52 protein-coding genes and 13 pseudogenes (1 of these 65 cut by a window edge) are annotated in these 55,828 nt (G+C 70.3%); 36 read left to right on the forward strand and 29 right to left on the reverse strand.

The genetic code is table 11. The features are described from left to right. The 3 genes and pseudogenes from AV521_RS37625 to AV521_RS37635 all read right to left on the reverse strand — a co-directional run. Positions 1–949, reverse strand: a 949-nt coding sequence (locus tag AV521_RS37625) for a hydrolase (protein ID WP_256725846.1), incomplete at its 3' end; no start/stop codon positions are given. Between the two features lie 473 nt (positions 950–1,422). After that, positions 1,423–2,272, reverse strand: a pseudogene (locus AV521_RS37630) (geranyl diphosphate 2-C-methyltransferase). A 30-nt stretch (positions 2,273–2,302) separates the two neighbouring features. After that, complete coding sequence (locus AV521_RS37635; protein WP_256725847.1) at positions 2,303–3,478, reverse strand: family 2 encapsulin nanocompartment cargo protein terpene cyclase; 1,176 nt, start codon at positions 3,476–3,478, stop codon at positions 2,303–2,305. A gap of 127 nt (positions 3,479–3,605) precedes the next feature. Between AV521_RS37635 and AV521_RS37640 the strand changes: the two genes are divergently transcribed. Further along, positions 3,606–4,634, forward strand: coding sequence for a hypothetical protein (locus AV521_RS37640; protein ID WP_079249601.1), 1,029 nt, complete (start codon positions 3,606–3,608; stop codon positions 4,632–4,634). Here the strand turns inward: AV521_RS37640 and AV521_RS47075 are convergent. Continuing rightward, on the reverse strand, positions 4,615–4,992 hold the full coding sequence (locus tag AV521_RS47075; protein WP_079249602.1) for a helix-turn-helix domain-containing protein: 378 nt from the start codon (positions 4,990–4,992) through the stop codon (positions 4,615–4,617). The genes AV521_RS37640 and AV521_RS47075 overlap by 20 nt on opposite strands. On the opposite strand from AV521_RS47075, the pseudogene AV521_RS51590 reads away from it, so the two are divergent. Next, positions 4,898–5,116: pseudogene (locus AV521_RS51590) on the forward strand (hypothetical protein); the annotation flags it as partial. The gene AV521_RS47075 and the pseudogene AV521_RS51590 sit on opposite strands and share 95 nt — an antisense overlap. 41 nt (positions 5,117–5,157) lie before the next feature. Here AV521_RS51590 and AV521_RS51595 read toward each other — a convergent pair. Next, on the reverse strand, positions 5,158–5,289 hold the full coding sequence (locus AV521_RS51595) for a hypothetical protein (protein ID WP_256725861.1): 132 nt from the start codon (positions 5,287–5,289) through the stop codon (positions 5,158–5,160). Between AV521_RS51595 and AV521_RS51600 the strand changes: the two genes are divergently transcribed. Continuing rightward, on the forward strand, positions 5,281–5,574 hold the full coding sequence (locus AV521_RS51600) for an Lrp/AsnC ligand binding domain-containing protein (RefSeq protein WP_107481130.1): 294 nt from the start codon (positions 5,281–5,283) through the stop codon (positions 5,572–5,574). The genes AV521_RS51595 and AV521_RS51600 overlap by 9 nt on opposite strands. Positions 5,575–5,645: 71 nt before the next feature. Here AV521_RS51600 and AV521_RS37655 read toward each other — a convergent pair whose 3' ends face one another. Continuing rightward, entirely contained in the window at positions 5,646–6,887 is a 1,242-nt protein-coding gene (locus AV521_RS37655; RefSeq protein WP_076095337.1) for a DUF418 domain-containing protein, read from the reverse strand. A gap of 112 nt (positions 6,888–6,999) precedes the next feature. Beyond that, positions 7,000–7,509, reverse strand: a complete 510-nt coding sequence (locus AV521_RS37660) for a hypothetical protein (protein ID WP_076095209.1) — start codon at positions 7,507–7,509, stop codon at positions 7,000–7,002. Between the two features lie 292 nt (positions 7,510–7,801). Between AV521_RS37660 and AV521_RS37665 the strand changes: the two genes are divergently transcribed. Both AV521_RS37665 and AV521_RS37670 read left to right on the forward strand, forming a co-directional pair. After that, positions 7,802–8,464 (forward strand): response regulator transcription factor, encoded by a 663-nt coding sequence (locus tag AV521_RS37665; RefSeq protein WP_076095211.1) that lies wholly within the window; start codon positions 7,802–7,804, stop codon positions 8,462–8,464. After that, positions 8,461–9,585: a sensor histidine kinase gene (locus AV521_RS37670; RefSeq protein WP_076095213.1), complete on the forward strand. Its 1,125-nt coding sequence runs from the start codon at positions 8,461–8,463 to the stop codon at positions 9,583–9,585. The genes AV521_RS37665 and AV521_RS37670 overlap by 4 nt, the downstream gene beginning before the upstream one ends. On the opposite strand, the gene AV521_RS37675 is transcribed toward AV521_RS37670, so the two are convergent. Continuing rightward, on the reverse strand, positions 9,546–9,830 hold the full coding sequence (locus AV521_RS37675; protein WP_076095216.1) for a hypothetical protein: 285 nt from the start codon (positions 9,828–9,830) through the stop codon (positions 9,546–9,548). The two genes, AV521_RS37670 and AV521_RS37675, sit on opposite strands and share 40 nt — an antisense overlap. A gap of 760 nt (positions 9,831–10,590) precedes the next feature. Here AV521_RS37675 and AV521_RS37680 point away from each other — a divergent pair. After that, a complete protein-coding gene (locus AV521_RS37680) occupies positions 10,591–12,471 on the forward strand; it encodes an ATP-binding cassette domain-containing protein (protein ID WP_076095340.1) in 1,881 nt (626 codons plus the stop codon). Further along, a complete protein-coding gene (locus tag AV521_RS37685) occupies positions 12,471–12,875 on the forward strand; it encodes a MazG-like family protein (protein ID WP_305965212.1) in 405 nt (134 codons plus the stop codon). Before AV521_RS37680 ends, AV521_RS37685 begins: the two co-directional genes overlap by 1 nt. Before the next feature lie 993 nt (positions 12,876–13,868). On the opposite strand, the gene AV521_RS37695 is transcribed toward AV521_RS37685, so the two are convergent. Next, complete coding sequence (locus AV521_RS37695) at positions 13,869–15,035, reverse strand: hypothetical protein (RefSeq protein WP_076095221.1); 1,167 nt, start codon at positions 15,033–15,035, stop codon at positions 13,869–13,871. A gap of 131 nt (positions 15,036–15,166) precedes the next feature. Beyond that, positions 15,167–16,762, reverse strand: coding sequence for a serine/threonine-protein kinase (locus tag AV521_RS37700; protein ID WP_076095223.1), 1,596 nt, complete (start codon positions 16,760–16,762; stop codon positions 15,167–15,169). A gap of 578 nt (positions 16,763–17,340) precedes the next feature. Between AV521_RS37700 and AV521_RS37705 the strand changes: the two are divergent. Beyond that, positions 17,341–18,017, forward strand: a pseudogene (locus AV521_RS37705) (type III PLP-dependent enzyme); the annotation flags it as partial. Here AV521_RS37705 and AV521_RS52990 read toward each other — a convergent pair. Both AV521_RS52990 and AV521_RS51605 read right to left on the reverse strand, forming a co-directional pair. After that, a complete protein-coding gene (locus AV521_RS52990; RefSeq protein ID WP_371917097.1) occupies positions 17,986–18,198 on the reverse strand; it encodes a helix-turn-helix domain-containing protein in 213 nt (70 codons plus the stop codon). The pseudogene AV521_RS37705 and the gene AV521_RS52990 overlap by 32 nt on opposite strands. A gap of 223 nt (positions 18,199–18,421) precedes the next feature. After that, complete coding sequence (locus AV521_RS51605) at positions 18,422–18,715, reverse strand: hypothetical protein (protein WP_256725849.1); 294 nt, start codon at positions 18,713–18,715, stop codon at positions 18,422–18,424. Positions 18,716–19,015: 300 nt separating this feature from the next. On the opposite strand from AV521_RS51605, the pseudogene AV521_RS37715 reads away from it, so the two are divergent. The 5 genes and pseudogenes from AV521_RS37715 to AV521_RS51610 form a co-directional block, all read left to right on the forward strand. Beyond that, positions 19,016–19,422, forward strand: a pseudogene (locus AV521_RS37715) (2,4-dichlorophenol 6-monooxygenase); the annotation flags it as partial. An 87-nt stretch (positions 19,423–19,509) separates the two neighbouring features. Further along, positions 19,510–19,731, forward strand: a complete 222-nt coding sequence (locus AV521_RS37720; RefSeq protein WP_076095226.1) for a hypothetical protein — start codon at positions 19,510–19,512, stop codon at positions 19,729–19,731. A 66-nt stretch (positions 19,732–19,797) separates the two neighbouring features. Beyond that, entirely contained in the window at positions 19,798–20,682 is an 885-nt protein-coding gene (locus AV521_RS37725; protein WP_076095228.1) for an intradiol ring-cleavage dioxygenase, read from the forward strand. Then, positions 20,679–21,758 carry a maleylacetate reductase gene (locus AV521_RS37730; protein ID WP_076095230.1) on the forward strand — a complete coding sequence of 360 codons (1,080 nt, stop codon included), beginning with the start codon at positions 20,679–20,681 and terminating at the stop codon, positions 21,756–21,758. The genes AV521_RS37725 and AV521_RS37730 overlap by 4 nt, the downstream gene beginning before the upstream one ends. Before the next feature lie 112 nt (positions 21,759–21,870). Then, positions 21,871–22,076: pseudogene (locus AV521_RS51610) on the forward strand (hypothetical protein); the annotation flags it as partial. 26 nt (positions 22,077–22,102) lie between these two features. Here AV521_RS51610 and AV521_RS52995 read toward each other — a convergent pair. After that, positions 22,103–22,725: pseudogene (locus AV521_RS52995) on the reverse strand (transposase). Positions 22,726–23,151: 426 nt separating this feature from the next. Here AV521_RS52995 and AV521_RS37740 point away from each other — a divergent pair. Beyond that, positions 23,152–23,736 carry a hypothetical protein gene (locus tag AV521_RS37740; protein ID WP_076095232.1) on the forward strand — a complete coding sequence of 195 codons (585 nt, stop codon included), beginning with the start codon at positions 23,152–23,154 and terminating at the stop codon, positions 23,734–23,736. 18 nt (positions 23,737–23,754) lie between these two features. Beyond that, a pseudogene (locus AV521_RS37745) lies at positions 23,755–23,985 on the forward strand (IS5/IS1182 family transposase); the annotation flags it as partial. Here AV521_RS37745 and AV521_RS37750 read toward each other — a convergent pair. After that, positions 23,930–24,439 carry a hypothetical protein gene (locus tag AV521_RS37750; RefSeq protein WP_076095234.1) on the reverse strand — a complete coding sequence of 170 codons (510 nt, stop codon included), beginning with the start codon at positions 24,437–24,439 and terminating at the stop codon, positions 23,930–23,932. The pseudogene AV521_RS37745 and the gene AV521_RS37750 sit on opposite strands and share 56 nt — an antisense overlap. A gap of 163 nt (positions 24,440–24,602) precedes the next feature. Next, on the reverse strand, positions 24,603–24,851 hold the full coding sequence (locus tag AV521_RS37755) for a hypothetical protein (protein WP_076095236.1): 249 nt from the start codon (positions 24,849–24,851) through the stop codon (positions 24,603–24,605). A gap of 222 nt (positions 24,852–25,073) precedes the next feature. On the opposite strand from AV521_RS37755, the pseudogene AV521_RS37760 reads away from it, so the two are divergent. The 3 genes and pseudogenes from AV521_RS37760 to AV521_RS51625 form a co-directional block, all read left to right on the forward strand. After that, positions 25,074–25,502 (forward strand): annotated as a pseudogene (locus tag AV521_RS37760) (YceI family protein); the annotation flags it as partial. A gap of 417 nt (positions 25,503–25,919) precedes the next feature. Next, a pseudogene (locus AV521_RS53000) lies at positions 25,920–26,246 on the forward strand (alcohol dehydrogenase catalytic domain-containing protein). Between the two features lie 62 nt (positions 26,247–26,308). Then, positions 26,309–26,953, forward strand: a complete 645-nt coding sequence (locus tag AV521_RS51625) for a zinc-binding dehydrogenase (RefSeq protein WP_256725851.1) — start codon at positions 26,309–26,311, stop codon at positions 26,951–26,953. A gap of 217 nt (positions 26,954–27,170) precedes the next feature. On the opposite strand, the gene AV521_RS47100 is transcribed toward AV521_RS51625, so the two are convergent. Then, on the reverse strand, positions 27,171–27,593 hold the full coding sequence (locus AV521_RS47100; protein ID WP_079249605.1) for a hypothetical protein: 423 nt from the start codon (positions 27,591–27,593) through the stop codon (positions 27,171–27,173). Between the two features lie 281 nt (positions 27,594–27,874). On the opposite strand from AV521_RS47100, the gene AV521_RS52395 reads away from it, so the two are divergent. Together AV521_RS52395 and AV521_RS37780 are read left to right on the forward strand one after the other, a co-directional pair. After that, positions 27,875–28,048, forward strand: coding sequence for a hypothetical protein (locus tag AV521_RS52395; RefSeq protein WP_218639400.1), 174 nt, complete (start codon positions 27,875–27,877; stop codon positions 28,046–28,048). Positions 28,049–28,250: 202 nt separating this feature from the next. After that, positions 28,251–28,532, forward strand: coding sequence for a hypothetical protein (locus AV521_RS37780; RefSeq protein WP_076095237.1), 282 nt, complete (start codon positions 28,251–28,253; stop codon positions 28,530–28,532). 123 nt (positions 28,533–28,655) lie between these two features. Here AV521_RS37780 and AV521_RS50165 read toward each other — a convergent pair whose 3' ends face one another. Continuing rightward, positions 28,656–29,039, reverse strand: coding sequence for a hypothetical protein (locus AV521_RS50165; RefSeq protein WP_076095239.1), 384 nt, complete (start codon positions 29,037–29,039; stop codon positions 28,656–28,658). Positions 29,040–29,396: 357 nt separating this feature from the next. Continuing rightward, positions 29,397–30,248 carry an AraC family transcriptional regulator gene (locus AV521_RS37795; protein ID WP_076095242.1) on the reverse strand — a complete coding sequence of 284 codons (852 nt, stop codon included), beginning with the start codon at positions 30,246–30,248 and terminating at the stop codon, positions 29,397–29,399. Positions 30,249–30,346: 98 nt separating this feature from the next. Between AV521_RS37795 and AV521_RS37800 the strand changes: the two genes are divergently transcribed. After that, the gene (locus tag AV521_RS37800) at positions 30,347–31,783 is read left to right on the forward strand and encodes an amidase (protein ID WP_076095244.1); all 1,437 of its coding nucleotides are present in this window, start codon (positions 30,347–30,349) and stop codon (positions 31,781–31,783) included. 48 nt (positions 31,784–31,831) lie between these two features. Here AV521_RS37800 and AV521_RS51635 read toward each other — a convergent pair. Continuing rightward, positions 31,832–31,972: pseudogene (locus AV521_RS51635) on the reverse strand (GNAT family N-acetyltransferase); the annotation flags it as partial. Between the two features lie 67 nt (positions 31,973–32,039). On the opposite strand from AV521_RS51635, the pseudogene AV521_RS37810 reads away from it, so the two are divergent. From AV521_RS37810 to AV521_RS37820, 3 genes and pseudogenes are all read left to right on the forward strand, one after another. Beyond that, positions 32,040–32,412, forward strand: a pseudogene (locus AV521_RS37810) (IS5/IS1182 family transposase); the annotation flags it as partial. 337 nt (positions 32,413–32,749) lie between these two features. After that, positions 32,750–32,947 carry a hypothetical protein gene (locus AV521_RS37815; RefSeq protein ID WP_076095347.1) on the forward strand — a complete coding sequence of 66 codons (198 nt, stop codon included), beginning with the start codon at positions 32,750–32,752 and terminating at the stop codon, positions 32,945–32,947. A gap of 201 nt (positions 32,948–33,148) precedes the next feature. Further along, positions 33,149–36,270 (forward strand): annotated as a pseudogene (locus tag AV521_RS37820) (family 78 glycoside hydrolase catalytic domain). A 3-nt stretch (positions 36,271–36,273) separates the two neighbouring features. Here AV521_RS37820 and AV521_RS37825 read toward each other — a convergent pair. Next, on the reverse strand, positions 36,274–37,449 hold the full coding sequence (locus AV521_RS37825) for a permease (protein WP_076095246.1): 1,176 nt from the start codon (positions 37,447–37,449) through the stop codon (positions 36,274–36,276). A 266-nt stretch (positions 37,450–37,715) separates the two neighbouring features. On the opposite strand from AV521_RS37825, the gene AV521_RS37830 reads away from it, so the two are divergent. After that, on the forward strand, positions 37,716–38,228 hold the full coding sequence (locus AV521_RS37830; RefSeq protein ID WP_256725852.1) for an NADH-quinone oxidoreductase subunit H: 513 nt from the start codon (positions 37,716–37,718) through the stop codon (positions 38,226–38,228). Further along, positions 38,225–38,902, forward strand: coding sequence for a hypothetical protein (locus AV521_RS37835; protein ID WP_076095248.1), 678 nt, complete (start codon positions 38,225–38,227; stop codon positions 38,900–38,902). The genes AV521_RS37830 and AV521_RS37835 overlap by 4 nt, the downstream gene beginning before the upstream one ends. Positions 38,903–38,913: 11 nt before the next feature. On the opposite strand, the gene AV521_RS51640 is transcribed toward AV521_RS37835, so the two are convergent. Then, positions 38,914–39,471, reverse strand: coding sequence for a hypothetical protein (locus AV521_RS51640; RefSeq protein ID WP_256725853.1), 558 nt, complete (start codon positions 39,469–39,471; stop codon positions 38,914–38,916). Positions 39,472–39,568: 97 nt separating this feature from the next. Between AV521_RS51640 and AV521_RS51645 the strand changes: the two genes are divergently transcribed. Together AV521_RS51645 and AV521_RS37845 are read left to right on the forward strand one after the other, a co-directional pair. Next, positions 39,569–40,291: a proton-conducting transporter membrane subunit gene (locus AV521_RS51645; RefSeq protein ID WP_256725854.1), complete on the forward strand. Its 723-nt coding sequence runs from the start codon at positions 39,569–39,571 to the stop codon at positions 40,289–40,291. Positions 40,292–40,295: 4 nt separating this feature from the next. Continuing rightward, on the forward strand, positions 40,296–40,757 hold the full coding sequence (locus AV521_RS37845; RefSeq protein WP_256725855.1) for an NADH-quinone oxidoreductase subunit C: 462 nt from the start codon (positions 40,296–40,298) through the stop codon (positions 40,755–40,757). Between the two features lie 141 nt (positions 40,758–40,898). Here AV521_RS37845 and AV521_RS37850 read toward each other — a convergent pair whose 3' ends face one another. Continuing rightward, on the reverse strand, positions 40,899–42,401 hold the full coding sequence (locus AV521_RS37850; RefSeq protein WP_076095349.1) for a HAMP domain-containing sensor histidine kinase: 1,503 nt from the start codon (positions 42,399–42,401) through the stop codon (positions 40,899–40,901). Next, on the reverse strand, positions 42,398–43,144 hold the full coding sequence (locus tag AV521_RS37855; protein ID WP_076095250.1) for a response regulator transcription factor: 747 nt from the start codon (positions 43,142–43,144) through the stop codon (positions 42,398–42,400). The genes AV521_RS37850 and AV521_RS37855 overlap by 4 nt, the downstream gene beginning before the upstream one ends. 364 nt (positions 43,145–43,508) lie before the next feature. On the opposite strand from AV521_RS37855, the gene AV521_RS37860 reads away from it, so the two are divergent. Genes AV521_RS37860 through AV521_RS37875 form a run of 4 tightly spaced genes read left to right on the forward strand, consistent with a single transcriptional unit; the run spans position 43,509 to position 49,425 of the window. Beyond that, entirely contained in the window at positions 43,509–45,104 is a 1,596-nt protein-coding gene (locus AV521_RS37860) for an IucA/IucC family siderophore biosynthesis protein (RefSeq protein ID WP_076095252.1), read from the forward strand. Positions 45,105–45,164: 60 nt separating this feature from the next. Further along, positions 45,165–46,853 carry an IucA/IucC family siderophore biosynthesis protein gene (locus tag AV521_RS37865; RefSeq protein WP_107481131.1) on the forward strand — a complete coding sequence of 563 codons (1,689 nt, stop codon included), beginning with the start codon at positions 45,165–45,167 and terminating at the stop codon, positions 46,851–46,853. Beyond that, positions 46,850–48,076, forward strand: coding sequence for a type III PLP-dependent enzyme (locus tag AV521_RS37870; RefSeq protein ID WP_076095256.1), 1,227 nt, complete (start codon positions 46,850–46,852; stop codon positions 48,074–48,076). Before AV521_RS37865 ends, AV521_RS37870 begins: the two co-directional genes overlap by 4 nt. After that, positions 48,073–49,425, forward strand: a complete 1,353-nt coding sequence (locus AV521_RS37875; protein WP_079249606.1) for an MFS transporter — start codon at positions 48,073–48,075, stop codon at positions 49,423–49,425. Before AV521_RS37870 ends, AV521_RS37875 begins: the two co-directional genes overlap by 4 nt. Before the next feature lie 286 nt (positions 49,426–49,711). On the opposite strand, the pseudogene AV521_RS51650 reads toward AV521_RS37875, so the two are convergent. Beyond that, a pseudogene (locus AV521_RS51650) lies at positions 49,712–49,861 on the reverse strand (AraC family transcriptional regulator); the annotation flags it as partial. Between AV521_RS51650 and AV521_RS51655 the strand changes: the two are divergent. Next, the gene (locus tag AV521_RS51655) at positions 49,791–50,219 is read left to right on the forward strand and encodes a hypothetical protein (protein ID WP_256725862.1); all 429 of its coding nucleotides are present in this window, start codon (positions 49,791–49,793) and stop codon (positions 50,217–50,219) included. The pseudogene AV521_RS51650 and the gene AV521_RS51655 overlap by 71 nt on opposite strands. A gap of 314 nt (positions 50,220–50,533) precedes the next feature. On the opposite strand, the gene AV521_RS37890 is transcribed toward AV521_RS51655, so the two are convergent. Further along, positions 50,534–51,256 (reverse strand): TetR/AcrR family transcriptional regulator, encoded by a 723-nt coding sequence (locus tag AV521_RS37890; protein ID WP_305965213.1) that lies wholly within the window; start codon positions 51,254–51,256, stop codon positions 50,534–50,536. Between the two features lie 136 nt (positions 51,257–51,392). Between AV521_RS37890 and AV521_RS37895 the strand changes: the two genes are divergently transcribed. Further along, positions 51,393–52,583: a cytochrome P450 gene (locus AV521_RS37895; protein WP_076095263.1), complete on the forward strand. Its 1,191-nt coding sequence runs from the start codon at positions 51,393–51,395 to the stop codon at positions 52,581–52,583. Between the two features lie 8 nt (positions 52,584–52,591). Further along, positions 52,592–52,813: a ferredoxin gene (locus tag AV521_RS37900; protein WP_076095264.1), complete on the forward strand. Its 222-nt coding sequence runs from the start codon at positions 52,592–52,594 to the stop codon at positions 52,811–52,813. A 17-nt stretch (positions 52,814–52,830) separates the two neighbouring features. Here AV521_RS37900 and AV521_RS37905 read toward each other — a convergent pair whose 3' ends face one another. Further along, the gene (locus AV521_RS37905; protein ID WP_076095266.1) at positions 52,831–53,745 is read right to left on the reverse strand and encodes an NAD(P)H-binding protein; all 915 of its coding nucleotides are present in this window, start codon (positions 53,743–53,745) and stop codon (positions 52,831–52,833) included. Positions 53,746–53,976: 231 nt separating this feature from the next. Between AV521_RS37905 and AV521_RS37910 the strand changes: the two genes are divergently transcribed. Then, positions 53,977–54,297, forward strand: a complete 321-nt coding sequence (locus tag AV521_RS37910) for a hypothetical protein (protein ID WP_076095268.1) — start codon at positions 53,977–53,979, stop codon at positions 54,295–54,297. On the opposite strand, the gene AV521_RS53005 is transcribed toward AV521_RS37910, so the two are convergent. From AV521_RS53005 to AV521_RS37925, 3 genes are all read right to left on the reverse strand, one after another. Beyond that, positions 54,228–54,830, reverse strand: coding sequence for a twin-arginine translocation signal domain-containing protein (locus AV521_RS53005; RefSeq protein ID WP_371917098.1), 603 nt, complete (start codon positions 54,828–54,830; stop codon positions 54,228–54,230). The genes AV521_RS37910 and AV521_RS53005 overlap by 70 nt on opposite strands. 78 nt (positions 54,831–54,908) lie before the next feature. Further along, the gene (locus AV521_RS37920) at positions 54,909–55,505 is read right to left on the reverse strand and encodes a hypothetical protein (protein ID WP_076095353.1); all 597 of its coding nucleotides are present in this window, start codon (positions 55,503–55,505) and stop codon (positions 54,909–54,911) included. 5 nt (positions 55,506–55,510) lie between these two features. After that, positions 55,511–55,828, reverse strand: partial view of a carbohydrate ABC transporter permease gene (locus AV521_RS37925; RefSeq protein WP_076095272.1) — the final stretch only. Its footprint extends 543 nt past the window's final position; 318 of the gene's 861 nt are visible here — the last part of the coding sequence; its start codon lies beyond the right edge, outside the window; it ends in the stop codon at positions 55,511–55,513.

Consider the following 55,828-nt stretch of genomic DNA (forward strand, 5'->3'; position numbering starts at 1 on the left):
TCGGTGCCGAGCCGAAGAACTGGCCGTCCAGGTCGGCACCGGCGCGGATGCGGTGGTCGAGCTGCATGGAGGTGTCGACCGCCCCGCCGCCCAGCGAAGCGCCGAACATCCCGATGCGGGACATGTCCACGGCGTGCGACAGCCCGGTGGGGAGCCTGGCGTGGTCGACGTCCGGGTTGTGGCCCTTGCTGATCGCGCCGAGCTGGTTGATGACGAACCGGATGTCGGCCGCGCGCACGTTGAGCGTGTCGGAGGAGTGCGCGCCCGCCGGCATGGTGTTGACCTCGATCCGTCCGTCGGGGAACTGCACCTCGTTGGCGTCGTGGGTGTGATCGACGGTGACGACGAGGTAGCCGCGGCTGGCGAGGTCCTCGGCGAGCGCGGTGCCCCTCATGCGGTCCGAGTGCAGCCCGCTGGAGTACAGCAGGACGGGCAGCTTGCCGAGCTTGGTGTCGACCGGGGCGAGGACATGGCCCGCGGTCTTCGGCAACGTCACCTGTTGTGGCGTCAGGCCCTGGGAGGCGAGGAAGTGGGCGCCGGAGACTGACGGCATCCACGGAGCCGCGTAGTGACCGCGGGTCGAGGCGGCCGGGTACCAGAACGACACCATCAGCTCGCGCGGCTTGCTGCCGGGCACGTACGGGTCCGTGCGGGACTTGTCGACGAGGTGCAGGCTGAACGTGCCCACGCCGTGGCGCCCGGTCGGTGCGGGCAGGCTGAGCTGGAGAGCGGACGTGGCCGCGCGGGGTGTGACGGCTGCCGGACGGAGGGCCTTGTGCAGTGGCGGCGCCTCGTCGTGCTGGGGCGCCCAGGGCGCGTCGTCCTTGTCGGGCGAGAACCCGGTGGCGGTGGGCTTGTTGGGCGTCTTCCCGGCGGCCATCGCCGGCGTCATCCCCGCACCCAGGGCGATGGCCAGCGTACCCGCCGTACCGACCGCTCGGGCGATCACTCTGCGACGGTGGCGCGGGCGGCGGTGTTTCATGGGACCCCTTAGTTGTGCGGTGATCGAGGAACTGGCGATCGGCTGTCGTACGCCGTACCGCCGCAGTGGTCAACGGATTTCGGACCGTCAGCGTTCACCGCGGCAGCAGGCCGGACGAGCTGGTTGAACCATGCGACCATGTGGGATTCACCGATCATACGATTCTGCCCGCTGCCCCTCGCGCCGCGCGCACGAGTCGGCGAATTTCGGTGAGCCAGGCCACGAACTCGTGGGTGCCGCCGCGGAAGCGGTCTTCCTCTGCCGCCTGTTCAGAGGGTCGATCGCCTGTGCGTCGTCACGTGTCCGCTCCAGTCGGCGTCGGGCCGCTCCCGGAACCGGCTCCTCCGGGACGCGGCCCACGCGGGCAGGACTCGGCTCCGGCCTGCGCCTCCCCGGGCGAGAGGCGCGGCCGGTGGTCCGGAAGGGAGAGCCGAGGTGGCTCAGACTCGGTCTGCCGCGATCAGCAGGTAGTGGAAGCTGCCCTCCTTGTATGCCGTCAGGAACGGGTCCTCGACGCCCGTGGCCAGCGAGGACCTGGCGCGCAGTTCCCAGTACGGGATGGTCGCGTCCGTGAGGTCGACGACGTTCATCGGGACGAGGCCGCTCGCGGCCATGGCCTTGAAGTAGGCGCTGCGCGGGTGGATGTTGCAGGTGTAGTGCTCGTCAATGCGGCTGACAGCCTTGGAGCGGCCACCCGTCACATCGTTGTAGCAGCCCGTGATGACGACGTAGCGGCCGCCGAAGGCCAGCTGGCGGGCGTGCTCGGCGAAGAGGTCGAACAGGTCCACGTACATGGTGGATTCGTTGTTCCAGATGCCCTGGAACGCACCGGTCGGCAGGCCGGTGTCCAGCATGTTGCGGAAGTGGTAGCGCACCTGGTCGTCCCCCCCGCTTACGGGCCTGGCCGCCGGCGAACTCCACCTGGGCCTCGGAGATGGAGACGCCGTCGACCTGGCAGCCGAAGCGGGCGTTGGCCATGATGCTGGTGCCACCGCGGCCGCAGCCGGCGTCCAGCAGGCGGTGGCCGGGGGCGATGGGGCCGAGGTGGTCGAGCAGGACGTCGGCCTGGGCCGACTCCAGGCGGTGGAGTTCGGCGATGATGCGCTCGTCGCGGGTGTCCTCGGGCCCGTCCAGGACGGAGGGGTCGTAGTCGCCGATCCCGTAGTGGTGATGGTAGAGGCCGTCGACGTCGCCCAGGCGCAGGTTGACCGGGTTCTTCTCGGCGTTCCAGTAGTCCGCCACGGACTTCTGGTACGCGGTGCGCAGGACGGGGGCAGGGGTGGTGGTCATGGGAGTGGTGCTCCTTGCGGTGTGCGGAAGTCAGGATGTGGTGGAGGCGGAGGAGGTGTAACGCCGGCTGCCGCTGTGCCACGCCCGGTTGCCGCCCAGCCAGGCCCACACCCCCGCGAGGAAGCGGCGCAACTGGGGTGAGCCGGTCAGAACCAGGGCCGCCGCCTCCGTCTCGAAGGTGCGCACCAGCTCGTCGTGGATCGCCGCGCTCCGCTCGACCGCCTCGCGCGGCGTGCAGCGCTCCTCGGCGGCGATCACGGTCGGCAGGTTGAACTCCACGCTGTCCGAGTGGTGTTCCTTCGCCATCGAGTACAGGTCGTTGACGAGCGTGGCGGCCGTGGATGCCATGGTCACGGCGCGGCGGACGCGTGGATCGGCGTACTCGGCGGCGGGCAGTACGTAGCCGCCCACCACGTCGGTCATCGCGACGCACGGGACGAAGCTGTTGATCTGACGGTGCGCCAGGTACTCCCAGACGGCGGGCATCCGGCCCTGCGAGCGCCAGGACCCCTCCTGGGAGTAGCCCACGAACAGCACCGCGACCTCGTGGCGCAGCCGGGCCAGTTGGGACCAGTCCGCGTACCGGGCCAGGTGCGCCAATCCGGTGCGCAGGCCGGTCCGCACCGGGTCGTCCCGCATGGCCCGCTCGACGTCGGGGACGTAGCGGAGCGGAGGGTGGGCGGGGTCGATGGCCGCGTAGGCGATGCCGAGTTGCGCGCCGAGCAGTGCCGGCGAGGATCCCATCGTCTCGTCGTCGCAGTAGTAGTCGTCCGTGGCCCACTCCGCCAGGGCGCACTTGCCTGCGGCCAGCAGCCGGTCCGGGTCGTCGGTGTCGGGGTGCGCGAGCATCATCAGGCGTCCGAAGTCCGCCGCGCGGACGCGGTCGAGCCGCCCGGCGTAGAGGCCGATCTCCTCGGCCCATGCCAGCAGGAGGGCGTTGACCTCTTCGGCGAGCGCCGGGTCGTCGCGGAGAGCGGGCGGGCAGTACAGCTCGGGGACTCCGGTGCCCTCGACGTCCTTGCGCCTGGCGGTGATCCGGGCGGCCGAGGTGCCCAGCCCCGTCGGTCCGGTCGGCAGGGCGGGCGCCTTCGCCGGTCCCTCCGGGCGGACACCCTTGTGCTCGGCGAGCAGTGCGGCCACGAGTCGCGCCACGTCGTGGCGGGCCGTGGGCGCCGTGATCCGGCCCGGCCTGATGAACCCCGACAAGCTCCGGCCCTGGATGAGAGGGCTGAAGGATCAACTGTGTGAGTATCCGAAGGAGCGCTAGGGGGAACCATGGGGGAACCCACAGGGGCAAGCATCCGGCAGGAAACGGCGTACGGAAGGACTCGGCGTGAACTCGACAGCCCGCCTCATGCTCAGGCAGCACCGGCCGCCCGGCATCGACACCCTCCACTACACCGCGCGGCGTGGCCTCGCTTCCGTTTCTGACCCTCGTCACCGCGCGATGGTCACCAGTGTGCTGTCTTCTGGTCTCGTCGACAGGATGATCGCCCTCAACGAGACCTTCGATCCGCCCGTCGACCTCACGCAGGCCCGTGCCGACGCCGGTGTGCTGAACTCCGAGTTCGCGGCATTCGGCGTCGCCGTCCCCGATGCCACCACCGCCCATGTGACGCTGATGCGTGCCCTCATGGTGCCGATCGCCGACGACGCGCTCGCCCTCGCCGTCGATCGCATCTGGGTGTTCACCACCCGCATCGATGATGTGTGCTGCCGCGACCTCGCCGAGGCTGAAGCCGTTCTGCGGGGCGGCATGCTGCCGGAGGTGCCCGCATCGTCGCCGAACGCCCGGTACATCCGGCACATGTTCAACGAGATTGCGCGGTTCTGCGATCCGACGTTCCTCGCCGTCTTCAAGACCTTCTTCTACAACGCGATGACCGGCGTCGTCATGGAGGCCGAGTTCGCACCGGAGGCCTCCGACAAGATCGACAGCGACTTCGTCCGCGTGTTCAACGGCTTCTCCCAGTTCTGGTTCGTGTCACTTCAGTTCACCGACCCCTGCCTGAATGCCCACCGTGATCGGGCCTTCTGGTCGGCGGCGCTGAGTTCGTGTGTCACGTTTCTCAACGACGCCAACGACGTCCTGTCCTTCTACAAGGAGGCGGTGGACGGCGAGGACTTCATCGCGAGCCGCATCTACCGCCGTTCGGTGAGCGAGAACATCCCCTACCTCGCCGCCTACCGTAGGTGCCTCGACAGCGGCCTGGCCGCCTACCACCGCATCCTGGACCTCGCCACCGACGAGCAACGCCCGCACCTCGACCGCTACATGAGGGGCTTCACGTACTGGCACTTCCACTGTCGTCGCTACCGCTGGCACGACATCTACCCTGGGCTCACCCCGATCGACATCTGACCTGCCAGAGGGACGCCGCCGCGTCAGGTGGCCCCCGGTCGTCGGGATGGGTGTCCGTGGGTGTTTCGTAAGCGCGGCGGAAATGGCTGGTGTCGGCGAACCGCCGGCGTGCCGCGACTTCGGCGACGGTGTACGAGCTGCCGGGGTGGTCGAGTTCGCGGCGGGCGCCTCCGAGACGGCGCCGGCGTATGCAGGCCATGACGGTCTCGCCGCCGGCGAAGGCACGATGCAGGGTACGGACCGAGACGTTCAGCGCCTGGGCGATGACGGCCGGGGTCAGGCCAAGGTCCCGCAGTCGGCATCCTTGCCCCGCCGGTCGACCGCGACCTGTGCGAACGTCTCCGCATCCTCGGCCCAGAACGTCGCCGTCTGGTAGATGGGCGGTGCCACGGCACGGCTGGGGTGAACGCCGCGATCGGCGTGAAGGGCCACCGTGCTGCCTCGCCGCCCGCGTCGGCCTGTCCCCGTCGCCCTGCCTGCGGCGCGTGCGCCAGCTGGAGGAAGCCGGGGTGATCCGCGGCTGTCAGGCGCTGATCGATCCCCCGCGGTCGGCCGCGGCCTGCGGGGGTTCGCCGGTGTCCGGCTGGTGCGGCACACCCGTGCGGACGTGGTCGCGTTCGAGCGTGCGGTCACCCGGCTGCCCTAGGTGGTCCACGGCCGCCACGTCACCGGCAACTACGACTATTTGCTCCAGGTAGAAATCGCCGATCTGCCCGCATTTGAGAACTTCCGCTCCAACCGGTTGGCCGACCTCCCCGGCGTGGCCATGGTGGCCAAGAGCGCGGGGCCGACCGCGGTCACGCACGTCGAGACGGTGGCGGCCGCGAGGGCTCCGGGCCGGCGGATCGATCGCGGGTTCCGATTCCGCGGCGGGTCAGTGGTGCCCGACGGCAGCGGTGATGAAGTGCTGCACCGCTGCCGCGTACAGGTCCGGACGTAGTACGGCGAATACCGCGGCCACCGCCGCAACGGTCAGCCACCACAGCTCCCCGCGGCCGTGCGGTCGACGGCTCACCGTACGACCTCCGCGGCCCTCGTGGCCTGGGCCAGCAGCCACTCCAGCGGCCCGCGCCGGAAGAAGCGGGACCAGAGCGTCGCGAACACCATGACGGCGACGATGAAGCCGAGAAGGACGTACAGCGGGGAGCCGGGCAGTTCCTCGATGCCGAGGAACTGGATGCCGACGACGTGGAGGACGTACGCGGTCAGGGACATCGACCCGACCGCGATGACCGGCCGAGCGAGTCGGCGGAAGCGCGGCACGGCGTCGACCGCGGCGACGCAGGCCGCCAGGACCACGATCGCCACCCCGGTGTTGGCCAGGATCGAGAAGGTCGTCTCACTGTGCGGCGAGGCCACCAGAAGCCCGGCCGGAGTGCTGCCGTCGGGGTAGCCCCAGGCGTCGGACCACCAGGCGGACGCGGCGGATCCTCCCTCGCCCCAGCCGCCGGCGCTCAGCTTCGACAGGGCGCCGGGGACCAGGTTCAGGGCCAGCCAGGAGCCGCCGTAGCCGAGTACGGCGAGACACACGCCGGTGATCGCGAGGCGTGTGCGGACGACGGTGGCAGCCAGGTCGAGGCGGGCCACCGCCATGCCGGCGATGACGAAGGGGATCCAGGTCAGGGCCGGATAGCTGCCCGTGAAGAGAAGCGAGACGATGCCGTCGGCGTACGCGGGCCAGGCCCAGACGCCGTCGGCGCCGTCTGCGGGGAGCGCGTACTGGATGACGTACAGGAGTTGCGGCAGCACCAGGGCACTGGCTGCGGCGATGACGGCCAGCGGGCGGGCGCCGAGCCGGTACAGCGGCAGGACGAGCAGGAAGTACAGGCCGTAGAAGGCGAGGATCACCTCGACCGGGGTGCCGCTCATGGTCAGCGCGGTGCCCAGCACCAGCAGGACGAGCGCACGGATCACCACCTTGGCGACCGCCTGACGGCCCGCCAGGCCCGTCTTGGGGGTACGGCGGCCGGTGATCAGCATGATCGAGAAACCGGCCAGGAAGGCGAAGAGCGCGGAGGCGCGGCCGTGCGCCAGTTCCATCAGGTGCCCGGTGACACCGCCCCGGGACGGGTCGGGGCCGACGTGGGCCGCGTACATCCCGAAGACCGCGAGGCCCCGGGCCAGGTCCACGCCTATCAGGCGGCCGACCGGAACTCGTCGGCTCTCGGGAGCCTTGGACGGGTGGTTCTCCGCTGCCCCCGACGGGGCGCCGACAGGCACCGTGAGCGCCGTGTCGTCTGCGTTGTGGGTCATGATCTCCAGGCTGGCGATCAACACGGGCCAGGAGTATCCGGCGACTGTCCGGTCCTACCCCGCCACCCGGCGGGGTAGGACCCTGACGGGGACCCGAGGGCGGTGTCATGTGCTACTTGATGAGCGCGTTGGCGACCACGACGATCACGCCCAGTAGTGCGTCCGCACAGCCGACCGCCAGGGCCGAGCGCCAGGTACGGCCCGATGCGCGGGCGGCGGACAGACCCCAGGCGAAGAGCAGGGCGATGTTGAAACCGAAGGCCACGTACTCGATGCCCGCGGAGCGCCACCAGCCCCAGCCCGCGCCGAGCAGCATCACCGTCGTGGGCAGGGTGGCCACGAGGAGGGGCCATTCGCCGGCCAGCACACACAGCGCGCCGCGCACACCCGGACAGGATCCGTCGCCGCGCCGGGCGATGAGGTGCGCGTACCCGTGGGCGAGGGCCGAGGCGACGGCGGTGATCAGCAGCCACCGGGCGTCGTACAGCCGCGCGTCGCGTGCCGTCTCGCCGTACCGCGTGAGCGCGGCGACCATCGAGCTGGCCAGTACGGCCCCGTACACACCTCCGAACAGCACGTTCGGCTGTGCCGCGACACGTCGAAGGGCAGGGGGGATGCGCATGGGAAGCTTCCTCGGGACTGGGGGTGCCGGGCCGGAGCGGCCCGGCACCAAGGACAGCCGGTGCGATCCCGACGCCGCCATCCCTCGCCCGTCCGGAACCACCCCGTCCGTGGGTCCGGGGCTCCCCCCCGTCCGGCTGGAACCCTCCCCCCGACCGGCGGGAACGTCTGGCCACCCCGCTTCGGACGGCCGGCCCCGGTCTACGGTCGGAACGGTGACAATCGACATCGACGTACGGCGGCCGGAGCCGTACGCACAGGGACGGCGAGGCGGGACGCGCGTGATCCGAGTCATGGTGGTCGACGACGAGGCGCTGGTGCGCTCCGGCTTCAAGCTCATCCTGGGCGCGGCCGACGACATCGAGGTCGTCGCGACCACGGCAGGCGCGGCGGCGGTCGACACCGTACGGCAGGAGGGTCCCGACGTCGTGCTCCTCGACATCCGGATGCCGGACGTGGACGGGCTGACGGTGCTCCGGCAGTTGCGCGCCCTGCCGGAACCGCCGGTGGTGGCGATGCTGACGACCTTCGACGCCGACGAGTACATTCTCACCGCGCTGCGCTCCGGCGCGGCCGGGTTCCTGCTCAAGGACACCGAGCCCGACCAGCTCGCCCAGCTCGTTCGCACCCTGGCCGCGGGCGGGGTCGTGATGTCACCGAAGGCGTCCCGCGCCGTCTGGCAGAGTCACCCCGGTACGGCGGTCGTCGACGACGAGGAGGCCACCCGCGTCGGCCGGCTCACCGAGCGCGAACGTGAGGTGCTCGTGCTGATCGCGGAGGGGTTGTCCAACGCCGAGATCGGTACGCGGATCCATCTCAGCGCGGGCACCGTCAAGGATCACGTCAGCGCGATCCTGACCAAACTGCGGGTCGGCAGCAGAGTGCAGGCGGCGCTGCTCGCGCAACGGGCGGGGCTGCTCGACGAGGGACAGCGGCGCCCGGAGCCGGGGCGATGACGGTGCCCAGGGCATGGTGGACGCGGATCCCCGATCCGGTCATCGACGCCATGGTCGTCGCGGTCGCCGTCGGGGACGTCCTGCTCAGCGTGGAGGAAGCCGGCCCGGTATCGCAGGCCATGGCCGCGCTCGCCTGCGCCGCGCTCGCCGTACGACGCCGCTTTCCGCTGCCGGTGTTCCTGCTCACTCTCCCCGCCAGCCTCATGCTGGACATCGTGTTCGCCCCGTTCGCCGCCCTGTTCACGCTGGCCGAACGCTCCCGCAACCGCCGTCTGCTCGTCGTGTGCGCCGTCCTGTTCGCCCTGGCCTCCGCGCTCCCCTGGCCACCGAACGACCTCACCTCGCACGACCGCACCTGGACCCTGGTCTACTTCTTCTACACGCTCGCCACCGCCGCCGCGCCCGTCCTGCTGGGCCAACTCGTCCAGGCCCGCCGGGACCTGGCCCGCCGGCTCGTGGAGATCGAGGAAGCGCGCGAGCACGAACGCCTCCTGCACTCCCAGGCCGTCCTCGCCCGCGAACGCGCCCAGCTGGCCCGCGAGATGCATGACGTCGTCTCCCACCAGGTCAGTCTGATCGCCGTACAGGCCGGCGCCCTCCAAGTCGCCGCCACGGACCCCGACTTCAGAGAAGGCGCCCGCACCATCCGGTCCCTCAGCGTCGACACGCTGGACGAGCTGCGCCACATGGTCACGTTGCTGCGGGCCTCCGGGGGCAGGGCCACCGAGCTCACCCCTCAACCCACCCTGGCCGACCTGCACAAGCTCGTCACGACCAGCGGCATCGACGCCGCACTGACCGGCGAACTCCCGCCGGAGGTCAGCACCACCGCACAGCGCGCCGTCTACCGCACCGTCCAGGAAGCCCTCACCAACGTCCGCAAACACGCACCCGGCGCCTCCGCGACCGTGCGGCTCTGGCGCGCCGACGACGGCACCGCCTTCGGCGTGACCGTCACGAACACACCGCCCACCCGCCCCTCGCTGCCTCTTCCCGGTGCCCACCAGGGACTGATCGGTCTCAGGGAACGCGCCGAGCTCCTGGGCGGCACCTTCGAGTCCGGGCCCACCGCCGACGGCGGCTACGAGGTGACCCTCGGCGTCCCGCCCCGCACCGACTGAGGGAACTCGGGGACGCGGGCCGCGACCAGCAGATCCTTCAGGGAACCGTCGGAGTGCCCGGAGCGAGCCAGGTGCGGGCGGCGATGACCGGCATCTGGATGGACCCCGGTGGTCCACGTGGGCTCGATGACCGGAGCGAAGGACGGCGAATGATTGCTGGGCAGGGAGTCCACGTTCCCGGCGGCCAGTGCCGCCACCGCGGTGTCCGCGTCGAGTCCTCCCCAGAACCAGAAGGCGGTGGGCACACCGGCCGCCTCACCGAAGACGACGACGTCCTCGCTGGCGGCGACGAGCGGCGATCATGCGCGATCGGCGACAGTTCCCGTTCAGCCCGACCGTTGTCCATGAAGGAGCTGGATCGGGCACCCTGCCGTACTGTCCGAGCCGTCCGCGCGGTGTGTCTGCCGCGCCTGGCCCCTGGGAGGAACACTTCTACGCCGACCGCATTGAGCGCCTCGACAGTCGAAGTCGGTCACGAGTACGCGACGAGCTGGGCGGCGAGCGGGCGACCCTCGTCGCGGAAACCGCCCACCCGGCCGAGCGCCTGCTGCGCGCCGAGTCCCAGCCCACGCCCGTCGCAGTCGGCTTCACCGGCAAGACCCTCTTCCCACGGCCCAGCAGCTCAGCACCCTCGTCGCCTCGCCCCAACTCCGGTATGCGCTGCTCAATCCCCCGGCGGCCCTCGGCCCCCGCCACCACGTGTGTGAACCGGAAGACACCGCCGGCCACGACCACCGCCGGGAACCTGACCCGTACGTCGCGGAAGCCGGCAGGGCTCGGTCGCTTTCCTCATTCGTCACAGGCGTTGCAGGCATCGGCGATTCGGCCAGTCCGCGTGGCCCAAGGGCGGCCTCGTCACGGCGTCCGCGCGTTCGCGCCCTTGAGTTTCAAGGGCCCCGGCGCGTCCGGAATCGAGCGCGTTCGAATCCCGAGGCACGTCGTTATGCCGTGCACCGCCGAGCCATCCAGGTGCGGCAGCGACCTCCGGGAGGGATACACGTGACGATGACTGACGCCTCGGCCGCGTATGAGGAGACACCTCCGCCTCCGCCCCCGGCGGAGATCCGCTACAGCGGTGAGTACTCGATCAATCCGCTCGGCGATGTGTCGTTCACGCACATGTGCGCCCGCCTGCCGTCCGTACTGCACCGCATCTGCCGTATGGCCTGGGAGCTGGATCGCAGGGCGGTGACCCTTCTCGTCGTGTGCCAGCTCGTCACGGGTGCGGCCGCCGCCGTGGCCCTGGCCGCGACCGCTCACGCCATGCAGTCGATCCTCGGTGCGGGCGCGGTGGGCGACCGGCTCCATCACGCACTGCCCGCGCTGCTCGTCGTGACGGGCGCCGCGGCCCTTGGCCGACTGGCCGGTGCCCTCTCGTCCTACGCCGACCGAAGGCTGACGCCGCAGTTGACGACGTACGCCGACACCGGGCTCGTCGAGGCCGTGTGCAGGGTCGAGTCCGCCGCGTATGCGACGGACGGCTTCGCCGACCGGCAGGAAGCGGCGGAGATGGGCGTGATCCGCACCCATGTGATGGTCAACGACGCGCAACGGTTCGTGTCCGCGCTGATGAGGATGGTGGCCGCGAGCGGGGTGCTTTCGGCGCTGCACTGGGCGATGCTTCCGCTGCTGATCCTCGCGGTGCTGCCGGCCGGCGTCGGCGCGGTTCTCTCAGCCCGGGTCGACTACGAGATGCACTACGCGAACGTCTCGGACCGTAACGTACGGCACATGATGCGGTGGTGGGCCACCACTCCCAAGCACGGCGACGAGGTCCGCGCCAACGGCATGACCGGCTACCTGCTGTTCTGGTACCGGTCGCTGTCGGAGCGCATCGACCGCCGTCTCCTCGGCGCCGCACCACGCACTCTGCGGATCACTTTGTTCTCCTCCACGACCGGCGGTTTCTTCCTCATCCTGACGTGGTCCGCGCTCGCCTGGCTGACGACGACCGGTCGCATCGAGCCGGCCGTCGCCGCGACCGCCGTCGTGGCCGTGCAGACCACGCTGGCCGCACTGTCGCAGGTCGTCATCAACGGGGCCGCACTGTTCCACACCAGCCTCTACCTCACGGACATGCAGACGTTCCTCGACGATGCGGCCCGACAAGCGCCTCAACGCGGTGAGTTGACCGTCGCATCCGTGAACGACATTCGTCTCGACGGGGTCGTGTACCAGTACCCGGGCAAGGACCGGCCCGCCGTCGACGGGGTCTCTCTCACCTTGCGGCGCGGCGAGATCGTGGCCGTCGTCGGCGAGAACGGCAGCGGCAAGTCCACTCTCCTGCGCCTGATCACCGGCATCTACCTCGCCGACAAGGGGCGCGTGCTGTGGAACGGGGCGGACCTCGCCACCGCCGACCAGGACACCGTCTGGGCGCGCACCGGCCTCGTGCCGCAGCTCTTCGCCCAATGGCCCCTTCGCGTGCGCGAGAACGTCACTCTCGGCCAGCCGCGCACCCACCATGACGCCCCGGTGTGGGAGGCGATCGACGCCGTCGGGATGCGTGCGGCGGTCGACGCCCTGCCCAGCGGCATCGAAACCCTGCTCGCACGAGAGGTCTTCGGCGGCGCCGAACTCTCCGGCGGACAGTGGCAGCGGCTGGCCTGCTCTCGCGCGATCTATCGCAAGCCTGAACTGCTCATCCTGGATGAGCCGACGTCCCAGATGGACGCCCGTGGCGAGCACCAGATCTTTGAGAAGATCAAGGGCGGTGCCTCCGACCGCATCACGATCGTGGTCACACATCAGCTGGAGAACACGAAGGTCGCCGACCGCGTCATCGTGATGGAGCACGGCCGGATCTCCGAACAGGGCCGGTACGACGAACTCGCGGACGGGGGCGGCCTGTTCGCGGATCTGCTCGCCCTGGCGAAGGACAGATGATGACCAGTCGCTACGAAGCCGAGACCAGCAGGCGCCCTCACACGGCACAGAACAGAATCGAGACACAAGTGACTGATACCTGGCAGACGATTAACCGCCTCGCCGATCGCCTGGAGGACCATTCCACCCTCCCGCGCGAACAGCGCGTCCTCCTTCAACTGCTCAAGATCCAGGAGGAGGCGGGCGAGGTCGCCGAGGCTGTGATCGGAGCCATGGGACAGAACCCCCGGAAGGGGTACTCCCACACCTGGGAGGACGTCGAGGCGGAGGTCTGCGACGTCATCGTCACCGGCATGGTCGCGTTGGCCCGCATGAATCCCGATGCCACGGCCGTGTTCACCCGGCACGTGGAGCGCATTGCCGAGCGGGACCTCGGCGGGGTTTCTGAGCGCACCCGTCAGTGAACAGGCCCGCGCAATCACCCGAGAATCACCTTGGGCGCTTCCGGTGAACACACGCGATCCGTGGGAGGGAAGCCAGGGGGCTCACCGAAGCGATCGCACGGGCCGGGCTCACAGCAGTGCGCGCCGAATAGATCAGCGCGCATGTGTGGCCGGGATGGGACCTGTGCCTCAGCCGCTGGTGGGCACGGGGACCTGACCGCCGGGACTTCCTGCGAGCCTACGAGCGGCACATACTCGACCGCTGCGTCGTCACGGCCGAACGGCCACGACAGCGGCAACAGCGGGACGCCCGGACCGCAACGCCGCGACCGCCGGCCGAGCTTGGCCGCGTCGCATGACTGCGGCCCTGTCCAGGCCGCCGCTCCGGGAGGGGACGGCGGCCGCCACCAGCCGACGGGCGCGCACGCCCCGGGCCGGGCCCCTTCGCCGACCCGGGGCGCACACGCCCGGTGGCTCGTCGAGGCCGGCTGCACTAACTCCGATCTTCACCCTGCAGCCACGCCGGCCACCCCAGCTGGCGGTGGGCCTGAGGGCTGTACGCAGGGGTCTCGTGGGCCTTACAGCCCTCTGGGGGCCGAGGACGTGTCTCCAGGAGCTGGATGTCACCGACGTAGATCGGCGTCGCGCACTGGTCAGGATCGGGCTTGTGTACGGGAGTTGCCTGGGCGACGCCGCTGGTCAGCAGCAGGCCTCCCAGGACGGCGGTCATGATGGCTCTAGCGGTTCGCGGCATGATCATCCTTTCGTGCGGGACCGGCTTCAGCGGCTCCCGCGAGGAGCATGACGGCCAGGCACCGCACCGTAGGTACCCTCACCGTGCCGACACCGAAGATCCACCCTGATGTCCTACCGGACGACGGGACGAGGACAAGGGCCGGCTGGAGACACCGGCTCATCACCATCGGCAGCCGCCCCAGATGCTCCTGGGTGACGGTGACTTGCTGCTCCTGGCCGCCTTCTCCCCGGCTGTGCGGCCGTCCAAGTGGACAGGGCCTACCCGGTGATCGTGCCGTAGCCGTCGTTGTCCAGACCGGTCTGAGTCTGGGACGACCACAGCCGTCCGCTGGTGCCCAGTGAGGCGACGTCGGTGATCACCAGGGAGTCGACGCCGTCACGGGGCAAGTCACCGGCCTGCGCGATGCCGTACGCGTACGCGTCCCGCGGACTGCCGGCCGCCGCTGCCAGCGACGCCGTAGTGGGCGACCAGGGAGAGGTGAGGCTGGTGGCGCCCGCTCCGACGCCGAGCGCCGTGCCGTCGAGCTTGCCGTCGGCTTTGCCATCCAGGAGGTTGCCACTGTTCCAGACCGTCTGGTGGGCCATCTGGTAGTACGCGTCGGATGCCGTGCCGGTGACGGGTCCCGCGGTGAAGGCGTTGTCGGCGACATCGTGCCGGAAGGTCCCGCCGGAGTTCCCGGCCGTGTAGCCGCCCTGGTAGTCGTAGACGACGTTGCCGACGAACTGTGTGTCGGCCTTGGCCAGCGGGTTGCGGTTGTGGGCGTTGGCGAAGACGTCGTGGTACCAGGTGAACGGCCCGCCCTCGGTGTGCGCGGCGAACCGCTGCCCGATCGCGGCGGCGATGATCGAGTTCTGCACGGTGATGTCCTTGGCGCCGACGGCGTCGATGTCGTCCCACTTGGCGAACTCCACCGACACATGATCGAAGACCATGTCGCTCGCTTCGGCCAGCGCGAGGCTCGCCTTGCCTTTCGCCGGGTCGAGTGTGCCCTCCCGGAATCTGACGTAGCGCACGATGTCGTTCGAGGAGTTGGAGAAGGACACCTCTCTGCCGCGCAGGCCGATGCCCTGGCCGGGCGCGGTGTCACCCTCGATCGTGATGTCGTCGGCCACGGGCACGGCGGACTTCAGCGTGATGTAGCCGCCCACGTCGAACACGACGATGCGGTGCGACGCGCTCACCGCGTCCCGGAAGGATCCGCTGCCGGAGTCGTTGAGGTTGGTCACGTGGTACGTGGTTCCGCCCGTGCCCCCGGTGGCTCCCGCTCCGTAGCCCACCGCGCCGTCGAACGCCACCGTCGCTCCGGCGCCCGGGGCCTGACCGGCCCAGGGCCCTGGGGCGAGCACGGCAACAGCGGCCGCGCCCAGGGCGACACCTGCGGCGATGACGGTACGGCGTGCGGTCTGACGCCTGCGTACGGACATGCCTGCCTCCAACTCGTCGTTGCCGTGAAGTTGCCGGTCAACTCAAGTTGGTTGCCGCCGATCCGCGGGCGCGACCGTGCGTGGCGACGCGTCCCGGCTGACGGCCGGTGAGGCCGAAGGCCTGCGCCGGGTCAGGAGGCGTTTGCCGTGAAGCCTTGTGTGACCTGGTCGAAGACAGGGCGGTAGGTGTCCCACTGCGCCTCGGGCGCCGACAGGTAGATGTCGTATTCCCGGCCACCCTCTCGGCCGTAGCCGAGGTCGATCGCACGGAAGGAGCGCGCACGTCCCTTGAAGGTGAACTCCCACACGGCCGCGGGTTGCCCACGGAACGTCGTCTGTTGCATGCGCAGTCGGCGGTAAGTGGCGTAATTGGCCTTGGTGTTGGCCTCGATGTCGGCGAAGTGGGTGGAGGGGTTGTGCCCGGCCGGGGCGACGGTCCCGATCGTGATGCCGGCCCGGCCGGACGGGTCTGCGTAGATGACTTCGTCGGCTGCCTGCTTGCTGACCTTCCAGTCGTCCGGCACCGGGAAGGAGACGCCGAGCCGCGCGTCATGGACCAGACGGTAGCCCTTGGGCGGTACGGAGGTCGCGGGGAACGGCGTTGCGGCCTGGTGGACCCGGTCGGGACCGTGTGCGTCCCGGTTGTGCTGCCGCACGGCGTAGAACGCCGCGCCTGCGGCTACCGCGAGGGCCACCGCCACCGCCACGGCGCCTGTGCGCTTCCGCCGGCGCTTCGTGCGGTTACGGCTGACGGACCGGGTGGCCGTGGGAGGTTCCGGCTCCTGCCTGGGCGCGCCATCGGCTTCTTGTCCGGACGACGCTCTGCCGCCGCCCCCGTCGTCGCCTTCCGTCGGGTTCACCGAGGTCGCCACAACTGTCGTCTCGGCAGCTCGTGCCGCCTCCAGTGCGCGTTGCGTCTGTTCCGAGGACGGTCGCGCGTCGGGATCCTTGGACAGGAGTGCCTCGATGAGGGGCGCCAGCGGCCCAGCCTCCGTCGGGGGATCCAATGGGTCCACGGCGATGGCGTACGCGGTCTCCATGGCCGTGTCCCGGCGGAACGGCGTCCGGCCCTCCGTGGCCTGGTAGAGCGTCGCGCCCAGTGCCCACAGGTCGCACGCCGGTCCGGGCTGCTGCCCACGAATCCGTTCCGGGGCCATGTAGTCGATGGAGCCGACCATCTCGCCGGTCTGGGTCAGCGTCGACGCCCCGGTCGTCATGGCGATGCCGAAGTCGGTGAGCACCACCCGGTTCTCGGCGCCGAGCAGCACGTTGCCGGGTTTGACGTCGCGGTGCAGCACGCCGGCGGAGTGCGCGGCCCGCAGAGCGGCGATCATGCTGAGGCCGATACGGGCGGCCTCCGCGGGCGGGAGGGTTGCGCCGCCCTTGAGGAGGTCACCGAGCGTATTGCCGGGGACGTACTCCATGACGATGCAGGGCCGCCCGTCGTCGTCCACGACGTCGTGGACGACGATCACGTTGGGGTGGGTGATACGGGCGGCGCTGCGCGCCTCACGCCGGGTGCGTTCGTACAGCGTGGTGACCTCGTCGGCGGACAGGTGAGGCTGCACGTGCAGCCGCTTGAGCGCGACCTGGCGGCCGAGCATCTCGTCCGTGGCCCGCCATACGGTGCCCATGCCGCCGCGGCCGATCTGCTCTATGAGCCGGTACCGACCGGCGATGAGCCGTGCCTCCAACGTCACCTTGCCCCCTCCACCACCTCTGTCCATGTCCCGAGCGAATTGATTCGCTTCGTCACCCTAACCCGCTGCCCTTCACTCGCTGGGCAGCGAGCCGGGTGGGGTGCCGTCGGATGCAGGAACGTTCCCCTCCGCAAGACCGCGATTATCGGATCCGGGGGATTTCTTCGTGAGCAATGTCACCTTGCAGGCCACTGGTCGGTACAGGATTCAAGGATTGCCCAGGTCACAGCCGCCACACAGCCAGTTGAAGTTTAAAGAAAGGTTAGCCTGGGCTAAGCGCTTGTGAGCTGCTCCCCCACGCCGCGCACCCCTTCATGCGCCCTTGTCTGCTCTCAGCTCCACGGCCTTCTTTCTCTCCGGCCTCGGCTTCCTCGCGCCCTGTACCACGCTGAGTCTCGCGCTCGGCGCCCGTTCCGCGCCGCTGGGCACGGTGGCCGCTGGGGCCGTCGCCCAGGGCATCAACCCGCAACCCGCTTGCCTCGCCCACCACTTTGGGCGTCAACGCCTGAGCCGGATGCGCGGCCGCGCCGTCGCCATCTTCGTGCCGAAGTTCGGCAGCCCCGTCGAGTACGTGCGGTTCGCTTTCGCCGGAGCTACGGACGCCGCCGCTCCAAGCCGATCCGGCGATTCGGACGCTCGTCGACGGCGCCCACCCACAGCTCGAACTGCAGGGCATTCACGCCCACTTGGCGAGCGGACCGGAAGCGGAGTCGCTGCCGGCGGCCGCCGAGACCGTGGTGCGCTGGGCGGCCGGTCTCGGAGTGCCGCTCGCGGAGGTGCACGTCGGTGGCGGCGCGACCGTCGACTGCGCCACCCCCGACCGCCGCTTCGACTGGTCCGCCTACGGCCACGGGCTCGCCCGGCTCGGCAGGGCGCACCCGGAGCCGACCCCGCGCATCGAGCCGGGGCGAGCGCTGACCCCGTACTGCGGCCGATACGCCACCGAGGTGCTGGACGTGAAGCGCAGCTACGGCGAGGAGTTCGTCGTCCTCCGGGGCGGCACCCTCCACCTGCGCACCCCCGCGACGAAGGGCCACGACCAGCTCTGACCGGTGTGGCCGGTGGAAGACTGGCCGCATCCGTGGCCACGGCCCAGCGCAGAGGGTGGACGGGTCACATTCACGGGCCGGCTGTGCACGCCGAAGGGCGTCCTGGCCCGCCGGGCCCCGCCCCGGGGCGCAGGGCCGGGGACCGGGTGGTGTTCTCACTGGCGGGTGCCTACGCCTGGAACGCCTCCCACCACGGCTTCCTCATGCACACCAGCCCCGGTTTCCATTTCCTGGACGCGGGTTCCCAGGCGTACCTGCTGGGACCGGTGGCTGGTCAGCTCCGATGCCCCGATAGCCCCGCAGCGAGCGGTACAGCGTCGCTCGGCCTATGTCCAGGGCGGCTGCTGTGCGCGCCTTGTCGCCATCGTGGTGGCGGAGCGCCTCCAGGATCGTGGTGCGTTCGGCGTGTTGCATCGGGCCGAGGTGCCGTGCCGGCAGGGCGACCGAGCGGGCGGCCAGTGCGTAGGAGCCTCTGGAGACAGGGTCAGGGCGGTGCGCCGGGCGTGCAGGTGATCAGTAGGGGTGCGTCCGGGTGTGTGGCGAGCCGGGAGTTGAGTGAGGCCACACCCCGGTGCGTGAGCCGCTCCGCATGGCGGGCATGATGGGCCGCGCCTGCCTCAACTCTGCTTGGATGCAGTCAATTTGACCTCCATCCGCCACGCGTCGACGATCCACGCGGCGCGGCCGCCGGGGAGCTGACGCGCCAGTGCCGTCTTGCTGGTGCGGCGTTCTCCCGACGGCGTACCGCCAGGGGACCGAGGATCCGGTCAGGGCGGTGGAGGGGCGCGATGAGGCGTACGGTGTCGGCGTCGGTGAGCGAGCGCAGTACGGCCACCATCCCGATGACGGCGCCTTCCACCCACGCGGTGCACCCCGCGTCCTCGGGCAGCCGGCCTGCGTCGGCAGGGACCTGGTCCTGCCGTACAGCCACGGCCGTACGCTCCGGCGCGGCCGGCGCATGGGGCGACAGCATCCGCTCGGCCGTCCGCGACCGGGCGCGCAGTGCGCGGCGCCACCGCAGTGGCGGCGGGCTCGGCGAGCGCGGCGCCCGGATGCGGCGGGCAGCCGGCGCACAGTCCCGTCGCGACGGTCACCGTGCCCAGCACCCGCCCGCTCTCCGGCGCGGGCATCGGCACGCTGATCGCCGACACGTCCTACGGCAGTCGAGGAAGTGTTCGCGACCGTGCACCTCGGCCCGGCGGCGGGCGCGCAGGGCGCGGCAGATCGTCACCGCGCAAACAAGCCCATCGGCGAGAGCGTCCCCGTCTTCGAGGCGCTCGGCGGGCTCTCCCCGCAGACCCCCGAGCAGCTCTGGGCGATCGCCTTCACGGTGTACGGGTTCAACGCACACGGCATCGACCACAACCAGCGGTACGTCTCGGACGCGATCATGCGCGACGGCACCCCCAACCCCGGCTTCATCCGCGACCCGGAGCTGTACCACCAGTCTTCCTCCCGCCCGGGCGCGGAACTGCCACACGCCTGGATCACCTCCGGCACCCGCAGGCTCTCCGCGCTCGACACGCTCGGCAAGGCCGTTTCACCCCGCTGACCGGCATCGGCGGTGACGGCTGGGTGCGCGCGGCACAGGCGCAGGAGATCGACATCGCCGCTCCGGTGATCGGCCCGGGGCAGGAGTAGGAGGACCCGTACGGCGACGGGGCGCGGCCGAGGGCCTGGGCCACATCCCCGGTCGGATCAGCCGGCGGCGTCCGGAGGCGCCACGTGGACGGTTCGGCAACGCGGCTGGGGCGCCCCCTCTGGGAGAGCGCGTGCCAGGCGTCGCCCGCCCGGCCGGGGATGCGACACCGGCCGAGGGAGGCGTCCGACGCGGGTGCCCTGCTGGTGCAGCCCGACGGCTTCGGCGGCTTCCGGCACGCGTCGGCGGCCCCGGACGCCGGGAAACCGCTGACCGACGCGGTGCGGAGGATCCTCGGGCACGTTTGAGCACAGGGCCATGGAGGAAGCCGGTCGCTAGGGGCAGCGGGACGGCGTGGACGACGAGGAGCGGGCATGACCACCGGGACTACTGGGACCACCGGGATGGGAGAGGCTGTCACCGAGGAGGCCGTCACCAGTCTGCGCGCGGCGGCCGATCCTCGGCTGCGCGAGTTGCTCGGAGGACTGATCCGCCATCTGCATGACTTCGTGCGCGAGACCCGGCTCACCCAGGAGGAGTGGGAGAAGGCCATCGGCTTCCTGACGGCGACCGGGCAGACCTGCACGGACACCCGGCAGGAGTTCATCCTGCTGTCGGACGTCCTCGGTCTGTCCATGCTCGTCGAGACCATGAACGGCGACCGCGCCCCCGGCGTCACCGAGTCGACCGTCCTCGGCCCCTTCCACCTGACGGAGTCCCCCGCCCGCCGGCTCGGCGAAAACATCGACCTGGTGGGCGGCGGTGAGCCGTGCGTGGTCAGCGGCCGGGTGCTGGCCCGGGACGGTACGCCGCTGCCGGGCGCGGTCCTGGACGTCTGGCAGGCCGACGCCGAGGGCTACTACGACGTACAGCAGCCGGACCTCCAGCCCGCGGGCAACGGCCGCGGACTGTTCACTGCCGACGCCGAAGGGCGCTTCTGGTTCCGTACCTGCGTACCGGCCCCATACCCGATCCCCACCGACGGCCCGGTCGGCGCACTGCTGCGCGCCACCGGCCGGCACCCATACCGCCCCGCGCACATCCACTTCATCGCCACGGCCGACGGACACACCCCCGTCACCACACACATCTTCGTGGCCGGCAGCGACTACCTGGGCTCCGACGCCGTGTTCGCGGTGAAGCAGAGCCTGGTGCAGGAGTTCACGGAGACCGACGATCCGGCGCTGGCCCGGGAGTTCGGCATCTCGAACCCCTTCCGGCATGCTCGCTTCGACCTCATCCTGGAGCGTGCGTCATGACATTCTCCGCCGACTTCGCGTACGAGACCCGGCCCGTGCGGGTCGTCTTCCGGCCCGGCGCGTCCGTGACCGCGGTCCCGGAGGAGGCTCAACGCCTCCGGCTGCGACGGCTGTTGGTGGTCTGCGGCAGCCGGGGCGAGGCCACCGCCCGGGCGGTGGCGGGCGCTCTCGGCGACGCCTGCGTGGGACTGCACGCCGAGGCCCGGATGCACGTCCCCGTCGAGGTGGCGGACCGGGCCGTCGCGGTGGCGCGGGCGGCCGGGGCCGACGGGTGCGTCGCGGTGGGCGGCGGCTCGGCGGTCGGCCTCGGCAAGGCGATCGCGCTGCGCACGGGCCTGCCGCTGATCGCCGTGCCGACCACGTACGCGGGTTCGGAGATGACCCCGGTGTGGGGCCTGACGGAACACAAGGTCAAGCGCACCGGACGCGACCCGGTGGTCCAGCCCCGCAGCGTCGTCTACGACCCGGAACTCACCCTCACCCTCCCGGTGCCGCTCTCCGTGACCAGCGGCATCAACGCGCTGGCACACGCAGTCGAGGCGCTGTACGCCCCGGACACCTCGCCGCTTGTCTCCCTCATGGCGGAAGAGGGCGTCCGCGCCGTGGCGGAGGCGCTGCCGCGGCTTGCCGCCGAGCCCGACGACCTCGACGCGCGTGGCCGAGCCCTGTACGGGGCGTGGCTGTGCGGAACATGCCTCGGCGCGACGACCATGGGGCTGCATCACAAGGTGTGCCATGTCCTCGGCGGCACGTTCGGACTGCCGCACGCGGAGACACACACGGTGGTGCTTCCGTACGCTCTCGCGTACAACGCGCCCGCGGTGCCGCAGGCGCTGGCCGCCCTGTGCCGGGCACTGGACACGGAAGACGCCCCGCGCGCCCTGCGGGATCTGTCGGTTCGTCTGGGCGCACCGCGCTCACTCGCCGAACTCGGCTTCAAGGAAGGCGACTTGATGCTGGCGGCGGAACAGGTGACCGGAGAGCCGTACCCCAATCCGCGCCCGGTCACGGCAGAGGGTGTGCTCGGGGTGCTCCGGGCGGCGTGCGAGGGGCAGGAGCCGACCGTCTCGCTCTGACCGGGGTGTGACCACATGCAGGCGCGGCCCTTTCGGCATGCCCTCGCCCGCAGTTCGCGCGCGGTGAAGGGCGGCGCACCGGCTGCGGCAGCCGTGAAGCAGGGTGAACATCATGGCCCTCGCACTGCTCCGGCGCACCGGCGGCTCAAGGGTGCCTCGGCCGAGGCCGCAGGCCTTTCGCTCCCCCTCCCGCCCGGCGCGGGCGCGGTGGGCCGCGAGGTCGTCGACCCGATGGGATCGCCCATGACGGCCGGGGACGTCACGGTCACCGCGCTGGACACGCACCGCCTCGTGGCCCGCGGCACGACCGACCCGTACGCTGGGGCGTGTTTTGAAAGTGCTGGTCACAGCCAGTCGTTGATGACCGCGATGGTGACGGTGACCTCGTAGCGGACGGCGAGCTTGTCGTATCTCGTTGCCACCGCCCGGTGGCCTTGAGGCGGTTGATCCCGCACTCGACCGCATGGCGCTCGCGGTAATCGGCCTTGTCGAACTTCGGTGGACGGCCAGCGCGGGCGCCCTGTTTCTTGCGGTTGCGGTCTGGTCGGACTTTTCTGGAATCGACCAGCGGATCCCGCGATTGCGCAGGTAGTCGCGGTTGGCTCGGGATCGGAAAGCCTTGTCGGCTCGCACCCTGTCCGGTCGCCGGGCCACCGCGTGAGCGTCCGAGCCCGTGGTTGGCTGGTTCGACTGCGACTGCGCCGGGTTTGTCCCGCTGCAGGTCCCCCTTTCACGGGCGCCCGCAGCATGCTGATGAGCACGAGCGACCGTGGAGTCCGTAGACGGTCTCCCACTCGCCATTGCGTGCTGGAACGTCGCGACGGGACGCACCCGTCCGAGTCCGCCAGCGTATGCCGTTGATCAGTTACCGCTTGGACCGGACCGGAGGCCGCTCCGGCTTCTTCCCGACCGGCAACAGTGGCTCCAGCCTGGCCCATTGCTCGCTCGTCAGATCTCCGCGTCCCACGAGTGGATCACGACAGACCTTGATCCAGTACCACCCGTCGCCGTTCCCCGGGTCGGCATTGGTCTGGTGACCGCAGCGGGGTGACCGAGGCCACCGGTGCAGCCCGGGTCGGACTGGATGACGTGTGTGAAACCCGGCCCCGCCACCGCGAACCCGGCCGGCACGATGCTGGCGACGGTACGCAATTCCCTGTCGAACGCTTCAGGGTCCCCTCCCATGTGGTGAGGGCGCACCAGTCTCCCCACCCAAGGGCGCGGACGAAACGCCTCCGCCAGAAGTGAGCAAGTGGCCTTCCACCTGCGGCGATTCGGAGCCGAAGCTTTTAGCCAATCCGCCGAAAAGCTGGACACGACCGGACCGTCCATGGTCAAACTGACTCCTGCCCCCAACCGGATCCACGCCGCGCAAAGGCAGGAGACAGCAACCATGCTCAAACTCCGCAAGAGCCGACGCACCATTGCCGTGACTGGTGCCGCCGTCGGACTCATGGCCGGTCTCGGCGTCGCCAACGCCCCGACCGCGTCCGCCACCAGCTACGTGTGCGTCCCGCTGTCGTCCGGCGTCGACAGCTCCCAGTGCTCCCACTCCTCCACCTTGCACACCGGCGGCGAGTGGTCACCGCAGACGACGTTCAACAGCGCCTTCACCTACCTGCGGTTCCAGTACGACGGCAACCTCGTCCTGTACTGCAAGAACAGCGGCTACTCGTACGGACTCGGTCGTAATGTCTCGGCCGGGCAGGCCGTGTGGGCATCGGGGTGGACCAACAGCGGCGACATCGCCAACGACAAGTGGGACTTCTGGTCCGACGGCAACATGGCCACCTACTACCAGAACTCCGCCGGGTGGCAGGTCGACTGGAACACCCGGACCTGGCACGGGGCGGACACGATCGCCATCGTGCAGACTGACGGGAACTTCGTACTGTGGGAGAACGGCCAGGCTGTCTGGGCGTCGAACACCTACCACGACTGCCCCGGTAGTCAGGACTACTGGAACGGCTACCGGTAGCCACAGCAAGTAGCGCGAAGGATCGCCCGCAAGGGGACCAAGGCGCCAGTCCAGGCCACCCAGCGGTGGCACATCGAGCGCACCCACGCCTGGCAGAACGCCTTTCACCGGCTCGTACGCTGCTGCGAACGCCGGATCAACGCCATCGAAGCCTCCTTCCACCTCACCGACACGATCATCACTGTCCGCAATCTCATCCGCCGAGCCTCGACCACCCACCGCTGGGACACACGCCCCCGCCACCGGCCATCACCGACCACTCAGCTGAGCGACTTCTCAGCGGAACGCGTCGGCGTGATCCGCCACCGGCGCGGAACGGACGGGGCGGGTGTCCCGTGATGTGTTCGAGGTCCGGCGATGGAAGCTCGGGCTCGGTGACCTGCAAGGCCACGTTGGCGAGCACGGCGTCGGCCGGCTCGCGCGGCCATGTGCGGAGCATCATCCGCCGGGCCTCCTCCCGCGGGGTCTCCTCGTAGCACACCGGGCGGCCAATCATCGCGCCGATCGTCTCCGCTCGCTGCTCGCGCGTCAGAGACTCGGAGCCCGTCAGGAAGTACGAGGCCCCGTCATGGCCGTCGTCCAGGAGCGTACGGACGACGGCCTCGGCGACGTCGCGGTCGTCGATCAGCGGCCGGGCAGCCTTGGCATACGGGCCGCGTACGACGCCTTCAGAGCGAATCGCCTCGGCCCAGTGCAGCGTCATATGAGCTGGCATGCACGGGCGCAGGATTGTCCAGGACACCCCCGAGCCGCGCACCCGGTCCTCCATTGCGCGGTGGAAGTCCGCATGAGGGGCGTTGTGAGTGATTGGCGGGGGCACCCTCACGCAGGCCGTGCGACGAGCTGAGCACGATCCACCCGGAGTGCTAGGCCAGGGCCTCCACGACGGCCGGCACCTTCTGGGGAGCGGTGAAGCGACCGGCCGCACGGTCATAGGGCCAGAGCAGGAACGCGGCCCGCACGCCGCCGAGCTCGTTCAGGCGGGCTGCCAGCCCTTCCGGGTCGGTCACCTCGCCGGTGACCGGCTCGACGGAGTCGGGAAGGGACCTGAGGATGTGCCGTGCCAGCTTGCTTTCGAGGGCGTCCGGGAACAGCAGTACATGACGCTGAGTCATGATCAGAACGCTAGGGCAACCTGAACCTTGGATGAAGTCAACGCCGGGATGCCATAGTGGCATCCGGGGCCCGGGTACGTCTGAGATCTGCGAATCCGTGAGCACTGTCGGCGGACCATGAACACGGGATTCGTTCGGGAGCAGTCAAGTGGACGGGATCTGCGGTCTCCTGCGCCCGGGCGGAGTTTCATAGCGGTTCGGTCAGCCATGACGGCAGCACAGACTCTGCCGCTGCCGACGCCCGGCATCTGGCTCTTCGACCCGCCGCACACGGTCATCCGCTTCATCGCCAGGCACGTCGGCATGGCCCATGTCCACGGCTGTTTCGAGTGCTTCGACGGCGGCATCCAGATCGCCCAGGACATGGCGCAGCCCAGGGTCGATGTCCGCATCCACGCGTCGAGCACCACCACGGACAACAACACCCGCGACGACCAACCGCGTTCGGCCGACTTCCTCGACGTCGAGCGCTTCCCGTACATCGACTTCGCAGGCACGCGCTTCGCCTACCGGGGCGGCAGCAGGTGGACGCTCCAGGGTTCCCTGGGCCTGCACGGTGTGAGCCGCTCGGTGTCCCTGGACACGACGGATCTCGGTACGGTGAACGGCGGTTACGGCGAGGAACTGCGCTGTGCGGCCCTGGCCAGGGCGGGACACGCCGACGCCTCCGGAGCAGGCCCGAGTCGGCGACGCGTCGTGGCGCCGACTACAGGCGGCCGACTTCCGCGACGGTGACCGGCTGCAGGAAGTCCGGGCCGAGGCCGGCGATGGCTGCTCGGCCGCGTCGGCCGAGGCGTGGCCTGGGTCGTCAGGCCGGACGTTCCAGGGCGCCGGTGATCAGGGTTTCCAGTTGCTGTGCGACCTGGTCCAACGGCTCCATGTTGCGCTTGCCGTCCAACAAACCCCCGTTTACGTCAAGTGACTGACTTAAACGAAGAGAGCTAGAAGGCACCCTGAGGCTGATGGTGTAGCCGGCTACACCACAAGCCCGGGAGTCCGCTCCCTCGTGGCCCACCCCCGGGAACAGGATCGTTCACACACGGAAGTGCCGTGGTGCCCATGACCACGATGAAGTCCGTGCGGACCGTCGGTGTGAACACGGTCGAGGTGGTGGACGTCGAGCGCCCCGTGCCCGGCCCCAAGGACGTGCTCGTACGCGTCCGTGCCTGCGGCATCTGCGGCACAGATGTCGCCCTCCTGCACATGGGCGGCATGCCGGCCCACGCCCACCTGGGCGGCGACATGGTGCCCGTCGCGGTCGGCCATTAGCCGGCCGGCGAGATCATCGAGGTCGACTCCGCGGTCTCGGGCCTGAAGGAGGGCGACCGGGTGGTGGTCAACCCTCAGACGCACCCACCGGCATCATCGGCTGCGGGGGCAGGTACGGCGGCATGAGTGAATACCTGCTCATCGAGAACGCCGAGCCCTGAAAGGGCGTCGCGGTCTTCCCCGGCCACGTGCCCTTCGACGTGGCCCCCCTCAACGAGCCCCTGGCCGTGGCCCGCCACTGCGTCAACCGGTCCGAGGCCGGGCCCGGCGACAAGGTCGTCGTCTTCGGCGCCGGGCCCATCGGCCTGGGCGCCACGATCTGGCTGAAACTGCGCGGCGTCGAGCACGTCGTGGTCGCCGATGTCATCCCCTCCCGACTGCAGAAGGCACTGGCCGTCGGGGCCGACGCCGTCATCCACTCCGCCGAGGAGGACGTCACCGCACGCCTGACCGAACTGCACGGCCAGGCCTCCAACGCCCTCGGCCAGCCCCGCCCCGGCACCGACATCTACATCGACGCCGCCGGCGCCGCGGCCGTCTTCAACACCGTCGTCGCCAACGCCAAGTGGCACGCCAAGCTGGTCATGGCCGCCGTGCAGAAGAAGGGCGCCGACGTCGACCTCGGCGGCATGCTGCGCAGCGAGCTGACCCTCGTGGCCTCCCAGGGCTACCCCACCGAGATCTTCGAGGTCACCCCCGAACGCGTCGAGCACCGTGAGCGGTTCGCCCAGCTCATCAGCCACCGCGTGCCGTTCGCGGAGGCCGACCACGCCTTCGAGCTGACGCTGACGCCGGGGGCGGCGCAGAAGGTCGTCGTCACCTTCGCCGAGTAGCCCAGGAACGGACTATCAGCGGGCAGGAATCCGCGGACGGACCGGACATCCACGTGGCCCTTCGACACATCGCCGAAGGGCCACCGTGCAGTTGCGCCACAGACTGGTCTCACGCAGAGCCACGCCGTCGGTGCATCGGGGAGCAGTTGAGACGTGCGGCCCAGGCCCCGTGGCCGGATCCCGAAGGGAGATCGAGCCCGGGGCCCGGCTCAGATCTCTACCAGGCGGCGACCAACGTGTCGGGCGCCGGCTCCTCGCCCTCGCCCGCACTCCTCCGGCGGCCTGCCACGAGGCCGCCGGTCGCGCCCAGCGCGACCAGGTCCATGGCTGCGGCGGTCGCGATGCCCGTCGCGTCGTCCAGGGTGAGATAGGAGACCGCGGCCACGCCGCCGCTGAAGGGGAACAGAAACCACAGCACCGGCCGGGCCGACAGGAACGCCTTGATCCTGGGCTTCTTCGCGATGCGTGAGCCTGTCACCAGCGAGACGGCGACACCGGCGAGCGTCGCCACGTTCTTCTCCGTTCCGTCGAGGACGGCTCCTGCTCCCAGGCCGGCCGCCAGACCGGTGGCAAAGGACGACCAGAGCAGCAGATCGGCGACGAACGACTTCACGGTGGCGAACGCGGACTTCGACTTCATGGGGTTTCCTTCGATGTGGGGAGCTCGGGGCTCCTGGTCTGCCGCTTACGATCCCGTCGCCCCTGTGCCGCCACGAGGGAGTGGACTCCCGACCTCTGGTGTAGCCCGCTACACCCGCGAACGGCGAGCACGCTCCACATCTTCAGGGGTGGGGGTCGTCTAGCGTTGCCGCATGTGGAAGTGCGGCGCGCGGCGTGGGCCACGGTTCACCTCGCTGCGACCGCGGCGACGGCGTTCGCCTGGGCTCACTGACCCCGCGCGAGGGGGAGGTGCTGAAGCTCATGGCGGAGGGCCGGGACAACGCGACCATCGCCAAGGACCCGTTCGTCACCGAACGCGCGGTGCACAAGCACATCGGCAATGTCTTCCTGAAGCCGGGCCTGCCGCCGAGCGACAGCGGCCACCGCAGGGTCCTCGCCGTCCTGGCCCACCTGGCCCACGGGCCGCAGAGATGACGTGACCACACTGCGGTCACCGGTGAGGGTGCAGTCATTCTTCTGATTTACAGAAGATGCGCTTTCAGGGCTCTTTGCGCGCCAAGAGATCGAGAAATCGGCGCGCCACCATCCACTTTAGAGGCATTTCACATAATCTTCGATAACTGCACGGAGTTGATTCGTCACTGAACGCATCCACCCCACTTCCATCGGAGTTGACATGAACAACCTTCGCAAAGTTGCCGTCATGGTCGCTGCGCTCGGTAGCGCCGGACTTCTGACGACCGGCACCGCGTACGCCGGCGGCCAGGGCGGCGGCCAGGGCGGCAACGAGGTCCTGCAGAGCTCCAACTGCAGGTCCCACGACCTGAATCTCGACGTCCTCGGCGAGGTCGGGATCCTCAACGGCGTACTGGGCAACGCCCTGGGCGGCGAGGGCGACCCGGGCGCACAGTCCACCCACATCGGCTCGACCGCGGGCTGCAACAACAGCGCCTTCTAGAAGGCGGATCCCGACTCACCGACATCCGCCCAGGGAACGCGCCACTGGCACGAAGAGCCCCTGGGCGGATGGGGAGTCGGTCGGCGTCGGAGGCGCTACAGCGTCTCCGACGCCGGCACGAATCTACCGACCGCCGTCCTGTCCGCCTCCGTACTGGCCCCCTCCGTACTGCCCCTGTCCGTACTGGTCCTGACCGTACTGCCCCTGGCCGGAATCGCCGCCGTACTGACCCGGTGCGCAGTCATCGCCGTACTGCCCCCCTCCGTAAGGAGCCGGTTGCGGGGCATAGTGCGGTTGCCCGTAGGGGGCGCCGACGGCCACTGCGGTGGCCTGCGAGTTGGCTACCGCGGTGCCACCCCCCACGGCCACGGCGGTGGCTTGGGAGTTGGCGACGGCGGTGGCCTGCGGAGGTGCGCCATAGCCACCGGCGAAGCTGACACCGGCACCGAGGGCGGACAGCCCCGCGACCGCCGCGGCTACGACCGCAGCGCGTTGAAACGTGCGCATAGTTCGACCCTTTCTTGTTGATGCGAAGCCGGAATGGCGACGCGGTGTGAGCATAAATGCCTGATTTGTGATGATGTGGGATCGAGCGCTCTCCACGTGCCGTGTCGGTTCACAGCGGTACGAGCACAGTTGGGGGCCACCGAGGAATATCTCGTTCGCTTCGCTGCGCGAACTGTTCAACCTGACCCAGGATGACAATCCGATTCTCGACCCGATCGAGTTCATTGACGTCACGCGCCCGGTGAGTTGGATTCTCAAGGTGCACAAGGGCGTAACGGTCTTCCAGGAATTCCTTGACTGCGACTACAGCGTGCTCAGCACAGCCGGGACGGGGTTCCTGGAGAGGTAGTCCGACGTTCAGGTCTTGGACAGGTACGCGGGGACGGCCCACGCCACATCGTCGACCGCCAGCCACGGCGCGACCGCCACGGCCGTGGGCGTCACGCCGGCGAAGGCCCTGACATCCCGGTGCAGATGGGACTGGTCGACGTAGCCGATCTCCGCCGCCACCAGCGCGGCGCTGTGGCCCGCGGCGAGACGGTGGGCCGCGTGGTCGAAACGGACAAGCTGAGCAGCGCGCTTGGGACTGAGGCCCGTCTGGGTTCGGAACCGGGACCACAGACGCTTACGGCTCCATCCGACCTCGGCTGCCAGTCGCTCGACCCGGGCCGCTCCCGGGTTCGTCAGCATCTGCCTCCACACGAAGGCGATCTCCGGATCGACTGCTCGCCCCGCCTCGTGTCGTCGGGCCAGGGCCGCCTCGACGATGGCGAACCGGTCGTCCCACGACCCGGCAGCGCGTAGCTGCTCCTGGGTTCGCGCGCCGTCGCGACCCCAGAGGTCGTCGAGGGAGACCACCGTTCCGCCCAGCTCCGCAGAGGCGCCCAACACCGCGTGCGCCACCACCGGTGACAGCCGCACCTGCAGGCACTCGATGTCCCGGCCGTGCCCTCGGACACCGCAGGACGCGAGTCCGACGACCACACTGCCGTGGTGCTGCCCGCCGTTCCCGTCGCCGACGGCGAGGCGTCCGTCACCGAGGTCGACGGCCACCGTGACCGCCGGATACGGGACCACACTCAGGTCGACGGGCGCCGTCGTACGCGCGCGGAATCCGGCCATGCTGACCCCGGGCAACCGACCGGCCCGCGAGGGGGTGGCGATGTCCCAGACCGCCGCGGCGTCACGAGCCGGCTCGGCGGAACACATGCCGCCAGGGTACGGAACATTCGTCCAAGACGGGACGTGGCGGCGCCACAACACTGACTGCCACCGACAGCACCCCGGACCAGAAGGGACCGCTTGTGATGCGCTCGCCGATCGACCCGTTCACGCCGGCCGTCGAACTTGCCGCGGCCATACGCCGAAAGGAGGTGAGCCCGGTCGAGGTGGTGGACTCCTGTCTCGACCGGATGGACGAACTCGACCCCCGGCTGAACGCCTTCTGCCACCGGGCCGACGACGACGTCCGCAAGGCCGCGTCCGCCGCTGCCGACGCCGTGGCGCGGGCCTCGTCGGTGGACGACCTTCCGCCGTTTCACGGTGTGCCGCTGCCGATCAAGGACCTCCTAGACGTGGCCGGTTGGCCCACGACCCACGGGTCCGCCGGTGCCACGCGGGCGCCCGCCGCGACATCGGAGGCGGTGGTGCGACGGTTCGTGGACGCGGGGTTCGTCCTGCTCGGCAAGACGACCACCTCCGAGTTCGGCGCGCTGCCCTTCACGGAGAGCGAGACCCTGGGCATCTCCCGCAATCCGTGGGACCCGGACCGCACGCCGGGCGGGTCGTCGAGCGGAGCCGGCGTGGCCGTCGCCGCCGGGATGGCGCCCCTCGCCCACGCCGAGGACGGCGGCGGATCCATCCGTATCCCCGCGTCGTGCACCGGCCTCGTCGGGCTCAAACCCACCCGCGGCCTGGTCGCCAATACGACCGTCACCGTGGAAGGTCTCGCCACGAGCGGCGTTCTGACCCGTACGGTGGCGGACACCGCGGCCACCCTCGACGTGCTGGCGTGCCACGATCCGGCCGCATGGTGGTCACCCCCGACCCCGCACAGGTCCTTCACCGCCGCGCTGCAGGCACCCGCGCCGACCGGGCTGCGCATCGGGGCGCTCACGGACTCCCCGATCGACGGGATACGAGTGCACCCGGCGTGCACGGCGGCCGTCGACGTCGCTCTCCGGACACTTGAGTCGGTCGGCCACCACATCGTCGACACCCGCCTTCCGCTGCCCCCGACAAACGAGTTGGTCGCGGCCTTCACAACCATCTGGAACATCGGCGGTGCCGGGATCCCGCTCGCGGATCCCGACCGTGTCGAGCCCCACAATCGTGCCCTGCGAGACGCGGCACGGTCGGTCGACTCGTGGGCCTACGCAGAAGCGGTGAAGAGGACACAGCAGTTGTCGCGGCGCATCGTCGAAGGCTTCCTCACCGGCTTCGACCTCCTCGTCACGCCCACGATGGCGTGCCTCCCTCCGCTCGTCGGTGCCTGGCGGACAGGTGTCCACGACGATCCCCTGAGGGCACTGCAGAACAGTTACCCGATGGGGGTGTTCACGTCGGTGTTCAACGTGACCGGCCAGCCGGCCATCTCCGTCCCCCTCCACCACGACGAGGCCACCGGCCTGCCCGTCGGCGTCCAGATCGTCGCCGCACCCTGGCGGGAGGATCTGCTGCTCCAGGTGTCGCGCACCCTCGAACTCGCACACCCCTGGACCGACCGCCGCCCACCTGTCAGCTGAGGCCCGACGCCCGTTGCCCGGCGGCGAGTTCGCGGTGGCGGGCGGCGAGTCGACGCCGCCCTTCAGCACGGTGATGTTGGTTGCAGGGCAGACCGCAAGGTAGTCGACTTCGCCGTTTTGAGCACGTCCCAACTGCGCGGCGACGTCAGCCAGGCGATGGTCAGACCCCTCCAACGAGCCGGCCCACCCAGCCTCATGAGGCCGCCGCGCATCAGGGCGCGCGTCGGAGCCCTCCTGGACGACTCCGCCTACCGGGCTGAGCCCACGTCAGTTCCGTGACCTGATCACCGCACTGCGTCGCGAGGGTGCGGACGGGGCTGTCGCATCATCGACCACCTCGGGCCCGCAAGGACACCGCGCTAATCGTGAACGGCGCCCTGGCGCCCACCCGCGAGCCCAGCGTTGCCGAGCAGTCGAAGAGCTGCTGGCACTCGACCAACCACCAAGTCGTCATCGACGCCGATACCCTGCTCGTCGTCGCCGTCGGCAGGCCCATGCCCGGCAACCGCGATGATTGCAAAGCGTGGGAGCTGTCCGGCACCAAAGCCGCCGTCGGCAACACCACGGTGATCGCGGACGGCGGCTCCCGCGGCACCGGCCTGGTCATCCCGCACCGCCCCCGGCTCGGCACATCGCGCGCTGCCGCTCACGCACACCTGGACGACGAGGTACGTCCCCGCATGCTCGCCATCGTGTTCGCGGGGCTGACGCCGGCCACGAGCCACACATCGGCAGCGCCGGACTTCTCGTGATCGCGCTCCACGGCGGTCAGAGACTCCAAGCCGCCTGCGGTCGGCGCCCATCGCCAGCGGCTTCCAGCCCGGCCGATGCCGGCGTCCTGAGACCGAAGGATGCGGTGGGATCGACTTTGGAATGCTTGCCGCGATCAGGGCGCCCACTTTAGGTGGTGAGGTCTCGACGCACGGCCGATGGGGCGTGGACGCGCCTGGGGCGAGGATCGGGTGCATGAAGAAGGTGCTGGAAGCAGCCGGGTTTGTCGCTCTGGTGCAAGGTGTGTTGGGCCTGGCGCAGGAGTTCACCCACTGGCAGGTGGGTCTGGTGCAACGGCTGTCGTTCTTCGACGGCTACGACGCTGTCGTGAGCTTCGTTCTCGTCATGCTTGCGTGTGCGCTGTTCGCCGCGGCCGAGAGGCTCCGGCACTGAGCAATGTCCGGCGAGATGGTCACCGGAGGCAAGTGCTCCGCTTTTGAACAGTTTCAATCATCAAAGTCGCCACGGATGTTTCTGTTTGATTCTGTCCGATGTTCCTGCCGCTAGAGCGGTGGATAGTCGTCACATCCGCCACTAGCTTCATCGGCCGACGAGCTGAATCGATACAAACTCGCTCGGCCGAAGGGACACGGCATGACCGACGGAGTCAACGGCACGACGGGGCGAGGAGTACGACGCAGGACCGTTCTGGCCACCGCACTGGGTTCCGTGCCGGTGGTCGTGGCGGGAGGGATCGGCGGGGCCGGTACGTCGCGGGCGGCCGTACCGATCGCCGGGGGCACGGGAGTGGAAGGACTGACGGTCGAACACCGCACGAACCCGCTGGGCGTGGACGCTGCGAGTCCGAGGTTCGGCTGGCGCATGGTCTCCTCGGCTCACGGCCGCCGGCAGAGCGCATACCGGATCCTGGTGGCCACCAGCGCCGACCGGCTGCGCGGTGGGCGGGCCGATGTGTGGGACAGCGGCCGCGTCGCCTCGGCGGACTCGGTCGCCGTACGGTACGCGGGCCCGGCACTGCGACCGTCGGCCCGTTACTTCTGGACGGTCCTGGTCTGGGACGAGGACGGGCGGGCCGTTTCCGACACCCCTGTCGCCCGCTTCGAGACCGGTCTGCTGAGCACGGACGGGACGGCCGGCTGGGACGGCGCGCGCTGGATCACCATGGCGGGCAAGAAGCCCAACTCCCCCGGCGCCCCGCTGCTGCGCCGCGAGAGCGCGCTCCGGGGACGGGTGAGCGCGGCACGCCTGTATGTGTCGGCGCTGGGCGTGTACGAGGTGTACGTCAACGGCCGTCGCGTCGCCGTACCGCACGACGGCTCCACCGGCGACTCCACCGGCGGCTCCATCGACGAATCCAACGCCGGATCCACCGAGGAACTGCTCACTCCTGGTCACCGGACTGCTCGCGGCCGACCGGAAGGTCACGCTCGCCGCAGTCCTGGGCAACGGCTGGTACAACGGCCGTGTCTCGCAGGGCAGCGTCTACTACTCCCAGGACGGCAACCCGCTCGCCCTGAAGGCCAAACTGCTGCTGCGCTACGCCGACGGCTCGACGCAGAGCCTGGTCACCGCACCGGATTCCGGCTGGAGGGCCACGGACACCGGCCCTTACCGCGCCGACGACATCTATGAGGCCAGACCTATGACGCCCGCCAGGAGCTGCCTGGCTGGACGGCGAACGGCTACGACGACTCGGCCTGGTCGGACGTCACCGAGCACCCGTACTGCACCCGCTTCCCCGGCGCCGGGCTCGTCGCCCACCCCGGCGAGAGCGCCCGGCTGACCTCCGGGTGGGACCGCAGACCGCAGTCCCTCGTCGTCTGCACCGGGGTCGCCGGCCAGGACGGCAGCCCCAACGGAAAGGGCCACATCGTCGTCGACGCCTCACGCACGGTCACCGACCCCGCCAGGGCCGCCACGGCTCAGGTGACGCTCGCCGACGGCGACACGGCGGTCTTCGACCTGGGGCAGAACATGGTCGGCGTGCCCCGCTACACCCTGCGCGGCACCGCCGGGGCCCAAGTCACCTTTCGCTTCGGTGAGATGCTCAACGACGCGAGCCAAGGCGCCGACGGCCCAGAGGGTTCCGTCTACCGCGCCAACCTGCGCAGCGCGAAGGCCACCAGCACCTACACCCTCAAGGGCGACCCGCACGGCGAGGCCCACCAGGACTCGCTCACTTTCTACGGATTCCGGTACGCCTCCGTCACCGTGACCGGCGGCCCGGTCACCGTCACGAGCCTGACCGGCAGGGTCGCCACCTCGGCCCTGCGCGAGATCGGCACGGTCACCACGGACGACGCCAAGGTCAACCAGCTCATCAGCAACGTCCATTGGGGCCAGCGCGGCAACTACCTGTGGGTCCCCACCGACTGCCCGCAACGCGACGAACGTCTGGGCTGGACCGGCGACACCCAGCTGTTCTCGAACACCGGCCTGTACAACGTCGACGCCGTCGCCTTCCTGAGTCATTTCGAGGACATCCTCATCGACTCGCAGCGGGCCTACGGCGAGGACCACGCCCAGTTCACCCATGTCGCACCCGGCAATCGGTACAACTCCCCGGTTCCCGCGAGCGGTTGGGCGGACTGTGGTGTCGTCGTTCCCTGGACGGTGTGGCAGATGTCCGGCGACACCACCGTCGTCGACCGCAGCTGGGCGGCGATGACGACGTACATGGACTGGATCCACCGGCGCACCGGAGACAGCTACGCCGGGCAGGGCGCGATCTACGGTGACTGGCTCGCCTTCCAGCAGACCAGCACCCAGCTCATGAGCGACGTCTACTACGGCTACAGCGCGCGGCTCATGGCGGACATGGCCACGGCCACCGGCCGCTCCACCGAGGCCCGCGCCTACGCCGATCTCTTCTCGCACATCAAGCGAGCCTTCATCACCAAGTACCTGAGCACCGAGGGCAGCCGGCTCACCGTGCGCTCCAGCCTCGGTGAAGCCTCGCCGGTCACGCCCGGCGGCACCACCAAGACCGAGGACAACTCCCAGACCGCGCTGCTGTGGGTGCTCAAACTCGGCTTCTACGACACGCAGGCCCAGCGCCGCCAACTGGTCACGCTGCTCGCCGAGAACATCGGCAACGACGCCGCCTACAAGGCGGCCCACCCCGGCAGCACGCGCGTCCAGTACGCCGAGAACACCCTCGCCGTCGGTTCCTCGGCGTCAACGTCCTCGCCCCGGTACTCACCGACGAGGGCCGCGGCGACCTCGCGTACAAGCTGCTCCACCAGAGCGCCATGCCGTCCTGGCTGTACTCCGTCGACAACGGCGCCACCACCGTCTGGGAGCGCTGGAACTCCTACTCCAGGCAGGACGGCTTCGGCCCGGTCGCGATGAACTCCTTCAACCACTACTCCTACGGCGCGATCATGGAGTGGATGTACGAGAGCATGGCCGGCATCGCCAAGGACCCGGCCAACCCCGGCTTCCGCCATTTCTTCCTGCGACCGCACCTCGACCCGACCGGGAGGATCACCCATGTCCGCAGCTCGCATGTGTCGCCGTACGGCGAGATCGTCAGCGAGTGGCGGACCGAGCACCGGACACTCACCTACCGGGCGACCGTCCCGGCCAACAGCACGGCGACCCTGTCCGTTCCCACCAGCGATGCGTCCACCGTCCGCGAAGGCAAGGCTCCCCTGTCCCGCGCCCAGGGCGTCCGGTACCTGGGCTTCACGGACGGCACCGCCTCGTACCGGCTGTCCTCGGGGCACTACGAGCTGACGGCATCCCTCAGCTGACGTTCAGTGGTGCCCATGCTGCATGTGTTCTCCGTGGTCATGGCCCATTTCGGGTGAGCCGCCCATCATGCGCAACATGGCAGGCCCTCCGGTGCGCAGGAACCGCACCAGGAGCACGGCGGCGAGCATGAGGAAGGCGATGTTGAGCCAGGTGGTGTAGTTCCAGCTGACTCCTTCCATGGGGACCCTGGCGTCGGCCTGGTCGGGGATCAGGCCGAGGGCGCCGAAGGCGAACTCCACGATGTATCCGGCGACGACCATCGAGACGTAGAAGGTGCCGAGCAGGAAGGCAGCCATCCTCGCGCCGTAGTACTTCCGGTAGATGTTGAGGATCGGCAGGATCAGCAGGTCGGCGAAGACGAACGCCACCACGCCGCCGAAGCTGATGCCTCCCTTCCACAGCACCACCGCCAGCGGAACGTTTCCGATGGAGCACACGAACGAGGCGATCGCCACCAACGGGCCGACGACGGGTCCCCACAGCTTGGCGGCGAGCGGGTGGCCCTCGAAGAAGAAGCCGCGCCAGAACGAGTCCGGCACCCAGGCGGCGATGGCGCCGGCGATGAGCAGGCCGACGACCAGGTCACGCAGGATCGCCGCCCATTCCATGACGAACACATGGCTGGTGGCGGTGAAGCCTTCTGCGGAGAACAGCCGGCCGGCGAAGGAGCCGTCACGTCGCACGGACATGTCCATCGCGGCGTGGCCCTCCATCGACCCGGCAAGGCCCCGTTCCGCCTGTTCACGCGCCTTGCGCAGGAGCCCCGCGCGCAGGAACAGCCGGAAGAGCACGGCCAGCATGACGATCATGATGGGGCCACCGACGAATTCGGCGGCGGTGAACTGCCAGCCCATCAGCAGCGCCAGGATGACACCGAGTTCGACGACAAGGTTGGTGGAGGCGATCTCGAAGGCCATCGCGGCGGTGAAGTTCGCGCCCTTGCGGAACAGCGATCGGGCCAGCGCCACCGCGGCGTAGGAGCAGGAAGAGGACGCCACGCCCAGGCCCGCGGACACGGCGAGGGTGCGGGGCCGGTCGTCGCCGAGCAGGGCGACGACGGTGGACTTGTGGACCACGGCCTGCACGACGGCGGACAGGGCGAAGCCCAGGATTAGGGCCCAGGTGATCTCCCAGGTCATGGACCCGGTGATCGACAGCGCGTGCAATACGGCGTGCATCTGTGAAGCCTTCCCTCCGAGGTGCGGCGTACGGCCGACGGACACACCCATGGCCGGGGAGCCCTCCTGCCGGCCACCAGTCTGCGGCCACGGGACCGTTTCCCCTGGAACGGTTTCCCGGCGGCAAACTCTCCAGAAACCCGGCAAAACACAGGAAAAGCGGCGTTACTCCGGACACCGGTCGCCTTGTTGGTCCCCTGCGGAAGTCCTCACCACCACGCGGGAGACGTTCATGGGCCTGTTGGAACCGACGGCTGCTGCTGTCGGTGTTCGCGCTGTCGATACCAGCCGGGACGACCAACGTCCCGGCGATCGTCTCCGGCGCCATCCACCAGCCGGCCCACCTCGCCTCCCCCGCCGGGCTGCAGGCCGTGGCCGCGCTCGCGGTGGCGGTACTCGCCGAGACCGGCCGGATCCCGGTGGACCACCCCTCCCCCCACCTCGAACTGACCATGATTCACGAAGCGATGGTGCTGGAGCACGCCGGGCCCGACCTCGCACTGGTCGAATTCGGCGCCCAGATGCGCCTGACCCTTCCGCTGGGACTGCTGTCCTCGCTGTTCCTCCCCTGGGGCATCGCCACCGAGACCTCGTTCCTGGCACTGGCCTCGGCGCTCGTGCTGTTCGCGGTGAAGGTGCTGCTGGGGGCGGCGCTGACCGCGGCTGAGGCCTTCTGGGCCAAGATCCGCCTGTTCCGGGTGCCGGAACTGCTCGCGGGGTCCTTCCTCCTCGCACTGCTCGCGGTGACCGCCTCCTACTTCCTGAGCGGAGTGTCATGAACGCAGGCCTGACCACCCAGCTGCTCGACCTGGCCTGCGGGGTCTTCCTGCTGGCGGCCGTACTCGTGCTGTGGCGACATGAACTCGCCGCGATCGTAAGGGCCTTCGCCCTCCAAGGCGTCGCCCTGGGCGCGATCGCCGTGCTGCTCGGCGCGCACGAGGGACGGTGGGACCTGAGCGTCGTGGGCCTCGGCATCGGGGTGCTCAGGGCCGGGGTGCTGCCCCATCTCATGCGGCGTGTGCCGGCCGCCCTGGCCGCCGACCGCGAGAGCGAGGAGGTCCGCGAGACCCAGCCGCTGGTCAACGTCGCCGCCTCGCTGCTCACGGCGGCACTGCTGACGCTGCTGGCCTACGCCGTCGCCCGGCTCCTGACCGAGTTGCACCCCACGCCGGCCGCACGCGCTCTGCCGGTGGGTCTCGCCGTCGTCCTGATCGGGTTCTTCGTGCTGGCGACCCGCAGACGGGCGCTGGCCCAGGTGGTCGGCTTCCTGCTGCTGGACAACGGCATCACCGCCACCGCCTTCCTGGCCACCTCCGGCGTGCCGCTGATCGTCGAACTCGGCGTCTCCTTCGACGTGCTGCTGGCGGTGCTGGTGCTGCAGATCCTCACCACCCGGATGCGGGAGGCGTTCGGTACGACCGACATCGACGACCTGCGGGAGCTGCACGACTGATGCCGTATCCATCAGGAGGCGCCGCGCTGCTGCTGACCGCCCCCGCCGCGGTACCGCTGCTCGTCGCCGCCGCGTATGCGCTGACCGGTGCCCGAACGCCCCGCCCGGCCCCGTTGCTTACGGGTGCGCCACACCCGGTGAGCGCACAGACACCGGTCCTGCTCGACGAGGAACCCGAACCCGAGCCGCCCCCGGAGCCGTTTCCGGCTGCTTGGGCCGGCATCGTCTCCCCCGTGGCGATCGTGCTGTGCGGGAGCCTGCTGGCCATGGGTGTCCTGGACGAGGGGGCGTTGTCCGCGTACTCCGGGCTGCTGCGTGCCGATGCCCTGACTGTGTGGATGCTGCTCGTCGTCGGCGCCGTCGCGCTCGTCACGTGCGGCTCGGCGTCCGCGTACCTGGCGGGCGAACGCGCCGCGGACCGGGCCACGGCCCGTACAGCGCGCCACTACCACGTCCTCGTGCACGCCTTCCTCGCCGCGATGTGTCTGGCCGTGGTGAGCGGCAATCTCGGCGTGGTGTGGGTCGCCGTCGAGGCCACCACCATCGTCACGGCCTTCCTCGTCGGCCACCGGCGCACCCGCAGTTCGGTGGAGGCCGCCTGGAAGTACGTGGTGATNNTGGCTGCCCGACGCCCACAGCCAGGCCCCCGCACCCGTCTCCGCCCTCATGTCCGGCGTCCTGCTCTCGGTCGCCTTCGCCGCGATCCTGCGCTACCGGGTCATCGCCGACGCCGCCCTGGGGCCCGGCTTCACCCGTGTGCTGCTCGCCGGAATCGCCCTGCTCACCCTCACGTTCGCGGCCGGGCTGCTACTGGCCCAGCGTGACTACAAGCGGATACTGGCCTACTCCAGCATGGAACACATGAGCCTGATCGCCCTGGCCACAGCGATCGGCAGCCCACTGGCCCTGTCCGCGGCGCTGCTGCACATCGCCGGCCACGGGCTGGCCAAGTCGGCCGCCTTCTGCGCCTCCGGCCGCATCCTCCACCTGACCGGAACCGTCCGGATCGGCCGGGTCCGGGGGCTCCTGGCCCAGGCTCCGTCCCTGGGTGGGGTGTTCGGGTTCGCGGTGGTGGCGTTGCTCGCCCTTCCACCGTTCAGTCTCTTCGCCTCCGAACTCGGCATCGTCCGCGCCGGTCTCGCCGCCGGGACCGGGCGGGCCTGGGCGACCTCGGCGGCCGTGCCGCCGGCCCTCGTGGCCTTTGCCGCACTCACCGCCCGCACGGCCCGCATGCTGCTCGGCCCCGCCCCTGCTCCAGCGCCCGCCCCTTCGAACCCGGGCATCTGGCCGCTCTGCGCGGGCCTGGTGGCCTGCGCCGCGCTGGGCACCACCACCGGACCTCTCACCGATCTGTTGCAGGCCGCGGCTCAGGCGATCGGAGGTCACTGACCCGATGCGCACCAACCACGAGATCAGCCTCACCGAACCCCCCTCATACGCCGAGGAGTTGCTGAGGACCGGCGGCCATCGCCTCACTCTGATCGCCGCGCACCACGACGAGCACGGCATCCGCGTGGTGTACGTGTTCACGGCGGACCCACCCGACACCCGCTCCGAACTGCACGTCCGCCTCGACCCCGACCGCCCCGAACTGCCGACGCTGGCCCATCTCTCCTTCCCCACAGGCCGGTTCGAACGCGAGATGCGCGACCTGTTCGGCATCGTCCCCCTCGACCACCCCCTGCCCCACCGCCTCGTGCGCCACTTCCACTGGCCCCGCGGCTGGTACCCGATGCACCCCGACGCCGGCCCCCCGCCACGCTTCAGCGAACAAGAAGGCCCCTACCCTTCCTGGAAGTCGAGGGCGACGGCGTCTACGAGATCCCCGTCGGCCCGGTCCACGCAGGCCTCATGAACCCGGCCACTTCCGCTTCTCCGTCGTCGGCGAGACCATCCTCAAACTCAAGGCCCGCCTCTGGTTCGTCCACAAGGGCATCGAGAAGCTCTTCCGCCTGAACTGCTTCGGCGGCGGGGACGGCTGACCCGCCCATACCGGTCATGTGTCCTGACGTGACACCGTTTCCACGGCCGTCCGGCTTCCGGTCGCACCATGACCGCGCAGCGGAGGGATCCTGCGGTGGGCCGTCGCCTGGGTCCGGGGGCGGGCGGGCTGTGCGGGCCGCAGGCGGACCACCGCGTCCAGTCCTCCTTCCGGAGCGGCCTCCAGCGTGACCTCGCCACCGCTCGCGTGGGTGAGCCGCTGGACCATCGGCAGGCCGAGACCCGTGCCGTCGTGGTGGGCGTCCGAGGCCCGCCAGAAGCGGTCGAAGGCGCGGGCACGGTCCGCCTCGCTCATGCCGGGCCCCTGATCGATCACATGCAGCTCGACCAGCGGCGCCGTACGGCCGCCGTCTGTTGCTGCGGTGACGGTCGCCAGGGTGATGGTGGTGCCGGGAGGGGACACCCGCAGCGCGTTGGAGAGAAGGTTGTCGATGATCTGCTCCAGTGCGCCCGCGACCGCCCACACCGTGCCGACCCTCGGGCCGGCCACGGTGATGTCGACGCGCTGATCACCGGCGAACGCGGTCCAGATCGCCGCGCGGTCGGCGACGACGGCGTCGAGGTCGGCGGTCTCCGGTGTGCTGGCCGCGTTCTCCAGCCGGGCGAGGGCGAGCAGTCCCTGGACCATCCGGCTGAGCCGTCCCACCTCGCCGATCGCTTCGTTCAGGCTCGCCTGCGCGCGGGGCGCGAGGTGGGGCTCGAAGTTCTCCAGCCGCAGGCGCAGTGAGGTGAGCGGGGTCTTCAACTGGTGTGACGCCTCGGAGGCAAAGGCCTCCTGGGCATGGAGCAGGTGTTGCAGCCGGGTCGCCGTGTGTGCGAAGGAGGCGACGAGCCGGCGTAGCTCCGGCGGCCCGCGGTCGGGCGCGGGCGGCTGGGTGAGGCTGCCGTCGGCGAGTTGCGCGGTGGCCCGTTCCAGGTCCCGCAGCGGCCTGGTGATCCAGCGGGCGAAGGCGAACCCGATCAGGGCGGCCACGGCGAGCGCGCCCAGCGCTACGAGGGCGAGCAGCACCCAGGTGCCCTGGACTCTCTGCGCGAGGGGAGCCAGGGGGTACAGCGATCGTACGACGCAGGGCACGCCGTCGTTCGACGTGCCGGGGACGGTCGCGAACAGGACCTTACGGCCCGGCACGAGGTCGTCGCTGATCCCGGTCGCGGGTCCCTCGTGCAGTGCTGTGGCGATGTCCGGTGCGGCGGACAGGTTCTTTCCCGCGGCCGAGGCGTCGGCGGTGTCGGTGAGGACGAAACCCTCGCGGTCGGTCACGACGACGCTGCTGCCGGTGCGCCGCGCGTACTCGCGGGCGAGGCCGGGCAGGTCCGACACCAGTCCGTGCTCGAGTCTCTCCTCGCATACCCCGGCGAGCGTCACCGCGCCCAGTTCCGCCGTGTTGGAAAAGCGGCTCAGCTCGCTCCGGGCATAGACGAAGCCGAACGGCACTTCGAGGGCGAGCAGGACGAGCAGCATGAGGCTGAGATAGCTGAACAGCAGGCGGCGGATCACCGGACGCCGTGCCACGGCTCGGGCCGTACCGCGGAGCCGTGGGGCGGGGCCAGGCGGAATCCGATGCCGCGGATGTTCTCGATCCAGGAAGGGTCACCGAGTTTGCGGCGCAGCGCGGCGATGTGCACATCGAGTGTCTTCGTCGGGCCGAAGTAGTCCGGCTCCCAGACCGTGTCGAGAATCTGCTGGCGGGAGCAGACGGCTCCGGGATCCTCGGCGAGGCAGACCAGCAGGTCGAACTCCTTGGGCGCCAGGGCGATCGGAATCTCGTGCACCCGCACCTGCCGGGTGCGGCGGTCGATACTCAGAGGGCCGATCCGCTGGGCGCCACAGCCATCGGCACGGCTTCCGCCGGCAGCCTCCGTGCCGGAGCCGCCGCCGTCGGGAGACACGGTCCGGGCCCGGCGGGTCACGGCTCGGATCCTCGCCACCAGCTCCCGGACCCCGAACGGCTTCGACACATAGTCGTCCGCGCCCAGCTCCAGGCCGAGCACCCGGTCGACCTCGGAGTCCCGAGCGGTGATCATGATGATCGGCACCGCCGAACGAGCGCGCAGCGCCCGGCAGACGTCGATGCCGTCCATGTCGGGCAGCCCCAGATCCAGCAACACCATCGCCGGCTCTGTCGCGGCCAGGCCCTCGGCGCCGGTCCGCGCGTGTTCCACGGTGAACCCGAAGCGACGCAGCCCCTCCGCCAGTGGTTCGGCCACCCGGTCGTCGTCCTCGATCAGCAAGACGTGCATGCCGACAGGCTCACAAACGGCCGCCGGATCGCGTGCCGCAATCGCCGGGATATTCCCTCGTCCCGGTGATTTTTCGTCTCGCTGTATGAATTATGGGAGACCTATAGCGTAGTGACAGGGTGCGGTTAGGAGATGGTTAAGGGCCGGAGGGGTGCGCCACCGGCCACCTGGGGCTTCGGGCTGAAGACACACGTTGCCGTGCCCCCTCGGGGCGCTCAGGCTCTCCGACCGGGAAATGCCCCGTTTCCCGGAATCAGGCTCGGCGCCGCGTGCGGCATCCCCTTTATCGGCGCTGGATTTTCGTTTAACCGAGGTCGCCTAGGGTTCGAGACAGGAAATCCCACCGACATCCGGGAATTGCGCCATGCCGACCCAAGCCCTCGACAAGACGATCTCCGAACTGCGCCGGGTGCGCCAGGATCTCGTGGAGCCTTTCCTGGCCGCGCTGCCGGGAGCGCGGGCCACCGTGCTCAGCCGTCTCTGGGGCGCCTTCGCCCGCGAGCCGCTGCCCGGCGTCACCGCCCGGCAGCAAGCAGCGGAGCAACTGGTCGTGACGCTCCAGCACGGTGCGCGGCTGGCCGCGGCCGGCACATGTGCCCAGCGTTTCGCCGACGTACCCGAGGACTTCAGCGTGGCCGGGCCCGACGGCCCGATCCGTGAACCGGCCGATCTGCTCGCCCAGTTGGGGCTGCACACGGCCGCCGCACAGCGACTCACGGCGGAGCTGGACAACAGTGTCGTGAACCTGGCCCTCGCCCGCGCGGCGAACGCCAAAGGTTTCCCTCCGCCGCGTGACGCGGTCGATGCCGAACAGGCGGTGGTCGAAGGCCACCCTCAGCACCCGTGCTGCCGTACCCGTACGGGCATGTCCGTCGCCGAGGTGCTCGCGTACGCGCCCGAGCACCATCCGGTGGTCCAGCTGGCGCTGCTGCCCGTCCCCGCCGACCGCTGGCAGGGCACCGCCGCCTGGCCCGAGGAGCTCCGGGACGGCGACACCCATCTGCTGCCGGTCCACCCCTGGCAGCGGGACCACGTCCTCGTTCGCCACCCCGACCTCACCACGATCCGGCGCACGATCCCGGCCCGTCCGCTGCTGTCGTTGCGCACCCTTGCTCCCGTGGGCGATCTGGCGGGCCGCCACATCAAGACCGCGCTCGACGTCCAGGTCACCAACTACCGGCGCACCATCTCGCCCGTGGAGGTGGCCGACGGACCGCCGCTGTCCGAGCTGGTCTCGGCGGTCGTCGACAAGGCCGGGTACGGCGACGGCCTGCGGATCCTGCGCGAGCTGGGCGGGGGAACCGTGCGGGTGGCCGGGCAGGCGTGTGCGAGCCTGGCGGCGATGATCAGGGAATCCACCGATTCCCACCTGGGCGCCGGAGAGATCGCCGTACCGCTGACGGCCGTGCACGCCACCGGCGCGGCCGTGGTGGCAGGCGATCCCGTGCGCTGGCTGGCGGACTTCGCCGAACTCGTCCTGCCGCCTGCGCTGACACTGCTGTCCATGGGGGTGGCGCTGGAGGCTCACGGCCAGAACACGCTCGTCGCACTGCGGGGCGGCCTACCGGTGCGGGTGCTGTACCGGGACCTGGACGGGGTGCGGATCAGTCCCCGCAGGCTCGCCGCCTGGGGGTGCGGTGTGCCGTCGCTGGCGGGCACGCGCGCCGGTGACGACATCGACGCTCTGCGCACCAAGCTGTTCGGCGGACTGCTCACCGGGGTGTTCAGCGAGTTGGTCGACGTCCTCGCCCGGACCCGGGCGGTCGATCCCGCGGCGCTGTGGGAGTCGGTGGCCCGGGTCGGCCGCCGCGTGTACGCCGAACTGCCCGACACCGGAGACGCCTCGGCCTTCTTCGGGGACACCCTGCCGCTGAAGGCGACGGTCGCGATGCGTCTGGCAGAAGACTCCGGAAAGGCGCAGTGGACCGGGGTACCCAACCCGCTGGCTCGACACCTCTGACATCCACGGGCCACGCGACGGACGACTGATGCACTCATGACGACGGACTGGAGCTTGCGCATGTCCCTCCCCGCTTCCACCCCCGACGCCCGCGCCACCACCGGAGCGCTCAGCGCCGACGCCGTCACCGCTCACACCCTGCTCAACTGTCTGATCCGCGAGGTCTCCGCCCCCGAGCACCAGGTGACCGTCGATCGCGGTCACCTCCTGCTGCGCCTGCCCCGTCGCGGCGTGTTGCTGCGGGCGAGACTGCGCCGTGTCTCGATGATCGGGGCACACCGCTTCCAAGGCCCCGTCGAACGGCACGACGAGGGCGCCTGGGTCACGGTGGGCTGGCGCGAGCTGGCCGGCCATGTCCAGGACGAGCTGGAGCTGCGCACCGGCGTGGCGAACGGCGAGTTCCTGGACCAGGTGGCCGACAGCCGAGAGACCATCCGCACCGCCCTGGAACACCGCGCCCACGGGATGCCCCAGCAGGACCCGTATCTGACGTCGGAACAGTCCCTGGTCTTCGGCCACCGCTTCCATCCCACGCCCAAGGCGCGCACCGGCGACCCGGCGGACTGGCTGGCGTACGGCCCGGAGACCGGCGCCCGCTTCCGTCTGCGGCACCTGGCCGTACGCCGTCACCTGGTGCAGCAGGAGGGCGACCTGAGCGAACTCGACGCGCTGTGCCCGTCGGCCGACCCGGAGTTCATGACACTGCCGGTGCACCCCTGGCAGTTCCGGCTGCTGAGCCGGCACGAGCGGCTGCGTGCGGCACTGGCCGCGGGAGAGGTCGTGGACATCGGCGTGAGCGGGCCCGAGTGGGTGCCCACGGCGTCGGTACGCACGCTCTACCAGCCCGACGCGGACACGTTCCTGAAGTTCAGCCTGAACGTCCGCCTCACCAACTGCGTCCGGAAGCACGCCCGTTACGAGCTGTCCGGCGCCGTCGCCCTGAACGGCCTGCTCCAGCCCGTCATGGCTCAGCTCGCCGAACGTTTCCCCGGATGCGCGCTGCTCGCCGAGCCCGGCTACCGCACGCTCGCCGCCGACGGCGACACCGAACTGCTGGAGGGGTTCGGTGTCGTGGTCCGCTCCGGGCTGCGCACCCATCTGCGCCCCGGAGTGACGCCCCTGCTCGCCGCCGCGGTCGCGGACGAGTACCCCACCAGTGCCGCCCACGTCACCCACCTGCTGGCCCGCGGGGACGGGGACGTACTGGCCTGGTGGGACGCCTATCTGCGGCTGCTGCTGCCGCCGGTGCTGGCCGCCTACTTCGAGCACGGGGTCGTACTGGAACCGCACCTGCAGAACGTCGTCGTCGGAGTCAACGCCGACGGCACACCCGTGCGGATACTCTTCCGCGACCTGGAGGGCACCAAGCTGCTGCCCCGCCACCACGCACCTGCGCTCGCCGCCCTCCCCGAGGACGTCCGCGGCTCCCTCACCTACGATGCCGAACGCGGCTGGAACCGGGTCGCCTACTGCCTGCTGGTCAACCATGTCGCCGAGGTGCTCGGCGCCCTCGCCGACCTCGGTCCGGCGCGCGAACCGGCGCTGTGGGGCCTGGTCCGCGACCGGCTCGAAGCCTGTGCCGGCCTTACCGGTGGGCCGCCGCGGCTGCGCGCCCTGCTCTCCGGGGTACCGCTGCCCGCCAAGGCCAACCTCCTGCTGCGCTGGGCCCGCAAAGCAGACCGGCACGCCACCTACGTCCCCCTGACCAGCCCGCTCGGCGCGGGCTTCCCCCGCGAGGTGCCCCTGTGAGAGCCGCCGTGCTGCACCACGTACACCGACTCACCGACGACGAACTGCCCGCCTACGTCTACGACTTGACCGGCTTGCGCGCACACGCCCGCACCATCCGGGCCGCGCTGCCGCGGCGCGTCCGGTTGCTGTACGCGGCGAAGGCCAACTCCGACCCCCGCCTGCTGCGCACCCTCGCCGAGCACGTCGACGGGTTCGAAGTGGCCTCCGGCGGCGAGATCCGGCACATCCGCGGCCTCTTCCCCGACGCGCCGATCGCCTTCGGCGGCCCCGGCAAGACCGTGGCCGAACTGGCCCAGGCCCTGGACGCCGGGGTGGAACGCCTGCACATCGAGAGCGAACACGAGCTGCGCACGCTGACGACCGTGCTGGGCGACCGCACCGCCGACGTGCTCCTGCGCGTCAACGTACCCGTGGCGGTCCGCTCGGTGGCGCTGGCCATGGGCGGCGGACCGAGCCCGTTCGGTCTGGACCCCGCCCAGCTGGACCGCTGCCTGCGCATCATCGCCACCGACGGCCGTATCCGGCTGCGCGGGCTGCACGCCCACCTGGCCAGCGGCCTCGACGCGCCCGCCCATCTGGCCCTGGTCGACCAGGTCATGGGCTGGGCGGACGACTGGGCACACCAACGAGGGATCACGCTGAACGAGGTCAACATCGGCGGCGGAATGAACGTCGAGTACACCGACGCCAACGATGTCTTCGACTGGCCGGCCTTCGGTGGCGGCCTGCGCCGGACGCTGGAGCGCCACCCCGAACTGACGCTGTGGATCGAACCGGGCCGCTCGGTCACCGCCTACTGCGGCTGGTACGTCACCCAGGTCCTGGACGTGAAGTTCAGCTGCGGCGAGGCGTTCGCCGTCCTGCGCGGCGGCACCCACCATCTGCGCACCCCCGCCGCGAAACAGCACGACCAACCCTTCGAGATCATCCCCGACGACTCCTGGCACCGGCCCTGGGACCGGCCGGAGGCCCGTGACGAGCCGGTGACCCTGGTCGGTCAACTGTGCACACCCAAGGACGTCCTGGCCCGCCACGCCGCGGTCCCCCGGCTGCGGGTGGGCGACCGGATCGCGTTCGCCATGGCCGGCGCCTACGCCTGGAACATCTCCCACCACGAGTTCCTCATGCACCCTCACCCGGCCTTCCACCACGTCGACGACGCCGACGCGCCCCTCATGCACACCGACGACGCCCACACCTACGTCGGCCGGACGGTATGAGCACGGACCACCGAACCGGCGGGCGAAGCGGCAACAGGGCTCCGGGGACGGCGCTCGGCACGCTCACGGTACGGCCCTTCCGGCGCTACCTGCTCGGCCAGTTGACCTCCAACATCGGCACCTGGATGCAGCGCGCCGCCCAGGATCTGCTGGTCCTCCACCTCACCGGAAACAGCGGCAGCGCGGTCGGGATCGTCACCGCGCTGCAGTTCCTGCCCCAGACACTGTTCGGCCTGACCGGGGGCGTCCTCGCGGACCGCTTCCCCAAGCGCCGGCTGCTGCTGATCACGCAGTCCGGCATGGCGGTGCAGTCGCTGCTGCTGGGGCTGCTGACCGTCACGGGCGCGGTGAACCTGTGGTCCGTGTACGCCCTCGCCCTCGCCCTCGGCACCGCCACCGCCGTGGACAGTCCCGCACGCAACGCCATGATCTCCGAACTGGTCAGCCGGGACCGGGTGCCCGCCGCAGTGAGCCTGAACTCCGCCCAGTTCAACGTCGCCCGCATCCTGGGCCCGGCCGCGGCGGGCCTGACCGTCGCGGCCTTGGGCACCGGCACGGTCTTCCTGATCAACGCGCTGTCCTATCTGGCGGTCCTGTACGGCCTGATCACCGTCCCGGCCGGCAGAGCGAGCGAGCACAACCGGGCTCAGCGCGGCGGGCCGTGGCTGACCGAAGCGTTCCGGCACATCACCGCCACCCCGGAACTGCTGCTGCCGATCGCTCTCATCGCCGTCGTCGGCACCTTCGGGTTCAACTTCCAGGTGACGATCTCCCTCGTGGCGATCAAGGTCTTCCACTCCGGCACCGCCGCCTTCGGCTACCTCTCGGCCGCCTACGCCGCGGGCAGTCTCGTCGGCGCGATCCTCGCGGCCCACGGCGGGCAACCTCCCACCGTCCGCCGCCTCGTCACGGCGACGGCCGTCTTCGGAGTGCTGGAAGCCGCGCTGGGTCTGATGCCCGGCTACGGCACCTTCATGGCGCTGCTGATCCCGAGCGGCTACGCCGCGGTCACCGTCACCACCACCGCCAACGCCCTGATCCAACTGCATGCCGGCCCGCACCTGCGCGCCCGTGTGCTGTCCGTCTACTTCCTCGTCCTCCTCGGCGGCACGCCCGTCGGCGCTCCCCTCGTCGGCCTGGTCTCCGACGCCTTCGGTACCCGGGCCAGCCTGTTCCTGGAGGGCCTGCTCTCGGCGCTCTCGGCAGTCGCCGTCTCGGCATGGGTCACCGTGCGAAGCCGACGCCGGGCCCGGATCGACAGCCTGACCGGCCGCGCCGGTCCCTCGCTCACAGACCCGCACGACACGCGCCTCGCGTCATCGGGCAACGCCACGACCAGCGACCGATGAGCGCCGAGCGACCGGCTCCCGGTCCCGGAGCGTCGGCAGCACACCGGCGCAGGACGGCTGGTGAGGATGCTACGGCGGTGTGTATCCGCGGATCTCCGCCGCACACCTGTTCACGCCCCTGCTGTTCTTCCGCGCCGAGGAGGCACCGGACGGCACGCCCTACGACACCCAGTGCCCGGTCTCCGGCTGGGGCTGAACACGAGCGTGCAGACCCGCGTGCCCTGCACACCACCGCGATCCGGTCGAGCGTGTCGTCCGTGCTCTCCAGTCGGCTGCGGGCTGCTTCCAGCCGTACGGATTCGACGTAGACGCCGGGTGTGGTGCCCGGTTCGCCGCGGAAGAGCCGGTTGAGGTGTCGTTCGCCGATGCTGGCGCAGGTGGCGAGATCGGCGACGGTCAGCGGGCGGGTGAGGTTCTGGCTGATGTGCAGGCGCAGCTGGTCCACCCTCGGCGTCGCCACCGGCAGTGCCTTCCCGCTCGCCTTCACCCTGCTCGGCCTGCGTTCGGCCACCCCGCGGGTCGCGGCCCGGCTGTCCGGCATGGCCCAGACCGGTGGCTACCTCATAGCCGGAGCCGGACCGCTCGTCATCGGCCTCCTCCACGCCTTCACCGGCCCATGGAGGCTGCCGCTCCTCCTCCTGCTCGCCCTGCTCGTCCCCGAGACGGTCTTCGGACTGCCGGCCGGCCGCCCCGCGTTCGTCCAGGTCGCCGCCGGCACCGATACCCTCCGCGAGCTACTTCGACTCCATGCAGTGCGCTCTACAACACGCCCACTGCGGGAACGGCAACGTTGAGCGGGCCCAAGCCGAGGGGATTCCCCGGGCTGTCCAGGACTCCGCCGATGGACGACTCGTCAGAGGAACCGACGGTGGGCGGGGGCGCGAGCCGCGCAGCAGCTGCGGGCGTGTGGGCCGCGCCTACCCCGAGGGCGCCGACGGCGACGAGCGTGACAGCCGCAATCCGGCAGGACTTGATCATTGAGATCCTTCGCAGCGGTTCGTCCTTCTCCTGGCACGACACACCTTCACCCGTGGCGGGAAAGGTCGCCCTGTCGACGCGCCGGTGGGTTCCGGGCTCCGGGTGACGCCTCGTCCATGGGCGGCGTGGACTACGGCCGCTCGCCCGGCCGTTGATCCGCCACGCGTCCCCTCCGCACCTTCCCCTCGCCCAGGAGCCCGTCAAGCGCCGTCAGCACGTGGCCGCAGATCTCTTCCGGTGCCGCGCTCGCCAGAGGTTCCTGCCCGACCACGACCCGCATCAGGCCGATGCCGAGCAGCCAGGCCATGGCGAGCTGGGCGCGCAGCGTGCTGTCGTCGGCCGAGGAGAGGGCGGCGAGCGCGGCGGCGTACTCCTCCCCCAGCGCGCGGACGGTGTCCGGGGCGGCGTCGGCACTGCCGATGGAGCGAAGGTAGACGGCCAGCAGCCGGTCCGAGTCGGGTTCACCACCTCCCTCCAGGACACCGCGCAGTGCGGTCTCGAACAGCCGGTCCGGTGGCGTGTTGTTCAGCTGCTCCTTTCCTCCCTGCGCCATGACCTCGGTCAGCAGGGCTTGCTTGGAGCCGAAATAGCGGAATATGAGTGCCTGGTTCACCCCGGCGCGTCCGGCGATGTCGCGGACGGTGGCCGCGTCGTATCCGCGCTCGGCGAAGACCGAGCCGGCCGCGTGAAGGATGCGCGAGCGGGTGCCCTGGGCGTCACGCGGGCGGTGCGGGGGGCCCTGGCGCGCAGGCCCGCTGCCCGGCGCATCGTTCGCAGGAGCGCCGCGCGGCCCCTCGTTCGCAGGCGCGCCGCCGGGCCGGTCCTGGTGCCGTGTGTGCTCGCTGGTGTCCACCCTCTGCTCCTTCTGTCGCCATGAGCCCCCTCGCGCCTGCCGAGGAGCCGTCAGAGTAACGACCGATTAGCGTCGTTGACCGCTCGGTGAACGCCTCCTAGCTTTGTAAGCGTGTGCTTACACAAGGGAGACAGAAGTGACGGCACCCGACCACACCCCCCTCGCCTATCCCTTCAACTCCAGCCGGGACCTCGCCCTGTCCGAGGCGTACGAACAAGCCCGTGACACCCCGGGACTGCTGCGCGTCCAGCTCCCGTACGGGGAGCCGGCCTGGCTCGCCACCCGCTACGCGGACGCCCGCTTGGTACTCGGCGACCAGCGCTTCAGCCGGGCCCTGGGCCGCGAGCACGACGAGCCGCGCAGCTCTGCGGCCCAGCGGGACAGCGGGATCCTCGGCATGGATCCGCCCGACCACACCCGGCTGCGCTCGCTGGTCGCGAAGGCCTTCACCGTCCGCCAGGTCGAGAAACTCCGCCCGCAGATCAGGGAGCTGACGTCCACTCTCCTGGACGAGATGGAAGCTGTGGGGCCACCGGCCGACCTGGTCAACTGCTTCGCCCTGCCCATTCCGGTCGCGGTGATCTGCCGGTTGCTCGGCGTACCGGAGGAGGATCGTCCGCGGTTCCGCGTCTGGAGCGACGCGGCGCTGTCCACCAGCTCGCTGACCGCAGAGGAGTTCGACCGCAATCGGGAAGAGCTGCGCGCGTACATGGCCCAGCTGATCGGCGCGCACCGCGAGCAGCCCCAGGACGATCTGATGACGGCGCTGATCGAGGCGCGCGATCACGAGGACCGGCTGTCCGAGCTGGAGCTGGTCGACCTGTGCGTCGGCGTCCTCGTCGCCGGCCACGAGACCACCGCCACCCAGATCCCCAACTTCGTGCTCACCCTGCTCGACCATCCGCAGGCGCTGTCCCGCCTGCGCGCCGAGCCCGCGCTCATCACCGGCGCGATCGAGGAACTTCTGCGCTTCGTGCCCCTGGGCAGCGGGGCCGGTCAGCCCCGCTATGCCAAGGAGGACATCGAGGTGGGCGGCACGCTGGTACGGGCCGGGGAGCCGGTGCTGGTCGCGATCGGCGCGGCCAACCGTGACGCGCTGCGCTTCACCGCGGCCGGCACGCTCGACATCTCCCGAAGCGGCAACGCCCATCTGGGATTCGGCCACGGCGTACACCACTGCCTCGGCGCTCCCCTGGCCCGCCTCGAACTCCAGGAGGCCGTCGGCGCGCTGGTGACCCGCTTCCCCCGGCTGCACGTCGCCGGCGACATCACCTGGAAGACCGAGATGCTGGTGCGCGGCCCCCGCGTCATGCCGGTGGGCTGGTGAGGCGGCCCATGAGCTGGCAGCTGCACATCGCCTCCGACCGCTGTATCGGCTCCGGTATGTGCGCCGGGACCGCACCGGACCTGTTCGCGCTCGACGGCGACCACGCCCGCCCGGTGAACGAGCACATCGCGGAGAACGACGACCGCGCCCTGGAGGCCGCCGACATCTGCCCGATGCTGGCCATCACCGTGCGGGACGCGGACGGAAGGGAGATCGGGCCCCGCGAGTGAACCTGCCGAGCATCCGGCTACGGCTGCAGGGCGGGCGTGTTCCTGATCAGACTGTCGAACCCCAGCGGGGGGCGTCCGAGCAGCTCGGCGATGTCGTTCGTGGCCCGGTCGTACCGGTTCTCGCCGTGAAGACGCGCCATGGTGGCGATGTGCTCGAAGACATGGGGCGGCAGGTCCTGTTGTGTGAGGTCGTGTTCCAGCCAATCCTGGTACGGCACGTCGACGTAGGTCACGGTACGGCCCAGGGCGGCGGAGAACTCGGCCGCGATGGCGGCCATGTCACGGGAGCGCGCCCCGGTCAGTTCGTGGACCCGGCCGGACGGCGGAGCCGGGTCGAGCAGGAGGTGCGCGACCACCTCGCCCACATCGGCTGCGGCGACCGGCGAGGTCCGGGCGGAGCCGAACGGGAGGCGGATCGTGCCGTCGCGCAGGATCGAGGCGACAGCGATCCGGGCGAAGAGCGGGTTCTCCATGAACACCGTGGGCCGGACATGCACGACCGGTGCCCCTGACCAGTCGAGGACGTGTTCAGCCAGCCAGTGCAGTCGCTGCTGCCGGGATTCGGCATCGCTGGTGAGGTCCATCTGCGAGACCGTCATCTGCGACATGCTCACCAGCAGATCCAGACCGTCGCTCTCCTGGACGGCCGCCGCGACCGTCGTCGCGGCCTCCAGGTACGCGGGCGACACACTCATGCCGAAGTAGGCCCGGCGGCAGCCTGCCAGCGCCTTCACCACGTCGGGGCCACGGGTGAGGTCGCCGACCATCACCTCCACGCCGGTCATGGTCTTCAGGGCGGAGACCCGTTCGTCGTCGTGGTGGACCAGAGCCCGGACCGGCACGCCCTCCGCGCGCAACCGGTCGAGGACCGTTCGTCCGACTCCGCCGACGCCGCCACCGACGCCGGTGACAAGGACTGGTCGGTCGTGCACGGCGATCGCCTCCTGCCTTCCGGACCGGGGCCCCGGTCCACTCCGGACGCGCCCCACCCTACGGGCCGACCTGCGGCGCGGAGGTCGTCTCGCGGAGGTCGTCATCGGGCTGCCGAAGTCCTTCCTTCGAGCGACAGCGCGCCAAAGGCCCGGCCCGGCAGCCCGGGGCACGGGATCTTTACGGCGACAGGGCCCCGACGCAGGCGGCCCCGAGGGAGGGACACCGTCGTGATGAAGCTCAAGAACGCCGCCCGCGCCGTACTCACCGCGAGTGCCGCGCTCCTTCTGGTCACCGGAACGGCCTTCAGCGCCCACGCGGCCACAGGCACCTTCGTCTTCGACCGGATCGACGGCACCCACGGGGCGATCAGCAACCCGACGGACGGTGTGTGCTACGACTTCGACATGCCCGCCTTCGGCGCCGACAACCAAACCGACACGGACGCCGTGGTGTTCGACACCTACGGCTGCTCGGGCACCGCTCAAGTGCTGCCGAAGCGTACGGGCGAGACGTGGGGAGCGTACAGGGCGGAGAGCGTGCGATTCGGCTGACGGCCCACAGCCCGGTCACCGAATGGAAGTCGTCGCCGCACATCGGCAGGCCGCTCACGGACCGCTCCCGGGAGGCCGCGTCCTCGATCACGTCCCGCTGTTCCACCGGGGTCATCACCTTCGGTCCGACGCCTGCAGGTTGATGCGGTACTGCGATGATCGCCAGCACTCCGAAGCCCGGGTGGACGACCACACAGATGGACGCGAAGAGTGCTGCTCGCTGGTGGGGCTGTGCGAGCGGGGCGATGGCGTGGACGGCGTCGGAGAACGAGGCGCCGGAGCCCACACCGCCGATGATGCCCTCCCACCCACAGCGGGGAGAGCGCGCCCGCGGCCACGGCTGCCGCCGCGAGCTTGATGAACTCACGGCGTCCGGCCCGGGGGCCGAAGACCAGCACCGAGGGACCGCGATTCCGGTCGACCACCTGGCGGATCTGGGCGCCTACGGGCAGCCCTTCATCTGCGACCCGGTCCTGCGGGCCCGGTTCGCGGCTCACGGACCTCTCACCGAACCGAAGCAGGACCTCCGCCACGGCCCGGATGCCCCTGGCTACGCCGATTACGCGCCGCTGGAAGGGTGAGGCAGGACGGGGAAGTCGGCTCTGCCCGTCTCAGCATCGGCGTCCCGCGAGCCTCACGTCGACCGCGGTGAGCGCCAAGGCCAGCGGCCCAGGGGTGAGGAAGGCGAGCGGAGGTAGCGCCCAGGCGCTGGCGGCGGCTGTGGTCAGGGCGAGCAGGATCAGGCCGGAGCCGCCGGGGTCGGCCACCGTGTCGCGGGCGGCGGCGCGTAGGGCCGCCCGCCAGTCCGTGAGGGACTCGGGGCAGGCACAGGCGCGCAGGCCCACCAGCGTCGCGCCGGCCGTGATGGCGGTGGCGACCACGGCGAAGAGCGGGCCGCCGGGCAGACCGGTGCGAGTCAGGGCGAGGTCGGCGGCGCACAGCAGTAGCACGGCCAGGGTCAGGGCCCCTGCCGCCAGGTCGCCGAGGCAGAGCCGCCGCCGGAGCAGGCCCGCGTACCGACCGGCGGTGGCAGGCCGTCCCTCCCCCGCGCCGCGCAGCACCGCGCAGGCCGTGGACAGAGCGGCCGGTGCGGTCAGCAGGGGCAGGCAGGCCACGGCGGTGGCGAGGCCGACGCTGAGTGTGTCGGCGAACAGGGTCATACGGGGGCCGAACAGCTCGCCCGGTTCCCGGGTGCGGGTATGGGACATCGCGGTCACCCCTTGAGTCCGGAGCCGGCCATGCCCTCCACGAGGAAGCGCTGGAAGGCGAGGAAGAACAGCACGATCGGCAGCAGCGCGATCACCGACATCGCGAACATCGGGCCGAACGACGACTGGCTGGAGGCGTCCACGAAGGAGCGCAGCGCCAGGGTGAGGGTGAACTTGTCGGGGTCGAACAGATAGATGAGCTGGGTGAAGAAGTCGTTCCAGGTCCAGATGAACGTGAAGATCGCGGTGGTGATCAGGGCGGGCCGGGTCAGTGGCAGGACGATGGAGAAGAAGCTGCGGAAGGGGCCGCAGCCGTCGATGCG

It is taken from the genome of Streptomyces sp. IMTB 2501 (genome assembly GCF_001953885.1).
Taxonomy (GTDB): domain Bacteria; phylum Actinomycetota; class Actinomycetes; order Streptomycetales; family Streptomycetaceae; genus Streptomyces.

Bases quoted from the DNA above. Each gene is read 5' to 3' on its own strand.
- AV521_RS37815 (WP_076095347.1), top strand. From the start codon at position 32,750: ATGAAGAAGGTGCTGGAAGCAGCCGGGTTTGTCGCTCTGGTGCAAGGT.
- AV521_RS51645 (WP_256725854.1), top strand. From the start codon at position 39,569: ATGTCCGGCGTCCTGCTCTCGGTCGCCTTCGCCGCGATCCTGCGCTAC.
- AV521_RS37670 (WP_076095213.1), top strand. From the start codon at position 8,461: ATGACGGTGCCCAGGGCATGGTGGACGCGGATCCCCGATCCGGTCATC.
- AV521_RS37680 (WP_076095340.1), top strand. From the start codon at position 10,591: ATGACTGACGCCTCGGCCGCGTATGAGGAGACACCTCCGCCTCCGCCC.
- AV521_RS37865 (WP_107481131.1), top strand. From the start codon at position 45,165: ATGTCCCTCCCCGCTTCCACCCCCGACGCCCGCGCCACCACCGGAGCG.
- AV521_RS37920 (WP_076095353.1), bottom strand. From the start codon at position 55,505: ATGTCCCATACCCGCACCCGGGAACCGGGCGAGCTGTTCGGCCCCCGT.
- AV521_RS37695 (WP_076095221.1), bottom strand. From the start codon at position 15,035: ATGTCCGTACGCAGGCGTCAGACCGCACGCCGTACCGTCATCGCCGCA.
- AV521_RS51655 (WP_256725862.1), top strand. From the start codon at position 49,791: ATGCTGGCGCAGGTGGCGAGATCGGCGACGGTCAGCGGGCGGGTGAGG.
- AV521_RS37860 (WP_076095252.1), top strand. From the start codon at position 43,509: ATGCCGACCCAAGCCCTCGACAAGACGATCTCCGAACTGCGCCGGGTG.
- AV521_RS37875 (WP_079249606.1), top strand. From the start codon at position 48,073: ATGAGCACGGACCACCGAACCGGCGGGCGAAGCGGCAACAGGGCTCCG.
- AV521_RS37725 (WP_076095228.1), top strand. From the start codon at position 19,798: ATGACCACCGGGACTACTGGGACCACCGGGATGGGAGAGGCTGTCACC.
- AV521_RS37655 (WP_076095337.1), bottom strand. From the start codon at position 6,887: ATGACCCACAACGCAGACGACACGGCGCTCACGGTGCCTGTCGGCGCC.
- AV521_RS37900 (WP_076095264.1), top strand. From the start codon at position 52,592: ATGAGCTGGCAGCTGCACATCGCCTCCGACCGCTGTATCGGCTCCGGT.
- AV521_RS52395 (WP_218639400.1), top strand. From the start codon at position 27,875: ATGGCGGAGGGCCGGGACAACGCGACCATCGCCAAGGACCCGTTCGTC.
- AV521_RS37835 (WP_076095248.1), top strand. From the start codon at position 38,225: ATGAACGCAGGCCTGACCACCCAGCTGCTCGACCTGGCCTGCGGGGTC.
- AV521_RS37755 (WP_076095236.1), bottom strand. From the start codon at position 24,851: ATGACTCAGCGTCATGTACTGCTGTTCCCGGACGCCCTCGAAAGCAAG.
- AV521_RS37780 (WP_076095237.1), top strand. From the start codon at position 28,251: ATGAACAACCTTCGCAAAGTTGCCGTCATGGTCGCTGCGCTCGGTAGC.
- AV521_RS37685 (WP_305965212.1), top strand. From the start codon at position 12,471: ATGACCAGTCGCTACGAAGCCGAGACCAGCAGGCGCCCTCACACGGCA.
- AV521_RS37855 (WP_076095250.1), bottom strand. From the start codon at position 43,144: ATGCACGTCTTGCTGATCGAGGACGACGACCGGGTGGCCGAACCACTG.
- AV521_RS37800 (WP_076095244.1), top strand. From the start codon at position 30,347: ATGCGCTCGCCGATCGACCCGTTCACGCCGGCCGTCGAACTTGCCGCG.
- AV521_RS52990 (WP_371917097.1), bottom strand. From the start codon at position 18,198: ATGCAACACGCCGAACGCACCACGATCCTGGAGGCGCTCCGCCACCAC.
- AV521_RS50165 (WP_076095239.1), bottom strand. From the start codon at position 29,039: ATGCGCACGTTTCAACGCGCTGCGGTCGTAGCCGCGGCGGTCGCGGGG.
- AV521_RS37665 (WP_076095211.1), top strand. From the start codon at position 7,802: ATGGTGGTCGACGACGAGGCGCTGGTGCGCTCCGGCTTCAAGCTCATC.
- AV521_RS37730 (WP_076095230.1), top strand. From the start codon at position 20,679: ATGACATTCTCCGCCGACTTCGCGTACGAGACCCGGCCCGTGCGGGTC.
- AV521_RS37910 (WP_076095268.1), top strand. From the start codon at position 53,977: ATGAAGCTCAAGAACGCCGCCCGCGCCGTACTCACCGCGAGTGCCGCG.
- AV521_RS37825 (WP_076095246.1), bottom strand. From the start codon at position 37,449: ATGCACGCCGTATTGCACGCGCTGTCGATCACCGGGTCCATGACCTGG.
- AV521_RS37740 (WP_076095232.1), top strand. From the start codon at position 23,152: ATGCTCAAACTCCGCAAGAGCCGACGCACCATTGCCGTGACTGGTGCC.
- AV521_RS37700 (WP_076095223.1), bottom strand. From the start codon at position 16,762: ATGGACAGAGGTGGTGGAGGGGGCAAGGTGACGTTGGAGGCACGGCTC.
- AV521_RS37660 (WP_076095209.1), bottom strand. From the start codon at position 7,509: ATGCGCATCCCCCCTGCCCTTCGACGTGTCGCGGCACAGCCGAACGTG.
- AV521_RS47100 (WP_079249605.1), bottom strand. From the start codon at position 27,593: ATGAAGTCGAAGTCCGCGTTCGCCACCGTGAAGTCGTTCGTCGCCGAT.
- AV521_RS37795 (WP_076095242.1), bottom strand. From the start codon at position 30,248: ATGTGTTCCGCCGAGCCGGCTCGTGACGCCGCGGCGGTCTGGGACATC.
- AV521_RS37750 (WP_076095234.1), bottom strand. From the start codon at position 24,439: ATGACGCTGCACTGGGCCGAGGCGATTCGCTCTGAAGGCGTCGTACGC.
- AV521_RS37845 (WP_256725855.1), top strand. From the start codon at position 40,296: ATGCGCACCAACCACGAGATCAGCCTCACCGAACCCCCCTCATACGCC.